48 protein-coding genes and 1 pseudogene (2 of these 49 running past the window's edge) are annotated in these 57,671 nt (G+C 73.7%); 19 read left to right on the top strand and 30 right to left on the bottom strand.

Annotated elements, in window-relative coordinates:
• Window positions 1-864: the 3' portion of an A/G-specific adenine glycosylase gene (locus tag OG559_RS13940; RefSeq protein ID WP_405115783.1), read on the top strand. It extends 48 nt beyond the left edge of the window; only the last 864 of its 912 coding nucleotides appear in the window; its start codon lies beyond the left edge, outside the window; it ends in the stop codon at window positions 862-864.
• 145 nt (window positions 865-1,009) lie between these two features.
• Here the strand turns inward: OG559_RS13940 and OG559_RS13935 are convergent, their stop codons facing one another.
• From OG559_RS13935 to OG559_RS13890, 10 genes are all read right to left on the bottom strand, one after another.
• The gene (locus OG559_RS13935; RefSeq protein ID WP_405115781.1) at window positions 1,010-3,541 is read right to left on the bottom strand and encodes an ATP-dependent Clp protease ATP-binding subunit; all 2,532 of its coding nucleotides are present in this window, start codon (window positions 3,539-3,541) and stop codon (window positions 1,010-1,012) included.
• A 547-nt stretch (window positions 3,542-4,088) separates the two neighbouring features.
• Window positions 4,089-4,433 carry an Lsr2 family protein gene (locus tag OG559_RS13930; protein ID WP_405115779.1) on the bottom strand — a complete coding sequence of 115 codons (345 nt, stop codon included), beginning with the start codon at window positions 4,431-4,433 and terminating at the stop codon, window positions 4,089-4,091.
• Window positions 4,434-4,547: 114 nt separating this feature from the next.
• Window positions 4,548-6,056 carry a lysine--tRNA ligase gene (gene lysS / locus OG559_RS13925; protein WP_405115777.1) on the bottom strand — a complete coding sequence of 503 codons (1,509 nt, stop codon included), beginning with the start codon at window positions 6,054-6,056 and terminating at the stop codon, window positions 4,548-4,550.
• 191 nt (window positions 6,057-6,247) lie between these two features.
• Entirely contained in the window at window positions 6,248-7,006 is a 759-nt protein-coding gene (locus OG559_RS13920; protein WP_387014303.1) for a type III pantothenate kinase, read from the bottom strand.
• 86 nt (window positions 7,007-7,092) lie between these two features.
• Window positions 7,093-7,998, bottom strand: coding sequence for a carboxylating nicotinate-nucleotide diphosphorylase (nadC, locus tag OG559_RS13915; RefSeq protein WP_405115775.1), 906 nt, complete (start codon window positions 7,996-7,998; stop codon window positions 7,093-7,095).
• A gap of 40 nt (window positions 7,999-8,038) precedes the next feature.
• On the bottom strand, window positions 8,039-9,733 hold the full coding sequence (locus OG559_RS13910; RefSeq protein ID WP_405115774.1) for an L-aspartate oxidase: 1,695 nt from the start codon (window positions 9,731-9,733) through the stop codon (window positions 8,039-8,041).
• Between the two features lie 79 nt (window positions 9,734-9,812).
• Window positions 9,813-10,709: a septum formation family protein gene (locus OG559_RS13905; protein ID WP_405115772.1), complete on the bottom strand. Its 897-nt coding sequence runs from the start codon at window positions 10,707-10,709 to the stop codon at window positions 9,813-9,815.
• Between the two features lie 113 nt (window positions 10,710-10,822).
• Window positions 10,823-11,248, bottom strand: coding sequence for an aspartate 1-decarboxylase (gene panD / locus OG559_RS13900; RefSeq protein WP_350881414.1), 426 nt, complete (start codon window positions 11,246-11,248; stop codon window positions 10,823-10,825).
• A 26-nt stretch (window positions 11,249-11,274) separates the two neighbouring features.
• Complete coding sequence (panC, locus tag OG559_RS13895) at window positions 11,275-12,123, bottom strand: pantoate--beta-alanine ligase (protein ID WP_405115769.1); 849 nt, start codon at window positions 12,121-12,123, stop codon at window positions 11,275-11,277.
• A 58-nt stretch (window positions 12,124-12,181) separates the two neighbouring features.
• Window positions 12,182-13,159 carry a Rossmann-like and DUF2520 domain-containing protein gene (locus OG559_RS13890; RefSeq protein ID WP_405115767.1) on the bottom strand — a complete coding sequence of 326 codons (978 nt, stop codon included), beginning with the start codon at window positions 13,157-13,159 and terminating at the stop codon, window positions 12,182-12,184.
• A 264-nt stretch (window positions 13,160-13,423) separates the two neighbouring features.
• On the opposite strand from OG559_RS13890, the gene OG559_RS13885 reads away from it, so the two are divergent.
• Entirely contained in the window at window positions 13,424-14,596 is a 1,173-nt protein-coding gene (locus OG559_RS13885) for an SAM-dependent methyltransferase (RefSeq protein WP_405115765.1), read from the top strand.
• Window positions 14,593-15,762 carry an NADH-quinone oxidoreductase subunit D gene (locus OG559_RS13880; protein ID WP_405115763.1) on the top strand — a complete coding sequence of 390 codons (1,170 nt, stop codon included), beginning with the start codon at window positions 14,593-14,595 and terminating at the stop codon, window positions 15,760-15,762. The genes OG559_RS13885 and OG559_RS13880 overlap by 4 nt, the downstream gene beginning before the upstream one ends.
• 46 nt (window positions 15,763-15,808) lie before the next feature.
• Here OG559_RS13880 and OG559_RS13875 read toward each other — a convergent pair whose 3' ends face one another.
• The 4 genes from OG559_RS13875 to OG559_RS13860 form a co-directional block, all read right to left on the bottom strand.
• Complete coding sequence (locus OG559_RS13875) at window positions 15,809-17,437, bottom strand: hypothetical protein (RefSeq protein ID WP_405115761.1); 1,629 nt, start codon at window positions 17,435-17,437, stop codon at window positions 15,809-15,811.
• Window positions 17,438-17,539: 102 nt separating this feature from the next.
• On the bottom strand, window positions 17,540-18,406 hold the full coding sequence (locus OG559_RS13870) for a glycine betaine ABC transporter substrate-binding protein (protein ID WP_405115760.1): 867 nt from the start codon (window positions 18,404-18,406) through the stop codon (window positions 17,540-17,542).
• A gap of 326 nt (window positions 18,407-18,732) precedes the next feature.
• A complete protein-coding gene (locus tag OG559_RS13865) occupies window positions 18,733-19,458 on the bottom strand; it encodes an ABC transporter permease (RefSeq protein ID WP_350881398.1) in 726 nt (241 codons plus the stop codon).
• Window positions 19,459-19,552: 94 nt separating this feature from the next.
• Entirely contained in the window at window positions 19,553-20,236 is a 684-nt protein-coding gene (locus OG559_RS13860; RefSeq protein WP_396670598.1) for an ABC transporter permease, read from the bottom strand.
• 2 nt (window positions 20,237-20,238) lie between these two features.
• Here OG559_RS13860 and OG559_RS13855 point away from each other — a divergent pair, with 2 nt between their 5' ends.
• Complete coding sequence (locus OG559_RS13855; RefSeq protein WP_350881394.1) at window positions 20,239-21,228, top strand: ATP-binding cassette domain-containing protein; 990 nt, start codon at window positions 20,239-20,241, stop codon at window positions 21,226-21,228.
• Between the two features lie 54 nt (window positions 21,229-21,282).
• On the opposite strand, the gene OG559_RS13850 is transcribed toward OG559_RS13855, so the two are convergent.
• The 7 genes and pseudogenes from OG559_RS13850 to folP form a co-directional block, all read right to left on the bottom strand.
• Window positions 21,283-21,783, bottom strand: a complete 501-nt coding sequence (locus OG559_RS13850; RefSeq protein ID WP_396670599.1) for a hypothetical protein — start codon at window positions 21,781-21,783, stop codon at window positions 21,283-21,285.
• Between the two features lie 62 nt (window positions 21,784-21,845).
• Window positions 21,846-22,154 carry a hypothetical protein gene (locus tag OG559_RS13845; protein WP_387014262.1) on the bottom strand — a complete coding sequence of 103 codons (309 nt, stop codon included), beginning with the start codon at window positions 22,152-22,154 and terminating at the stop codon, window positions 21,846-21,848.
• A 129-nt stretch (window positions 22,155-22,283) separates the two neighbouring features.
• Complete coding sequence (locus tag OG559_RS13840) at window positions 22,284-23,501, bottom strand: ABC transporter permease (protein WP_405115756.1); 1,218 nt, start codon at window positions 23,499-23,501, stop codon at window positions 22,284-22,286.
• 118 nt (window positions 23,502-23,619) lie between these two features.
• Window positions 23,620-24,159, bottom strand: a complete 540-nt coding sequence (locus OG559_RS13835; protein ID WP_405115754.1) for a DUF3180 domain-containing protein — start codon at window positions 24,157-24,159, stop codon at window positions 23,620-23,622.
• A 19-nt stretch (window positions 24,160-24,178) separates the two neighbouring features.
• A complete protein-coding gene (gene folK, locus OG559_RS13830) occupies window positions 24,179-24,706 on the bottom strand; it encodes a 2-amino-4-hydroxy-6-hydroxymethyldihydropteridine diphosphokinase (RefSeq protein WP_405115752.1) in 528 nt (175 codons plus the stop codon).
• Between the two features lie 137 nt (window positions 24,707-24,843).
• Window positions 24,844-25,197, bottom strand: a pseudogene (folB, locus tag OG559_RS13825) (dihydroneopterin aldolase); the annotation flags it as partial.
• Complete coding sequence (gene folP / locus OG559_RS13820) at window positions 25,194-26,087, bottom strand: dihydropteroate synthase (RefSeq protein ID WP_405115750.1); 894 nt, start codon at window positions 26,085-26,087, stop codon at window positions 25,194-25,196. The gene folP and the pseudogene folB, both read right to left, overlap by 4 nt.
• 354 nt (window positions 26,088-26,441) lie before the next feature.
• Between folP and OG559_RS13815 the strand changes: the two genes are divergently transcribed.
• From OG559_RS13815 to OG559_RS13785, 7 genes are read left to right on the top strand one after another with little or no spacing between them, the layout of a single operon-like run.
• On the top strand, window positions 26,442-26,756 hold the full coding sequence (locus tag OG559_RS13815) for a hypothetical protein (protein ID WP_350881380.1): 315 nt from the start codon (window positions 26,442-26,444) through the stop codon (window positions 26,754-26,756).
• Window positions 26,757-26,766: 10 nt separating this feature from the next.
• Window positions 26,767-27,129 (top strand): hypothetical protein, encoded by a 363-nt coding sequence (locus tag OG559_RS13810; RefSeq protein ID WP_350881378.1) that lies wholly within the window; start codon window positions 26,767-26,769, stop codon window positions 27,127-27,129.
• A 49-nt stretch (window positions 27,130-27,178) separates the two neighbouring features.
• Window positions 27,179-30,613, top strand: coding sequence for an ATP-binding protein (locus tag OG559_RS13805; protein WP_405115748.1), 3,435 nt, complete (start codon window positions 27,179-27,181; stop codon window positions 30,611-30,613).
• A 1-nt stretch (window position 30,614) separates the two neighbouring features.
• Window positions 30,615-32,576, top strand: coding sequence for an MFS transporter (locus OG559_RS13800; RefSeq protein ID WP_405115746.1), 1,962 nt, complete (start codon window positions 30,615-30,617; stop codon window positions 32,574-32,576).
• Window positions 32,573-33,127, top strand: coding sequence for a hypothetical protein (locus OG559_RS13795; RefSeq protein ID WP_405115744.1), 555 nt, complete (start codon window positions 32,573-32,575; stop codon window positions 33,125-33,127). Before OG559_RS13800 ends, OG559_RS13795 begins: the two co-directional genes overlap by 4 nt.
• A complete protein-coding gene (locus OG559_RS13790; RefSeq protein ID WP_405115742.1) occupies window positions 33,124-34,275 on the top strand; it encodes a M23 family metallopeptidase in 1,152 nt (383 codons plus the stop codon). Before OG559_RS13795 ends, OG559_RS13790 begins: the two co-directional genes overlap by 4 nt.
• Before the next feature lie 13 nt (window positions 34,276-34,288).
• Window positions 34,289-34,888, top strand: coding sequence for a hypothetical protein (locus tag OG559_RS13785; RefSeq protein WP_405115740.1), 600 nt, complete (start codon window positions 34,289-34,291; stop codon window positions 34,886-34,888).
• Window positions 34,889-34,891: 3 nt separating this feature from the next.
• On the opposite strand, the gene OG559_RS13780 is transcribed toward OG559_RS13785, so the two are convergent.
• A complete protein-coding gene (locus tag OG559_RS13780; protein ID WP_405115738.1) occupies window positions 34,892-35,275 on the bottom strand; it encodes a hypothetical protein in 384 nt (127 codons plus the stop codon).
• A 480-nt stretch (window positions 35,276-35,755) separates the two neighbouring features.
• Between OG559_RS13780 and OG559_RS13775 the strand changes: the two genes are divergently transcribed.
• Both OG559_RS13775 and OG559_RS13770 read left to right on the top strand, forming a co-directional pair.
• A complete protein-coding gene (locus OG559_RS13775; RefSeq protein ID WP_405115736.1) occupies window positions 35,756-38,554 on the top strand; it encodes an FtsK/SpoIIIE domain-containing protein in 2,799 nt (932 codons plus the stop codon).
• A complete protein-coding gene (locus tag OG559_RS13770) occupies window positions 38,551-39,516 on the top strand; it encodes a hypothetical protein (RefSeq protein ID WP_405115734.1) in 966 nt (321 codons plus the stop codon). Before OG559_RS13775 ends, OG559_RS13770 begins: the two co-directional genes overlap by 4 nt.
• Window positions 39,517-39,621: 105 nt before the next feature.
• Here OG559_RS13770 and folE read toward each other — a convergent pair whose 3' ends face one another.
• The 4 genes from folE to OG559_RS13750 all read right to left on the bottom strand — a co-directional run bounded on the left by folE (window position 39,622) and on the right by OG559_RS13750 (window position 43,524).
• Window positions 39,622-40,248 (bottom strand): GTP cyclohydrolase I FolE, encoded by a 627-nt coding sequence (folE, locus tag OG559_RS13765; protein ID WP_396670767.1) that lies wholly within the window; start codon window positions 40,246-40,248, stop codon window positions 39,622-39,624.
• 71 nt (window positions 40,249-40,319) lie between these two features.
• The gene (ftsH, locus tag OG559_RS13760) at window positions 40,320-42,335 is read right to left on the bottom strand and encodes an ATP-dependent zinc metalloprotease FtsH (RefSeq protein ID WP_405115732.1); all 2,016 of its coding nucleotides are present in this window, start codon (window positions 42,333-42,335) and stop codon (window positions 40,320-40,322) included.
• A gap of 379 nt (window positions 42,336-42,714) precedes the next feature.
• On the bottom strand, window positions 42,715-43,287 hold the full coding sequence (gene hpt, locus OG559_RS13755) for a hypoxanthine phosphoribosyltransferase (protein ID WP_161686501.1): 573 nt from the start codon (window positions 43,285-43,287) through the stop codon (window positions 42,715-42,717).
• Between the two features lie 99 nt (window positions 43,288-43,386).
• Entirely contained in the window at window positions 43,387-43,524 is a 138-nt protein-coding gene (locus tag OG559_RS13750; protein WP_396670612.1) for a hypothetical protein, read from the bottom strand.
• Between the two features lie 152 nt (window positions 43,525-43,676).
• Between OG559_RS13750 and OG559_RS13745 the strand changes: the two genes are divergently transcribed.
• Window positions 43,677-44,639 (top strand): GlxA family transcriptional regulator, encoded by a 963-nt coding sequence (locus OG559_RS13745; protein ID WP_405115729.1) that lies wholly within the window; start codon window positions 43,677-43,679, stop codon window positions 44,637-44,639.
• A 96-nt stretch (window positions 44,640-44,735) separates the two neighbouring features.
• On the opposite strand, the gene tilS is transcribed toward OG559_RS13745, so the two are convergent.
• From tilS to dacB, 3 genes are all read right to left on the bottom strand, one after another.
• Complete coding sequence (tilS, locus tag OG559_RS13740) at window positions 44,736-45,797, bottom strand: tRNA lysidine(34) synthetase TilS (RefSeq protein ID WP_405115727.1); 1,062 nt, start codon at window positions 45,795-45,797, stop codon at window positions 44,736-44,738.
• Between the two features lie 10 nt (window positions 45,798-45,807).
• Window positions 45,808-46,875 (bottom strand): zinc-dependent metalloprotease, encoded by a 1,068-nt coding sequence (locus OG559_RS13735; protein WP_405115725.1) that lies wholly within the window; start codon window positions 46,873-46,875, stop codon window positions 45,808-45,810.
• Between the two features lie 81 nt (window positions 46,876-46,956).
• Window positions 46,957-48,771 (bottom strand): D-alanyl-D-alanine carboxypeptidase/D-alanyl-D-alanine-endopeptidase, encoded by a 1,815-nt coding sequence (gene dacB, locus OG559_RS13730; RefSeq protein ID WP_405115723.1) that lies wholly within the window; start codon window positions 48,769-48,771, stop codon window positions 46,957-46,959.
• 155 nt (window positions 48,772-48,926) lie between these two features.
• On the opposite strand from dacB, the gene OG559_RS13725 reads away from it, so the two are divergent.
• Window positions 48,927-49,433, top strand: coding sequence for an inorganic diphosphatase (locus OG559_RS13725; protein ID WP_405115721.1), 507 nt, complete (start codon window positions 48,927-48,929; stop codon window positions 49,431-49,433).
• Between the two features lie 33 nt (window positions 49,434-49,466).
• On the opposite strand, the gene eccD is transcribed toward OG559_RS13725, so the two are convergent.
• On the bottom strand, window positions 49,467-50,867 hold the full coding sequence (gene eccD, locus OG559_RS13720; RefSeq protein WP_405115719.1) for a type VII secretion integral membrane protein EccD: 1,401 nt from the start codon (window positions 50,865-50,867) through the stop codon (window positions 49,467-49,469).
• 100 nt (window positions 50,868-50,967) lie between these two features.
• On the opposite strand from eccD, the gene eccCa reads away from it, so the two are divergent.
• The 4 genes from eccCa to OG559_RS13700 all read left to right on the top strand — a co-directional run.
• Complete coding sequence (eccCa, locus tag OG559_RS13715) at window positions 50,968-54,954, top strand: type VII secretion protein EccCa (RefSeq protein ID WP_405115717.1); 3,987 nt, start codon at window positions 50,968-50,970, stop codon at window positions 54,952-54,954.
• Window positions 54,955-55,063: 109 nt separating this feature from the next.
• A complete protein-coding gene (gene mycP / locus OG559_RS13710) occupies window positions 55,064-56,437 on the top strand; it encodes a type VII secretion-associated serine protease mycosin (RefSeq protein WP_405115715.1) in 1,374 nt (457 codons plus the stop codon).
• Window positions 56,438-56,508: 71 nt separating this feature from the next.
• Complete coding sequence (locus OG559_RS13705; protein ID WP_405115713.1) at window positions 56,509-57,321, top strand: phosphatase PAP2 family protein; 813 nt, start codon at window positions 56,509-56,511, stop codon at window positions 57,319-57,321.
• Window positions 57,322-57,351: 30 nt separating this feature from the next.
• Window positions 57,352-57,671 carry the 5' end (the start) of a phosphatase PAP2 family protein gene (locus tag OG559_RS13700; RefSeq protein ID WP_405115711.1) on the top strand. The gene runs 388 nt beyond the window's last position, so the window shows 320 of its 708 coding nt (coding positions 1-320); it begins with the start codon at window positions 57,352-57,354; its stop codon lies beyond the right edge, outside the window.

Genomic DNA, 57,671 nt, shown 5'->3' with positions numbered 1-57,671 from the left:
AATGCCCGCGACCTGCCGTGGCGGGCGCCCGGTGTGGGCGCATGGGCGATCCTGGTCAGCGAGGTCATGCTCCAGCAGACGCCGGTGGTACGGGTGCTGCCGGCATTCCAGGCGTGGCTGGCCCGCTGGCCGACCCCCGCCGCGATGGCCGCCGACACGCCCGCCGAGGCAATCCGGATGTGGGGGCGGCTCGGCTATCCCCGTCGGGCGGTGCGGCTGCGCGACTGCGCGGTGACGATCGTCGAGCGGCACGGCGGCGCGGTGCCGGACCGGCTGGACCAGCTACTGGCGCTGCCCGGCGTGGGCACCTACACGGCCCGCGCGGTGGCCGTCTTCGCGTACGGTCAGCGGCACCCGGTGGTGGACACCAACGTGCGTCGGGTGGTCTGTCGGGCGATCGCCGGGGAGCCGGACGCCGGCCCGGCCACCCGCCCCGCCGACCTGGTGGCCACCGAGGAGCTGCTGCCTTCGGAGCCGGCCGCCGCCGCGTTGGCGAGCGCCGCGTTCATGGAGCTGGGGGCAATGGTCTGCATCGCCCGCTCGCCCCGCTGCCCGGGGTGCCCGGTGGAGTCCGTCTGCGCCTGGCGGGCGTCCGGCCAGGCGGCCCCGGCCGGCCCGACCCGCCGGCCCCAGCGGTACGCCGGCACCGATCGGCAGGTACGCGGACTGCTGTTGGCGGTGCTGCGGGAGGCCACCGGCCCGGTGCCGCACCAGCGGCTGGACCAGGTCTGGACTGACGACGTGCAGCGCTCCCGGGCGTTGGCCGGGCTGGTCACCGACGGCCTGGTGGAGCCTGTCGGCGAGGCGAAGTTCCGCCTGGCTGGCGACGGCCCCACGGCACCGGCGCTGCCCACGGGCGGCTGACCCACCGACCCGGCCGGGGCCCGACCCGCCGCCCCTGGACGATCCGTCGGGGGTGGGAACGGCACGACGAAAGGCGACGGCCCCGGTGGCTCTCGCCGACCGGGGCCGTCGCCCTCTACGCTGTCGTCTACCTCAGCGCTGTCGCCTACTCGTCCGCGCCCGCGGCGGCGGTACCGCCGAGGTCCGCCGGGACGGCGTCCGGCACGGCGTCCGGCCGGTCGGTGCCCCGGAAGACGAGATGGGACTTGTCGATGTTGTTCGGGTCGCCCTCGCAGTCCACGACCACGATCTGACCCGGGGTCAGCTCGTTGAACAGGATCCGCTCGGACAGGTTGTCCTCGATGTCGCGCTGAATCGTCCGACGCAGCGGACGCGCCCCGAGCACCGGGTCGAAGCCCTTGAGCGCCAGGTACTTCTTGGCGTTGTCGGTCAGCTCCAGGCCCATGTCCTTGTTGCGCATCTGGCCCTCGATGCGGGCGATCATGATGTCCACGATCGACAGGATCTCCTGCTGACGCAGCTGGTGGAAGACGATGGTGTCGTCGATCCGGTTCAGGAACTCGGGCCGGAAGTGCTGCTTCAGCTCGTCGTTGACCTTCTGCTTCATCCGGTCGTAGTTGGACTCGGAGTCGTCCGACGCCTGGAAGCCCAGCGACACCGCCTTGGCCACGTCACGGGTGCCCAGGTTGGTGGTCAGGATGATGACCGTGTTCTTGAAGTCCACGATCCGGCCCTGACCGTCCGTCAGACGCCCGTCCTCCAGAATCTGGAGCAGGGTGTTGAAGACGTCCGGGTGGGCCTTCTCGATCTCGTCGAACAGGACCACCGAGAACGGCCGGCGGCGCACCTTCTCGGTCAGCTGCCCGCCCTCGTCGTAACCGACGTAGCCGGGAGGGGCGCCGACGAGCCGGGACACCGTGTACCGGTCGTGGAACTCGGACATGTCCAGCTGGATCAGGGCGTCCTCGCTGCCGAACAGGAACTCGGCGAGCGCCTTGGACAGCTCGGTCTTACCGACGCCGGACGGGCCGGCGAAGATGAACGAGCCGGACGGCCGCTTCGGGTCCTTCAGGCCGGCCCGGGTCCGCCGGATCGCCCTCGAGACCGCCTTGACCGCGTCCTCCTGGCCGATGACGCGCTTGTGCAGCTCGTCCTCCATGCGCAGCAGGCGGGAGGTCTCCTCCTCGGTCAGCTTGTAGACCGGGATGCCGGTCCAGTTGCCGAGGACCTCGGCGATCTGCTCGTCGTCGACCTCGCTGACGACGTCCAGGTCGCCGGCCTTCCACTCCTTCTCCCGCTGCGCCTTCTGGCCGAGGAGCTGCTTCTCCTTGTCGCGGAGCTGGGCCGCCCGCTCGAAGTCCTGCGCGTCGATCGCGGACTCCTTGTCGCGGCGGACCTGGGCGATCCGCTCGTCGAAGTCCCGCAGGTCTGGCGGCGCGGTCATCCGGCGGATCCGCATCCGAGCACCGGCCTCGTCGATCAGGTCGATCGCCTTGTCCGGCAGGAAGCGGTCGGAGATGTAGCGGTCGGCCAGGGTCGCGGCGGCCACCAGGGCGGCGTCGGTGATCGACACGCGGTGGTGCGCCTCGTAGCGGTCGCGCAGGCCCTTGAGGATCTCGATGGTGTGGGCCAGCGACGGCTCACCCACCTGGATGGGCTGGAACCGCCGCTCCAGGGCGGCGTCCTTCTCCAGGTGCTTGCGGTACTCGTCCAGGGTGGTCGCGCCGATGGTCTGCAGCTCACCCCGGGCCAGCATCGGCTTCAGGATGCTCGCCGCGTCGATCGCGCCCTCGGCCGCACCCGCTCCGACGAGGGTGTGAATCTCGTCGATGAACAGGATGATGTCGCCGCGGGTGCGGATCTCCTTGAGGACCTTCTTCAGCCGCTCCTCGAAGTCACCGCGGTAACGGGAGCCGGCGACCAGCGCGCCGAGGTCGAGGGTGTAGAGCTGCTTGTCCTTCAGCGTCTCGGGCACCTCGCCCTTGATGATCTTCTGGGACAGGCCCTCCACCACGGCGGTCTTGCCGACGCCGGGCTCACCGATCAGGACCGGGTTGTTCTTGGTGCGGCGGGACAGCACCTGCATGACCCGCTCGATCTCCTTCTCGCGCCCGATGACCGGGTCGAGCTTGCCCTCGCGGGCGGCCTGGGTCAGGTTCCGGCCGAACTGGTCCAGCACCAGGCTGGTCGACGGCGCGGCCTCGCCCGGGGCGGCCCCGGCGGCGGCCGGCTCCTTGCCCTGGTAGCCGGAGAGCAGCTGGATGACCTGCTGGCGGACCCGGTTCAGGTCAGCGCCGAGCTTCACGAGGACCTGGGCGGCGACACCCTCGCCCTCGCGGATCAGGCCGAGCAGGATGTGCTCGGTGCCGATGTAGTTGTGGCCGAGCTGCAGCGCCTCGCGCAGCGACAGCTCCAGCACCTTCTTCGCCCGAGGCGTGAACGGGATGTGCCCGCTCGGCGCCTGCTGGCCCTGGCCGATGATCTCCTCGACCTGCTGACGGACGCCCTCCAGGGAGATGCCGAGGCTCTCCAGGGCCTTTGCCGCGACACCCTCACCCTCGTGGATCAGGCCCAGCAGGATGTGTTCCGTCCCGATGTAGTTGTGGTTGAGCATCCGGGCCTCTTCTTGGGCCAGGACGACAACCCGTCGCGCTCGGTCGGTGAACCGCTCGAACATGCCCTCGTGCTCCTCACGTGCCGTGCGCCTTGATGTCAGATCTCGGCGGGGCCGGTGCGCGGACGTCCGGGATGGGCGTCCGTGCCTCCTTACTCTATCGCCGCGGACCGACTCCGCTGAGGTCGTGTGTCCTCGGCGGGAGCCCGGCAAGCGTCCTTTCTGACAACCGTCCGCGCTCAGGCGCTGTTCCGGTACCCCCGGCTGTACGCGCAGAGCGAAATTCGGACCGCCGGCCGGGCCGGCTTCCGCGGCCCCCACAGGCCCCTCCGGGGCCCTGCGGCGGCTCCGGTCGCCCCCGACGGGCGGTTGTCCACAGGCTGTGGACAGATTCTCCACCGGCTGTGGACAACGCCCGGACCGTCCCGGCTCTTCCCACCCGACAAGCCGCCGGGACGCCGAGGAGGCCAGGCCCGGGAACGGCGACGCCGGGCCGGAGACATGCTCCGGTCCGGCGTCGGTGTCGCCCGCGTCCCCCGTGTCGGGTCCGCCCCCGAGATCCCCCGGCACGCCCTTCGGCACCCGGCCGTGACCCCGCGGCGTCCCTCGCTCAGCGCGTGGCGTGGAACTCGTCGACGATCTCCTGGGGGATGCGCCCCCGGTCGGAGATGTCCTTGCCCTTCCCCTTGGCCCACTGCCGGATCGCCTTGTTCTGCTCGCGATCGGCGGTGGCGCCGCCCCGGCCCCGGGCGGCCCGGCCGCCGACCACCACGCCACCCCGGCCCACCTTGGTGCCCGCGGCGACGTACTGTGCGAAAGCACCACGCAATTTCTCGGCGTTCGCCTTGGAGAGGTCGATCTCGTACTGAACACCGTCGAGCGCGAACTTGACTGTCTCGTCAGCGTCCCCGCCGTCCAGGTCATCGACCAGCTTGTGAATGATCTGCTTGGCCACGTCCCACATTCCTTTCGAGCAGGGTGTTCCTGCAAACTGACAGCACAATAACCCGCCCGACGCTTGTCACGTCAATAGGATGCGGTATCCGACACCGTCCGGGGCCCGGAACCCCTACTCGGGCCGGGCCAACGGGAAGAGGATGGTTTCCCGAATTCCCAGGCCGGTGAGCGCCATCAGCAGCCGGTCGATTCCCATTCCCATACCCCCGGCCGGCGGCATTCCGTACTCCATGGCCCGGAGAAAGTCCTCGTCCAGCCGCATCGCCTCGTCGTCGCCCCGGGCACCGAGTTGCGCCTGGGCCACCAGCCGTTCCCGCTGCACCACCGGGTCGACCAGCTCCGAGTACGCCGTGCCCAGCTCGAACCCGAGGACGTACAGGTCCCACTTTTCGGCCAGGCCCGGCTCGCCGCGGTGCGCCCGGGTCAACGGGCTGGTCTCCTCCGGGTAGTCCCGAACGAAGGTGGGCGCTCGCAGCCCCGGCACGACCAGCTCCTCGAAGAGCTCCTCGGCCAGCTTCCCCGGCCCCCACTTCGGGTCGACGGCCAGGCCGACCTTGTCGGCGTACTCGACCAGGAGGGCCCGCTCGGTGCGGACCGTGACCTCTTCGCCGAGCGCCTCGGAAAGCGCCCCGAAGAGCGTCACCGAACGCCACTCGCCGCCCAGATCGAACTCCTGACCATCCGCGTGCGTCACCACGGTCGACCCGGCGACCGCGATCGCCGCCTGCTGCACCAGATTGCGGGTGAGCGCGGCCATGGTGTCATAGTCGCCGTACGCCTGGTACGCCTCGAGCATCGCGAACTCGGGCGAGTGCGAAGAGTCGACACCCTCATTACGGAAGTTGCGGTTGATCTCGAAGACCCGGTCGACGCCGCCCACGACGGCCCGCTTGAGAAACAGTTCCGGCGCGATTCGGAGATACAGATCAGTGTTCAACGCATTGCTGTGGGTCACGAATGGCCGGGCGGCGGCCCCGCCGTGCAGCAACTGGAGCATCGGGGTTTCCACCTCGATGAAGTCCTGCCGGTGCAGCGAGTCACGCAGGCTGCGCACCACGGCTGCCCGGGTCCGGACCATCTGCCGCGCCTGCGGGCGGACGACCAGGTCGACGTACCGCTGACGGACCCGGGCCTCCTCGCTGAGCGGCTTGTGCGCCACCGGCAGCGGGCGCAGCGCCTTGGCGGTGACCGCCCACTGCTCGACCAGGACCGACAGCTCACCCCGACGGCTGGTGATCACCTCGCCGGTCACCCCGACGTGGTCGCCCAGGTCGACCAGGCGCTTCCAGTCCTCCAGCCGCTCCGCGCCGACCCGGTCCAGGGAGAGCATCGCCTGGAGTTCGGTGCCGTCGCCGTCGCGCAGGGTGGCGAAGCACAGCTTGCCGGTGTTCCGGACGAAAATCACCCGTCCGGTGACCGAGGCCCGGTCGCCGGTGGCGGTGTCGGTGGGCAGGTCGGCGTACTTCTCGCGGATCTCCGCCAGCGTGCTGGTCCGGGGGTATCCGACGGGGTACGGCTCGACGCCCTCGGCGAGCATCCGGTCCCGCTTCTCCCGGCGGACCTTCATCTGCTCGGGAAGGTCGTCGGCGGGGTCGACTGGCACGGCGTTCTGCTCGGTCACGGCACGCTTCCTCAGGAGGGAGATTTCGGCGGGGTCAGGTCCCGAGCGTACTCAAGCGCCCCGGCGGTCGTTACGGGATAACCTGCCCGCCCTGACCGGCCCCACTGCCGGCCCGCCGTTCGGTGCCGCCGCGGGGTGGCGGGAACGGGGTGGCGCGGGTCCCCGCTCACGTCGGGAGGGCGTACGGCGGGTCAGATGTTGCGCTCGTAGACCATTCGCAGCCCGATCAGGGTGATCATCGGCTCGTGGTGGGTGATGGTCCGGCACTCGCCGATCACCACCGACGCCAACCCGCCGGTGGCGATCACCGCCTTCACCTCGCCCAGTTCCTCGACCATCCGCTCGACGATCCGGTCGACCTGGCCGGCGAAGCCGAAGTACAGGCCGGACTGGAGGCACTCGACCGTGTTCTTGCCGATCACCGACCGGGGCCTGGTCGCCTCCACCTTGCGCAGTTGGGCGGCGCGGGCCGCGAGCGCGTCGAAGGAGATCTCGATGCCCGGGGCGAACGCGCCGCCGAGGAACTCCCCCCGCCCGCTGATCACGTCGAAGTTGGTGGTGGTGCCGAAGTCCACCACGATCGACGGCCCACCGAAGAGGGTGTACGCGGCCAGCGTGTTCACCACCCGGTCCGAGCCGACCTCCTTGGGGTTGTCGATCGCCAGTTGCACGCCGGTACGCACCCCCGGCTCGACGATCACGCTCGGCAGGTCGGCGTAGTACCGGGCCAGCATGTTGCGCAGCGAGCGCAGTGCGGCCGGCACCGTCGAGCAGGCTGCCACCCCGGTGATCTCCACGGCGTCACCGGCCAGCAGCCCCCGGAACATCAGCCCGAGCTCGTCCGCCGTCGAGCGGGCGTCGGTCTTGACCCGCCAGGAGTGCACCAGCTTGTCGCCGTCGAAGGTCGCCAGCACGGTGTTGGTGTTTCCGATGTCGATGCACAGCAGCACGCACGCAGCCTAGACGCCGGGCTCGCCGGACGGCACGGGCCGGCTGCCGAGCAGGCGGCCCGCCTACGGCAGCGCCCTGGCCCGGCTCACTCCGTCCGCAGGTCCAGCGCGACGTCCAGGATCGGCGAGGAGTGGGTCAGCGCGCCCACCGACAGGTAGTCCACCCCCGTCGCCGCGTACCGCGCGGCCACGTCGAGGGTCAGCCCGCCGGTGGCCTCCAGCTCGGCCCGGTCGCCCACCGCGGCCACGACCTCGGCCAGCGTTGCCGGGGTCATGTTGTCCAACAGCAGGAAGCCCGCGCCGGCCTCGACCGCCTCCAGCGCCTCGGCGAGGGTGTCCACCTCCACCTGCACCGGCACGTCCGGGAAGGCCGCCCGGACCCGGCGGTAGGCCGCCGCGACACCGCCGGCCGCGAACTTGTGGTTGTCCTTGATCATCGCGACGTCGTACAGGCCCATCCGCTTGTTCGTGCCGCCGCCGGCGCGCACCGCGTACTTCTCCAGCGCCCGCAGGCCCGGGGTGGTCTTGCGGGTGTCCAGCACCATCGCCTTGCTGCCGGTCAGCGCGTCCGCCCAGGCCCGGGTGTGGGTGGCCACCCCGGACAGCCGGCAGAGCAGGTTGAGCGCCGTCCGCTCGGCGGTGAGCAGCAGCCGGGTGGGCCCGGTCACGGTGCCCAGCACGTCGCCGCGGGCCACCCGCTGGCCGTCGTGGGCCACCAGCGACACCTCGACGGCACCTGCGCCCCCGTCGGCCCCGGTCACCTCGCCGACCACCTCGAACACGGCCGCCGCGACGGCCAGCCCGGCCACCACCCCGTCGGCGCGGGCGACCAGGTCGGCGGTGTCCGTCTGGGTGGCCGGGATGGTGGCGACACTGGTGACGTCCAGGAAGTCCGGGCCGAGGTCCTCGGTGAACGCGTTGACGATCACCCGCCGCACATCGGCCGGGTCGAGCCCGCCGGCCCGCAGCGCCTGCTCCGTCGTCTCCCTCACTGAAACTCCCTCGGTTCGCGACTACGGGGCTTGCAGGAACTCACCATGTCCCCTCCCACCGGGACGTCAACCGGCCCTGCGACCCGATCGCGCCGGCCAGGTGGCCCAGCCACTGCTCGTCCGCCGTCGGGAAGTCCTCCCGCCAGTGGCAGCCCCGGGTCTCCTGGCGGGCGTACGCGGAGGCGACCAGGGCCGACGCCACGGTGATCAGGTTTGTCGCCTCCCAGTCGACGGTGCGGGGCACACCCCGGCCGGCGCCCAGCTCGCCGAGGTCCTCGGCCGTGCCCGCGAGCGTCCGCGCCGAGCGGAGCACCCCGGCGCCCCGGGTCATCGCCCGTTGCAGGGCCGGCGTCCCGTCGGCGGGCAGCACCCAGCCGCCCTCGCCGGCCCACGCGCCGGTGGCCGCCGGTTGGGCCTGGTCGGGCAGGCCGGCGGCGATGTCCTCGGCGATCCGGCGGGAGAAGACCAGCCCCTCCAGCAGCGAGTTGCTGGCCAGCCGGTTCGCGCCGTGCACGCCGGTGCAGGCCACCTCGCCGCAGGCGTACAGGCCGGGGATGGAGGTGCGACCGCGCAGGTCGGTACGGACGCCGCCCGACGCGTAGTGGGCGGCCGGGGCGACCGGGATCAGGCCGGTTGCCGGGTCCACCCCGATGGCCAGGCAGGACGCGACGATGGTGGGGAAGCGCCCGGCGAGGAAATCCCCGCCGAGATGCCGGGCGTCGAGGTACACGTGGTCGGCGCCGGTGGCCAGCAGCACCCGGTGGATGCCCTTGGCCACCACGTCCCGGGGCGCCAGCTCGGCCAGCTCGTGCTGGCCGACCATGAACCGCTTGCCGTCGCCGTCGACCAGGTGCGCGCCCTCACCGCGCAGCGCCTCGGAGACCAGCGGCTGCTGGGCCCGGCCGGCCCCGGGCACCCCTGCCCCGGGCGGGGTGATCAGCGCGGTCGGGTGGAACTGGACGAACTCCACGTCGGTGACCGTCGCACCGGCCCGCAGGGCGAGGGCCACCCCGTCGCCGGTGGAGACCGCCGGGTTGGTGGTGGCCGAGAAGATCTGCCCCATCCCGCCGGTGGCCAGCACCACGGCCCGGGCCAGGATCGCCCCGACACCGTCCTCGCTGCCCTCGCCGAGCACGTGCAGGGTGATCCCGCAGGCCGGGCCGAGCCCGCCCGGACCGTCACCGGGAGCGCGCAGCAGGTCCAGCACCAAGGCGTGCTCGAACAGCCGGATCCACGGGTCGCGCCGGACCGCCGCGTGCAGCGCCCGCTGCACCTCCGCGCCGGTGGCGTCCCCGCCGGCGTGCACGATCCGGTCCGCCCGGTGCCCGCCCTCGCGGGTGAGCATGAGCGAGCCGTCCGGATGGCGGTCGAACTCCGCGCCGATGCGCATCAGCTCCCGCAGCCGGGTCGGCCCCTCCGCCACCAGCACCCGCACGGCCGCCGGGTCGCACAGCCCGACGCCGGCGAGCTCGGTGTCCGAGGCGTGCGCCGCCGGGGTGTCCGCCGGGTCGAGCACGGCGGCGATGCCGCCCTGCGCCCAGCGGGTCGAGCCGTCGTCGATGTTGACCTTGGTGACCACGGTGACGTGCAGGCCGGCCTCGCGCAGGTGCAGCGCGGCGGTGAGCCCCGCCACCCCGGAACCGACCACGACCACGTCGGTGGTCTCCACCCAGCCGGGCGCGGGCGCGGCCAGCAGCGACGGCAGGGCGGGCAGGTCGACGGTCGGTACGTCCATGAGCACAGTCAACCCGAAGGTTCCTCGCCCCGAGCGGCGGGGGCACGACGAGCGGTTTCGGCTACGACGCCCGGCGCCGCTACTTCGTCCGAACCGGGATCCCCGCCGGGCCGGCCCCCTTGAGCGAGGCGGTCACCGAGCGGTCGCTGAGCCACAGGTAGCAGCGGACGCCCCGGTCGCCGACCCGCCACCGGCCCGCTCCGGGCGGGCGGATCATCACGCCGCTGCGGTAACTCAGGTCGCCGTCGTCCGGCACGCCGACGTAGCGGGCGAGCACCGAGCGGCAGCCGGTGTAGAAGGGGGCCCAGTCGGCGTCCCGGGCCGGGTACGGCCGGTCCGGCGCCTTCCACACCCCGACGAACTCGGCGTCGTGCCGGGTGACGCACCCGACCGGCGTCAGCACCTGCGCCCCCCGCGTCCCGGCGAACCTGGTGCGCTGGCAGCCCAGCCGCAGCGGCGACGCCACCTTCAACGCGTCGCGCAGGCTGCCGGTGCGGGTGACCGGCACGGCCCCCGCCTCGGCGGTGCTCACCTCGGTCAGGTCGCAGCGGTACCAGCGGGCACCGGACGCCCAGCCGGTCTTCGACGGCTGCGCCACGGCCAGCCGGAGCCGGCCGGCCCGCCAGTCGTCACCCACGTACCCGGTGGCCTTCGCGTCGCAGTCCGCGAACGCGCCGCGCAGCTCCGTCGACCCACCGGCCGGCGGGGCGGCCCGCTCCGCCGGGAACGCGCCCACGTGCACGGTCTCCACCCGGTGCGCGACGGCGCAGTCCACCGGCGCGTACGCCGCCAGGGTGACCGTCTCGGTGAAGTCGGCGACCTGACACACCCCCGCGGCCGGGGTGAACGGCCCGGCCGGGGCGAGGGCCGCCCAGTCGTCGGTGAGGTCGCCGTCGAGCCCCGTGGAGGCACCACAGCCGACCAGCACGACCGCCACGGCCAGGGCCGCGCACAGGGTCGTCATCGCACGGCGCATCGGGCCTCCCCAGCCACCAGCTCACGACGGCGACCCCAGAGTAACCACAGATGACCATCAGTGACAGACCGCGTACGAGCCGAAGTTCGCAGACGGCCGACCCGACCGGCCGGTCAGCCGACGACGGCGAGCGGGCTCGGGACCGGATCGCCGGCCGTGCCGGGCGCCACCGCGGCCGGGTCGCCGCCCAGCTCGACCACCCGGTTGTCGGCGTCCACGTGCACCACCCGGGGCCGGTACGCCCGCGCCTCGGCGTCGTCCAGCTGCCCGTACGAGATCAGGATGACCAGGTCGCCGGGGTGCACCAGATGCGCGGCGGCGCCGTTGATGCCGATCACGCCACTGCCCCGTTCGCCGGGGATCACATACGTCTCCAGCCGGGCCCCGTTGGTGACGTCCACGATCGCCACCTGCTCGCCCGGGAGCAGGTCGGCCGCGTCGAGCAGGTCCTGATCCACCGTCACCGAGCCCACGTAGTGCAGGTCGGCCTGGGTCACCGTGGCGCGGTGGATCTTCGACTTGAGCATGGTGCGGAACATCGGGGTGCCTTTCGCGCGCGGAGAGGTCAGGAGCGGGGGGCGAGCCGAATCGCCGCGTTGTCGATGAGCCGGGTGGCGCCGACCCAGGCCGCGACCAGCAGCCGGGCCGGGCCGGCGACCGGGCCGGGTTCCAGGTCCGGGTCGGTCAGCACCAGGTAGTCGAGCCGGGCCCCGGCCGTGCCGGAGCCGAACGTCCGGTGGGCCTCGGCCAGCACCGCGCCGGCGTCCAGTCCCCGGTCGGCGGTGTCCGCGCCGGCCCGCAGCGCGGCCGACAGGCTCAGCGCCGCCTCCCGCTCCTGCGCCGAGAGGTAGCGGTTGCGGCTCGACAGGGCCAGGCCGTCCGGCTCCCGGACGGTCGGCACGCCGACCACCTCGACCGGCAGGTCGAAGTCCCGGGCCATCCGCCGGACCAGGGTGAGCTGCTGGTAGTCCTTCTCGCCGAAGAACGCCAGGTCGGGGCGGGTGAGCTGGAACAGCTTGAGCACCACGGTGAGCACCCCGTGGAAGAAGCCCGGCCGGCTCAGCCCTTCCAGGTCCTCGCCGAACAGGCCCGGGTTCACCCGGACCCGGGGCTCACCGTCCGGGTACATCTCCTCCCGGTCCGGCGCGAAGACCAGGTCCGCTCCGGCCCGCCGGCAGGCCTCCAGGTCCGCCGCCAGGGTGCGCGGGTACCGGTCGAAGTCCTCGCTCGGGCCGAACTGGAGCGGGTTGACGAAGATCGTCACCAGCACGTGGTCGGCCCGTTCCCGGGCGGCCCGCAGCAGCGTCTCGTGCCCGGAGTGCAGCGCGCCCATGGTCATCACCACCCCGACCGTGCCGGTCAGCCCGGCGCGCGCCTTCGCCAGCTCCTCGCGGGTCCGCACCAACTCCGTCACTGTGCTGCCACCTCGGTTCGCGACTGCGGGGCTCGCAAGATCGGCTCACTCCTCACGCTCACGCTGCCACCTCCCGATGGGTCCCACTGAGCACGTCGAGCAGCGACTCGGCGTCCGCCGGGCGCAGGCGGCCCGCCGCGATGGCCCGGTCCGCCGTCCGGCGGGCCAGGACCAGGTACGGGGCCACCGACTCGGGCGCGGTCGCGGCCAGCCGCTCCAGGTGCCGGCGTACGGTGCCGGCGTCGCCCCGGGACACCGGGCCGGTCAGCGCGTCGTCGCCGAGCCGCAGCGCGTTCTCCAGCGCCGCCCGCAGCAGCGGGGCGAGCACCTTCTCCGGCTGGCCCACCCCGGCGTCGCGCAGCCGGTCGGCCGCCTCGTTCACCAGGGTGACCAGATGGTTCGCGCCGTGCGCCAGCGCCGCGTGGTACAGCGGCCGGTCGGCCTCCGCCACCCACTCCGGCACCCCGCCGAGGTCGGCGGTCAGCCGGACGGCGAGCGGACGCAGCTCGGCCGGGGCGGTCACCCCGTACGAGATTCCGGCGAGCCGGCCGAGGTCGTCGGGCGTACCGGTGAAGGTCATCGCCGGGTGCAGGGCCAGCGGACGGGCCCCGACGGCGGCAGCCGGGGCGAGCACGCCCAGCCCGTGCGCGCCGGAGGTGTGCGCGACCACCTGGCCGGGGTGCAGCGCGCCCGTCTCGGCGAGCCCGGCCACCACCCCGGCCAGCGCGTCGTCGGGGACGGCGATGAGCAGCAGGTCGGTGGCGGCCCGGGCCACGGAGGTGGCGGAGCGGTTGCGGGCGTCGGGGAGCAGCAGGGCGATCCGGGCCTTGGCCACCCCGGAGACGCCGGAGGCGGCGACCACCCGGTGCCCGGCGGCGGCGAGCGCGGCACCCAGCACGGCGCCGACCCGGCCGGCGCCGATGACACCGACGGTGAGCACGCGGGGGAAGACGGGCGGGGCGCCGGCAGGGGCGCCGCCCGCGGGTACGGCGGCCCTGGAGGGGACGGCCGGACGCGGGCGCAGCGGTGCGCTCATGGCAACGATCCAGTCCTCGAAAAGGGGGTACCGGTCGATCGCAAGTATGCGCCGTGGTCACGGACCCGCAACAAGAAGGTGTGAAAACCTTCACCGTCCGGCAGCAACAGCGTCGCACGGCGGCCCGGACGGCGGATCAGCCGCGTCGCCGGCGGAGCCGACCAGCAGCGGTGGTACGACCGCCGGCGCGGGGATCACGAATCGGCTCGTGACCACAGACCGTAGGGTCGGCACGGTGACGGCTCCTCAGCACGGAACAACCTGATGCCGATCCGCTGGCGGGACGCGATGAGCCTGGCGCTGTACGGGCCCGGGGGCTTCTTCGTGTCCGGCCCTGGCCCGGCGGGCCACTTCCGGACCAGCGTGCACGCGTCCCAGGCGTTCGCGGCGGCGCTCTTCCGGCTCGTCTCGCGGCTCGACGCCGACCTCGGGTTCCCCAACCCGTTCGACGTGGTGGACGTGGGCGCTGGACACGGCGAGTTGCTGCTCGCCCTGGCGGGGCTCGCCGTGGCCGAGACGTCGGAGGCCGGTGACGACGCCGCCGGGTCCGCGGTGGGGGGTGCCAGGGAGCCCACTCCGGCCGCCGGCCGCCCGTCGCCCGCACGGCCGTCACCGGTCCCGCTGGCCCATCGGGTACGCCTCACCGCCGTCGAGAAGGCACCCCGCCCCGACGGCCTTCCGGCGGAGATCGGCTGGGTGGACGAGATCCCGGACCGGATCACCGGCCTGCTGGTGGCCACCGAGTGGCTCGACAACGTTCCGCTGGACCTGGCCGTGCCCACCAGAGACGGCTGGCGCTACCTCCTGGTGGACCCCAGGACGGGCGAGGAGACACCGGGCGCCCCCCTGACCCCCGAGGACGCCGCCTGGGTGGCCCACTGGTGGCCCGCCCCGCCCCCGAATTCGTCGATCAGGAATTTTGCGTCCGAGAAGAACCCGGATTCAGCCGCAAACCTCTTGATCAACGGGGTTGAGGGGCGGGTGGAGGTGGGGCGGCTGCGGGATGAGGCTTGGGGTGGGGCCGTCGGGTGCGTTGAGCGGGGGCTGGCGTTGGCCGTGGACTACGGGCACCTGCGCGGGTCCCGGCCGGTGGGCGGGACGTTGGCCGGGTATCGGGGCGGGCGGCAGGTCCCGCCCGTGCCCGACGGGTCCTGCGACGTCACGGCGCACGTGGCGATGGACTCGGCCGGCGCGGCCGGGGTGGCGGCGGGCGGCGGGGCGTACACGCTGGTGGGCCAGCGGGAGGCGCTGCGGACGCTCGGGGCCGACGGCGGGCGACCGCCGCTGAGCCTGGCCGCCACCGACCCGGCCCGGTACGTGCGGGCGCTCGCCGCCGCGTCGGCGGTCGCCGAGCTGACCGACCCGGCCGGGCTCGGCGGGCACCGGTGGCTGCTCCAACCGGTCGGCGTCACCGTCGATCCGCTCATGGCACGATGACGGGCATGACCACGGACACCGGTGACCTGCGCGAGCTGACCGTCGGCACCGGGGCCGGCGGGGAGCAGCTCGGCACCGACATGGTGCTCAACATCGGCCCGCAGCACCCGTCCACGCACGGGGTGCTGCGGCTGAAGCTGGTCCTCGACGGGGAACGGGTGATCGCCGCCGAGCCGATCGTCGGGTACATGCACCGGGGCGCGGAGAAGCTGTTCGAGGTACGCGACTACCGCCAGATCATCGTGTTGGCCAACCGGCACGACTGGCTGTCGGCGTTCTCCAACGAGTTGGGCGTGGTGCTGGCCGTCGAACGACTGATGGGCATGGAGGTGCCCGAGCGGGCCACCTGGCTGCGGATGACGTTGGCCGAGCTGAACCGGGTGCTCAACCACCTGATGTTCCTCGGCTCGTACCCGCTGGAGATCGGCGCGATCACGCCGATGTTCTACGCGTTCCGGGAGCGGGAGACCATCCAGGCGGTGATGGAGGAGGTCTCCGGCGGCCGGATCCACTACATGTTCAACCGGGTCGGCGGGCTGAAGGAGGAGGTCCCGGCGGGCTGGACGGGTCGGGCCCGGGCGGCGATCGGCGAGGTGCGCCGCCGGATGCCGGACCTGGACAACCTGATCCGACGCAACGAGATCTTCCTGGCCCGCACAGTCGGGGTGGGGGTGCTGTCGTCCGCCGACGCCGCCGCGTTCGGCGCGTCCGGCCCGGTCGCCCGGGCCTCCGGCCTGGACCTGGACCTGCGCCGCGACGAGCCCTACCTGGCGTACGACCAGCTCGACGTGCCGGTGGTCACCAAGACCGCCGGGGACTGCCACGCCCGGTTCGAGGTGCTGCTCGACCAGGTGTACGCCTCACTCGACCTCGCCGAGCAGTGCCTGGACCGGGTGGACCGGCTCACCGGGCCGGTGAACACCCGGCTCCCGAAGGTGGTGAAGGCCCCGGAGGGGCACACCTACGCGTGGACGGAGAACCCGCTCGGCATCAACGGCTACTACCTCGTGTCGAGGGGCGAGAAGACGCCGTGGCGGTTGAAACTGCGCACCGCGTCGTACGCGAACGTGCAGGCGCTGGCAACGCTGCTGCCCGGCTGCCTGGTGCCTGACCTGATCGCCATCCTCGGTTCGATGTTCTTCGTGGTGGGCGACATCGACAAGTAGCCGGGTGCTGTACGCCGCGCTCCGTCGGCGGCCGGTCGGCCGGCGGTCAGGGCCGGCGGTCAGCCGAGCGGGCGCCACCGGCACGCGGCGGGTCGTCGCGGGGCGGATGGCCGGACCACTCCCCGTCGGCGTTCTGATGCCGGCCGGTCCGGTCCGGGTCCGGCCGTCGGCCGCCCGGATCCTCGTCCCACCGCCGCTCGCCCTGGCTGCGCCCGGGGCGGGGCTCGCTCCGCCGCACCGACGCCCAGCGGTCCTCGACCCGGTACCCGCTGCCGTCGGCGTGCGCCGTGGCTCGCCGCTCACCGACCCGGACCTCCCGGCCCCGCTCGTCGTCGTGCACCTCCGCCCAGCGGTCCCCGGCCCGCAGCTCCGACCACTGGCCGGGTCCGGCGGGTGCCGGCTCGGGCTGGTACGGGCGGGCACGCCCGGCACCGGCGGACCAGTCCGGCCCGTCGGCGGGGCCGCGCCCGTCGCGGGGATCGGACCGGTCGGCGTGGTCGTACCGGCCCACCCGGCCGGCATCGCCGTACTGACCCGCCCCGCCTGCGTCGTCGGGCCGGCCGGCCCACGCGGCCCCGTCGCGCGATGCCTCGCCGCGCAGGGCCTCGCCGCGCAGGGCCGCCCGGCCCGGTTCGTCCCGTGACACGGGCCAGGCGGGTTCCTCGCCCGGGACGGGCCAGGCGGGTGCCGCACGGGCGGCGGAGTGGCCGGGCGCGTGCCGTTCGGTCGGCTGCGGCGGCCGGGAGCGGTCGTCGGGCGGTTCGGAACGGGTACGGGCGGACGAGTCGGCGTGCCCGGCCCAGTGATCCTCCGGCTCGGGGGCGACCGCGCTGGCCCACGGCCGCTCGTGCGGCGTGGACGGCCACCGGCCGGCGGGACCGGCACCGTACAGGCCCATGCCCGGTTCCGGCCCGTCGACGACGGTGTGCCGGGTGGTGACGTGCACGGTCTCGGTGTGCCGGACCATGCCGACCGGGCGGGGAGCGGGCTCGGGGGCGACCGGGCGGGCGGCCGGCTCGGGGGCACCCGGCCCGGACGATCGGGCGTCGGGCTCGGCTGGCCGGGGCGCCGGTCCGGGGCCGCCGGGCTGGGCGGGCCGCTCGGCCCCGGAACGCGGGGTCGGCCGGGGCCGGTGGACGGGCGGCTCGTCGTCGTGGGCCGTCCCGGGCACCCGGACCCGCCCGGAATGGGCTTCGTCGATGTCCTGGGGGCGGCGCGCGTCGTCGTACGCCTCGGCGAGCGGTACCCGGGCGCGACCGGCGCCGGCCGGCCTTTCGGCGGACGGCTCGGGGGCGGCGGCGGTCGCCACGGCGTCGAGCCGGCGACGCAGCGCCGCGACCTGGTCCTGGGCCCGCTGAGACGCGTCGAGCGCCTGGTTGCCGCGCTGCGCGGCGGCGACGATCTCGCCGCGGAGCTCGTGGCGCAGCTCCTCGATGTCGTCGTAGAGAGCCTCGATCTCGGCCCGGCTGCCGCCGCCGTCCGCGCGCAGGGCGATCGAGAGACCGATCAGCACCACGGCCGTGATGGCGAGCACGGCGGCGAACCGCAGCGGCCCGTTGCCGTCGGCGACCAACAGGATCAGCGCCGCGACCGGGGCGAACGCCACGCCGATCCAGAAGAGCACGGGCAGCAGACGGGACTCACGCCTGTCGGTGACGGCAACCGGTTCGGGCATGGGTGTGCAGCCTACCGAGAGTTCCAGCGACTGGGAACGGGGCGGACGCCCTGACGGGCGCCGGTCGCCGGCGGCGTGGGGCCGCCGACGACCGGTGGTGGGTCAGCCGACCGCGAGGGCCCCGTCGGAGGAGAGGACCAGACCGACGCTGGCGTTCCCCGTCGTCAAGGCGTTCTTGGTCTGCGGACCGGCCGCGTCCAGCGAGCTGAAGGAGCCGGCCTTGAAGTCGTAGACCTTGACCAGGCCGGCCTGGCACATCGGACGCTTCGGGCACTCCGGCGGGCCGGCCAGCACGGTGGCGCTGCCGGAGCACTTGGCGGCCAGGTCGGAGAGGGTGGTGACCCCGTACTTGTCGGCGAAGGCCTTGGTGACGGCGAACGCGTTCTGGTCCTGGGCGGCCGACGGCGCGCCGAAGGCGAGGCCCGCCTTCTCGCCGCTGGCCTTGAGCGCGGCCACGGTCTTGTCCAGCTCAGGCGAGGAGACCGGCGGGGCGTCCTTGCCGTTGGCCTTGGTGTTCAGGAACTCGGCCATGGTCGCCGCGTACTCCGGGACGACCTGGATCTCGCCCTTCTCCAGGGCCGGCTCGTAAAGCTCCCGGTTGCCGATCTGCTGCACCTTGACCTGGTAGCCGGCGGCGGTGAGGGTGATCCGGTACAGCTCGGCGAGGGTCTCGCTCTCGCTGAAGTTGCCGGCGCCCACCACGATCGGGCCTCCCGGCCCCTTCTCCAGCCCCTGAGTGAGGTTGTTCGCCGCGGCGAACTCCGCTGCGGCGATCTTGGAGGTCTTGCGGTCCACGACGACGGCCTTGTTGAGGCCGATCAGCTTCGGGGTGTCCAGCGCCGCGGAGACCTTGTCGAGCGCCGCGACCAGCTGTGGCTTGGCCACCTTCGCGTTGATCGCCGGAAGGATGTTGTCGCTGTTCTGCAGCTTCTTGTCATCCGTCAGGACGACCAGTTGATCACCAGCCACCGGGGCGCACCCGGCCCCCGACGCGCCCTGCTCGGGCGCCTCGGTCCCGGAGGACCCGGCGCCCCCGCAACCGGTGAGAAACCCGGCCGCGGTAAGGACGCCGATCGCGCCGATTGCCAGGCGTGTACGTGCGCGCATCAAGCCCGCCTTCCGTGTCCCGGCGCGGCCCGTTCGGGCCGGCCGCGTGTCCGACGGGCGATCCCTCTTGTTCATCGCCCGCGATCTCTCACCCAACATCCTGACGGCCGACCCCGCCAACCCGAGGCGCGCTTTGTCACCGGATCGTCACCACGGAGGCGGACGAGGGCGGTCGGACGGCCCTGCCCTCAGGTGCCGGCGACGGCGTCCGCAGCGCGGCGGTTCGCCCGACGCCGGGCCGGGCGCAGCGGGCGCGGGGTGACCACCCGCTCGACCAGCGCCAGAACCAGTTCCGCCAGCACCGCCAGCCCGGCCACCAGCAGGCCTCCGGCGATGATCTGCCCGCCCCCGGCGGCGATGTCCAGGCCGAAGCCGGCCCGGATGATCTGGCCGAGGCCGCCGCCGTTGACGAACGACGCCAGCGCGGCCGTCGCCACCACCTGCACCGTCGCGGTCCGGAAGCCGGCCGCCAGGTACGGCACCGCAAGCGGTAGCTCGACCCGGCGCAGCACCTGCCCGCCGGACAGCCCCATTCCGCGCGCCGCGTCCCGGGCCTCCGGGTCGGCCTGACGCACCCCGGTGTACGCGTTGGCCAACAGCGGCGGCACCGCGAAGACTGCCAGCGCGACCACCACCGACGGTCGGCCGAAGCCGAGGAAGGTCAGCGGCAGGATGGTCAGCAGAGCCAGGGTCGGCACGGCGAGGGTGACGTTGGAGACGAGCACGACCAGCCCGCCGCCCCGCCCGGTGTGCCCGAGCCAGAGCCCGACGGGCCAGGCCACCAGACAGCCGAGCAGCACGGCCGCCGCCGAGATGCTCAGGTGCTCGCCGAGCCGGTCCAGCACGCCGCCCGGGTTGGTCCAGTTCAGCGGGTCGTTGAGCCAGAGCACCGCCTGGCCGACCGGGTTGCTCACCGGGCTACCCTCCTGCGGTCGTTCGTCGGCCCCGCGTCCAGGTCGCCCGCCGGGGGCGTGTCATGGCTGCTCGCCGGGCCCGTCCAGTGGCCGCTCATCGCATCCCGCGCAGCCAGGGGGTGGCCGCCCGGCCGATCCCGGCGAGGATCAGGTCCAGCACCAGGGCCAGCAGGACGCAGAGCAGCGTGCCGGTCATGATCTGGGCCTTGTAGAAGTTGTTCTGGAAGCCGGCGAAGATGAGCTGTCCCAGCCCGCCCCGGCCGACCACCACCCCGACGGTCACCAGCGCCACGGTCGACACGGTGGCCAGCCGCAGACCGGTGAGGATGCCGGGCAGGGCCAGCGGCAGCTCGATCCTCAGCAGCCGGCCCCACCGGCCGTATCCCATGCCCTCGGCGGCCTCGCGGACCTCGGGCGGGACCTGGCTCAGCCCGGCGACGGCGTTGCGGACGATGACCAGCAGCGCGTACAGCACCACCACGCTGAGCACGGTCACCGCCCCGATCCCCAGGTACGGCGCGAGGAAGGCGAACAGCGCCAGGGACGGGATCGTGTAGAGCACGCCGGTGAATGCGAGAATCGGGCCGGCGAGCGGGCGGAACCGGTGGGCCACCAGGGCGAGCGGCAGGGCCACCAGCGCGGCGATCAGCACCGCCCGCGCGGTCAGCGAGGCGTGGTCGCGCAGCGCGGCGAGGATCGTGTCAGAGTTGTCCCGCACGAACTGCCAGGAGAACCACGGGTTACCCGGGTCGGCCCGGTAGCTCAGGCGGAAGGACATGCGTGGACGTTACCCCGGGAACCACCGGTGACGCCGGCCAGAGTGCCGCGTCGATCGCTCTGGAGGGCATCCGTAAGCGCTACCCGGACGGCACCGAGGCGGTCCGCGAGCTGAGCCTGGAGGTCAGGGCCGGGGAGCTGGTGGTGCTGATCGGCCCGTCCGGCTGCGGCAAGTCGACCGTACTCAGGATGATCAACCGGCTGATCGAGCCGACCGGCGGCCGGATCCTGCTCGGCGACGAGGACGTCACCCGGGTCGACCCGGTCGAGCTGCGCCGCCGGATCGGTTACGTGATCCAGAACGTCGGCCTCTTCCCGCACCAGACGGTCCTGGCGAACGTCGGCACCGTCCCCCGGCTGCTCGGCTGGGCCCGGGACCGGGTGCGCCGCCGGTCCGAGGAACTGCTGGAGCTGGTCGGGCTGGACCCGGGGCAGTTCGGTCGCCGCTACCCGCACGAGCTGTCGGGCGGCCAGCGGCAGCGGGTCGGGGTGGCCCGGGCGCTGGCCGCCGACCCGGTGGTGCTGCTGATGGACGAACCGTTCTCGGCCGTCGACCCGATCGTGCGGACCCGGCTGCAGGAGGAGTTCCTCCGGCTCCAGGCGGAGGTTCGTAAGACCATCGTGCTGGTCACCCACGACCTGGACGAGGCGGTCCGGCTCGGCGACCGGATCGCGGTGCTCTCCGAGGGCGGCCGGCTGGAGCAGTACGACACCCCGGCGGCCCTGCTCGGGGCGCCCGCCTCCCCGTTCGTCCGGGAGTTCGTCGGCGAGGACCGGGGCATCCGCGCGCTCGCCGTGACCCCGGTCACCCGGGACGCGCTGGACCCGGCACCGGCCGACCCCGCCGGGCTGCCCGAGGTGGCGCTGGGCTCGTCGGCGTACGACGCGCTGGCCGTGATGCTCACCGCCGGGGCGGACCGGGCGCTGGTGACCGCCGACGGACGGCCGGCCGGGGTGCTCACCCGGGAACGCGCGCTGGGGGCGGGACGCTGACCGCGCCGGGCTGCGGCCGGGTCCCCCGCCCGCAGCCCGGCCCCGGCCGCCGGGTCAGGCCCGGCCGCCCAGGCTGGCGGTGCCGATGATCCAGCCGGAGAGGAAGCCGTAGGTGGCACCGGTGCCGGCGGCCTGAAGCGCGGCGAGCAGCGACGGGTCCGGCCCCAGCAGCGTGCTGACCAGCGCAGCCAGGCCGGCGGCCAGCACGTACGCCCCCCAGCCGGAGAAGAACTGGCTGAACGACCCCTGCACCCGGGCCACCTGCGAGGCCGGGAGCAGGTAGAGTAGGGCCCCCGCCAGGATCACCAGCAGGATGGCCCGCAGGTCGGTGGCGAGCACCCCCTGCCCCGGGTCGTCGGAGCTGAGGCGCCAGGCCGGCCAGGCGAGCAGCCGCAGGAACCAACCGCCGGCCCCGTTCGGGTCGGTGCTGTCCTCCGCCCACCCGACGTACAACGGGCTGCCGCAGACCCCGACGAGCACCAGCACCGCGAGGATGCCGGTGCCGGCCGCGGTCCCGTACCTGCTGACCGTGGCGGAGCGGTTGGTGGGAGGCATGGCGCGACCAGTTCCCGGTACGCCCCGACGGGCAAACCTGCGGGCCACCACGGTCGGCCCGGCTAGCGCTTCATCAGGTAGTCGATGAACTTGGCCCGCAGCAGCGGAGCCGACTCCTCGTAGCCGTGCCCGGTCAGCTCCCGCCACAGCGCGGCCGCCTCGTCGATGGTCGGGCCGACCGAGTTCGGCGCACCGTCCAACACGGCGGCCTCGTCGGCGTTGGGCAGGTGGCGCAGCACCGACCAGTAGAACCCGACGTCGCGACGCTCCCGGGCCAGCGCGAACGCCCGCTCCCGCAGCTCCTCGGTGGAGAGCGCGTCCAGCTCCTCGAACGTGTTCCCGCCGGTACCGGTGGAAGGTGTCTCGGTCATGCCGCCGAGCCTAACCGCCGAGATCACCGGGGGCGCGGCGGACGCGGCGCGGGCCGCGCGTGGGCGGCCAGGCGGCGTACGCCGACACCGTGCGGGCCGGGTGTCCATCGGCGGCGTGCGGGCGGGGCGTCAGCGGTCGCCGCCGTCCCAGCGCGGAGGGCGGGTGTCCCAGCGGGACGCGTCCCAGGGGTCCGCGGGCGTGTCGTCGGACCGGGTGGGCAGGGCGGGCGGCCAGTCCTCGACCGGCGCCGGCCGGGGCACCGACCAGCCGGAGCTGATGGCGCCGTCGCCGCTCGGACGGGCCTCCACGTCGGCACCCGCCGACCGGGGTCGCCCGTACGCCTCGACGAGCCGGGTCACCACCAGGCCGACGCCGAGCGCGGCCCCGCCCACCGTCCACCGGCTGACCTGCCAGCCCCGGGCCCTGGACCAGGCGAGCAGGACGGTGACCAGGCTCACCGCGAGCAGGGTCCCGAAGATTCCGCCGCGCCGGCCGTACGCGCTGGTGCCGGCGAGCAGCGCGGTGCCCACGGCGAGCACCGTCCAGCCCAGTCCCTCGGTCGGGACGACCGGCCCGGCGCCGTTGCCGGCGATCAGGATGCCGGCCAGCATGGCGAGGACGGTGGACAGGACGAACGAGACCACGACGACGGCGCCGGCCGCCCCGCCCCGGCGGCGGGCCGGGTCGGCCACCGCCCGGAACCGCCCGACCAGCCGGCGCACCGGTCGGATCGCCCCGAACAGGCCGCCGAGCACCGCCACCGCGGCGAAGCCGACGAAGAGGTAGAACGCGCTGTCGCGGGGGTCGTACCCGCCCTGCACGAGGACCGGCGCGGCCCGCCGCTCGATGTAGACCACCACGCCGGCCGCGCCGGCCAGGCTCGCCGCCCAGCCCGGCACGTGCAGCACGACCACAGCCAGCCCCACCAGCAGCCCGCCGACGGCGGCCACCGCCGCAGCGTGGCCCACCGCGACCTCGACCCCCCGGTCGCCCTGCTCGGCGAAGTGCAGCGCGGCGGCGACCGCGACCGGGCCCACCGCCAGGTTCACCGCCGCCGTCCGCAGGCTCAGTCCCGCGGCCAGGACGAGCAGCCCCACCGCCACCACGTCGACCAGCAGGACCCGCAGGCCGTCGTCGCGCAACGCGGCCGGGTCGTCCCGCCACAGCAGCCAGGTCAGCACGGCCAGGCCGGCGGCGAGCAGCAGCTCCCAGGTGACGTGCACGGCGACCCGATCCCGCCCCGGCTCGCCGTGCGTCGGGTCGTCGAAGACGTTCTCCAGCACCGCCGCGGGCACGCCCGACGAGGGCTGCACCGGGGCGTCGCGGCCCGAATCGTCGTACCCCATGACGCGTGCCCTCCCCAGGTCACGGCCGCAGGGTCCGACGCGGGCGGACCGGGGCGGCCGTTGCTCACCGGTCGCCAGGCACGGTACCTGCGCGCCGGGCCGGGCGTAACCCCCGCGCTCAGCGTCGACCCGGGCGGCTCTCCCGATCGCCGGTGTCGCGCTCGTCCTCCGGCTGCTCCGGCACCCGGCAGGCCCGCTCCAGCCAGAGCGCGGCGGCCACCAGCGCGAGCGAGGCGAGCAGCCCCGCCCCGGCGGCCGGGCGGTCCTCGGTGGCTGCCTGGGTGCGCTCCACGAAGAGCCACCCGGTCAGCCCGGCGCACCAGCCGGCGAAGATCGCCCCGGCCAGCGCGGACGCCTTGGCCAGCACCACGAACCGGGCCACCAGCAGCGGGTTGACCGGGTCACGACCCGGCTTGCGCTTGAGCCGGCCCCGGGTGTTGACCGCCGCGTACGCCTCCAGCACCGCAAGCCCGGCCAGCGTGACGACGGGCAGCCACGGCAGGCGGGGGAAGCCCTCGTAGTAGAACCCGCTGATCGCCAGCCAGGCCACCGCTGCGGCGGCCAGGCCGGCGACGACCAGGGTGGAGGTCCGGGTGGGGCCCATCCTGGACCGTTCGGGGTCCGTCCCGCGTGGCGGCGGGGACTGTGCCTGGGTCATGCCGGCCGGCTCCACTGGCTCATGTCGACGACTCTAACGCCAGATCCGGCCGGGGACTCAGTTCCAGGGCGTCACCGGCCACCGGTTCGGCGTTCAGCAGATCGGTCAGCCAACCGTGCCCGGGCAGCCGCCCGTACGGCTGGATGTCGATCCACGGCCGCAGCACGAACGCCCGCAGGTGGGCCCTGGGGTGCGGCAGCGTCAGCTCGGGGTCGTCGCTGCGCACCGGCTCACCCGCGTCGTCCCACACCGCGACCACGTCGACGTCCAGCGTGCGCGGGCCGAACCGGCGCTGCGGGTCGCGCTCGCGGCCGGCCCGCCGCTCGGCGGCCCGGGCCCGCGTCAGCCACTCACGTGGGGCCGCCGCCGGGTCCTCGACCAGCACCACCGCGTTGAGGTACGCCGGCTGGTCCGCGTCGCCCCACGGCGGGGTCTCGTAGACGCCGGAGACCAGCAGCACCGCCTCGCCGAGGGTGTCCACGGCCGAGCGGAGGTGGGCCACCCGGTCGCCGAGGTTGCTGCCGAGGGAGAGCAGGGCGCGGGTCACGCCACACCCTGGTTCCCGGCGGACGGGGGTGCCGGTTCTGGTTGCGGTTGCGGCCCCGGTTGTGACCGCGCCGGCGCCGGGCTGCCGGTGGTCGACGCCGGGCCGCCGCCGGGCGGGTGGGCCGGCGGGCCGGGACGGGTCCGGGTCATGGTCACCGCGACGTCGGTGAAGGCGTGCGGAACCGGGGCCTCGGGCTTGTGCACGGTCACCGTCGCCCGGACCACCCGGGGGTCGGCCAGACAGATCGCGAGGAGCCGGTCGGCGAGCGTCTCGATCAGGTTGACCGGTTCCCCCGTGAGCACCTCGACCAGCCGGTCGGCCAGCTCGCCGTAGTGCACCGTGTCGGTCACGTCGTCGGAGCGGGCGGCCGGCGCGAGGTCCAGTTCGAGGACGGCGTCGACGACGAAGTCCTGCCCCCGCTCGCGCTCGAAGTCGTAGACGCCGTGCCGCCCGTGCGCCCGCAGGCCGGTCAGCGTGATCCGGTCGGTCACCGGTCCCCCTCCGTCTGGATTCCGCCGGCCCGCTTCCCGCCGGTCCGGTCGGACACGAGGCGGGGACGGCCGCCGGCCCGCCAGACGGCCAGCGCGTCGACGGTGCCGAGCACGTCGTGCACGCGTACCCCCCAGGCGCCCGCCGCCACCGCGAGCAGGCTGGTGGCGGCGGTGGCCGCCTCCCGCCCGGCGGTCGGCCGGGGGACGCCGTCGGCGTCGGCGAGCAGCCGGCCCAGGTACGACTTGCGGCTGGCCCCGAACAGCAGCGGGAAACCGAGCTCCAGCAGCTCGGGCAGGCGGGCGGTGAGCTGCCAGTTGTGCTCGGCGGTCTTGGCGAAGCCGAGGCCCGGGTCGACGACGATCCGGTCGGCCGGCACACCGGCGGCCAGCGCGGCGTCGATCCGCTGGGCCAGCTCGGCCCGGACATCGATCACCACGTCGGTGTAGTGGGCCAGCTCGCGCATCCCCCGGGAGTGCCCCCGCCAGTGCATCAGCACCCAGGGGCAGCCGGCGTCGCGGACCACCCGGGCCATGTCCGGGTCCGCCAGACCGCCGGACACGTCGTTGACCACGGCGGCCCCGGCCGCGAGGGCGGCCTCGGCGACCCGGGCACGGCTGGTGTCGATGCTGACCGCGACGCCGGCGGCGGCGAGCTCCCGGATCACCGGCAGCACCCTGGCCTCCTCCGTCTCCGCGTCCACCCGGTCCGCACCGGGACGGGTCGACTCGCCCCCGACGTCCACCAGGTGCGCGCCGTCCACCGCGAGTCGCACCCCGTGTGCGACGGCGGCGGTGAAATCGGCGTACCGGCCGCCGTCGGAGAACGAGTCGGGCGTGACGTTGAGGACGCCCATCACCACCGGGGCCTGCGCCCGCACCAGATCGGTCACGACTGCACGGTACCGGTCGTTCCGGCGGCTCCCGGCGGCCCGGTCCGTCGCAGCATGAACGGCCCTGACATGCGCATTGGAACAGGTGTACGATCGGACGTCCGGGTCGTTCCGGGTCGAGTCTTCGCGGCTTGTCGCAAAGGGGGGCGGCCCGTACCCTTTGGAATTGCCCAGCAGTGAGACGGCGCAGCCTGGAGGGAGGGTCAAAGCGGGAAAAATCCCCCCAAAGCTCACCACCCTCCGTGGTGGGCAACGGACGCAGGGTCGCCGACGCTGCGCCTAGTGAGCACCATCCCGCCAGGCTTGCCTACTGCACCGCCGCGGCTTCGCCGGCCGCGACATGGGGAGGTTCCAGTGATCGCCATCGAGCTCATGGAGACGACGACGTCCGCCGTCAGCCACGCGCTCCACACCCTGGCGTCGACTCCACTCGCCGAGCCAGCGCCCAAGGGCATCGACACCAACAACATCGTCACCTTCTTCGCCAGCAAAATCGCTCCGATCCTGCTGGCCGTGCTCGGCGTCATCTTCATCGGCCGGGCCAGCCGCGGTGAGATCTCCAAGGTGCTGACCAGCTCCGCCATCGCGATCGTCGGGCTGGCCTTCATCGCCGGGGCGGCGACACTCTTCTTCATCGGTGACTACCTGATCGACCTGATCTTCGAATAGGCGCGGGCAAATGCGGCTGCGCACCGACGACGACATCTACCGGGCCCGCCTGGTCTACCTCGGGCCGCCCGGTTACACCCTGCCCGTGCACCTGCCGTACGCCCAGTACGGCCTGTTCATGCTGCTCGTACCCCTCTACATGTTCATCCACTGGCTGTTCACGCTGCGGGTCGAACTCTTCCCGGCCTGGGAGATCGCCCTCGCCATCGTGAGCACCTCGTTCATCTTCCGGTACGTCGACCCGGACCGGCCCGCGCGCATGGTGATCCGTACCGCGCTGACCGACTGGCGACGCACCCGGGAGTCGGCCGTCGAGCAGCGCGACCCGCGCATGGTGGCGAGCCGGATCAGGATCCGGGAGGAACTGGCATGACCGGGCGTACACCGATCGGGCCGTCGCGGCACTCGGGTGAGGCGGTGGCATGAGCCGCTCTTCCACGCCGGGTTCCCCGGCAGGACGCCACACCGCACCGCAGGGTAACCGTGCGCGCTCGTTCGACTACCCTGCGGGCGAGGAGCTGGACGAGGTCGCCCTCGACCCGGCGCTCGCCACCACGCCCGGTCACGGCCGGGTCGGGGTCTTCCAGGCGCCACGCCCCGCACCGGGACGCCCGGGTGCGCCGGAGCCACCCGCGCCGATGGTCGCCGAGAACGCGGACATCGACTCCCCGTTCCTCGACCTGTTCGGCGGCGCCCACCCGGGGGCGTCCCGGCCCGCGCTGCCGGCCCCGCCCCGACCGACCGGCCGGGACCTGCCCGCGATCCCCCACCAGCAGGTGGCCGCCGTACCGCCGCCCGCCCGCGCGGAGCTGCAGCCGGCCCCCGTCGAGCGGTCCCCCTCGCCGGTCGAGCGCACCCCGGCACCGGCACCCGTCCCGCAGAGCCGGGCCCGGGTCCCCCAACAGCCGGCGGACCGGCTCCCGGCGGTCCGTCCCGCCGCGGGGCCCGATCTGCCCCCGCCCCCGGTCACCCAGGTCACCGACCCCGACGACGAGACGTACGGCTGGCGCGACGTCGCGCCGCCCGCCGTCCGGGAGCCGGAGCGGCCCCCGCACCGGGTGCCCGAACCGCACCGGGCCGAACCGCACCGGGCCGAGCCGCACCGGGCCGAGCCCCACCGAGAAGTGGAGCGGGCGACCCGCCACGCGCCCGATCCGGCACCTGCGCCGGCCAGCCGGGAGGCCACGCCGCCCCGCCAGCGCACGGTCGACCGGCCAGGCAAGCCCGCCCGGCCCGACAAGGCCGGGAAGGCCGCGAAACCGGCCAAGCAGGCCAAGCCGGTCCGGGCACCGAAGATCAAGTTCGGGGATCGGGACCCGTCGGTCGAACTGGCCATCACAGAGATCGCCGGCCACCTGACGTTCACCCCCAACACCGTCACCGCCTGGTACTGGCTGCCCGAGGTGCGCTGGGCGTTCCGGCCGGACGCCGAACGGGAGGCGCTGCTCGCCGCCATCTCCGAGCAGTACGCCGGGCTCGCCGGATTCCGGCTGCACCTACGCCGCACCACCCGGCCCTTCCCGGCCGACGAGTGGGCCCGCACCATCGACACGCACACCGCGGCCCCGCTGCCCGACGTGCCGGGCACCGCCGGCTGGGGCGACCATCTGGTGGCGGCCCAGCGGCACCTGCTCTCTGTCAACCACGCCGAGGGGCAGACGTACCTCGGCGTCACCTTCGCCCGGCGTTCTCTCGGCGACTCGCTCACCGAGCGACTGCTGCGCACCTTCGGCCGGGGCGTCGCCGACGGCGAGCGCCGCAAGCTCGGTCGCACCGTCGAACAGTTCGACGAGGTGCTGGGCGCGTTCGGCATGCGCGGGCGGCGGGTGACCGCCCAGGAGCTGGAGTGGCTGCTCTACCGCTCGGTCGCGCTGTGCATGGCCCCACCCGGCACCCTCTCCCCGATCACCAACGGCCGATGGGAGCGCGGAGACCTGCTCGCCCTCACCGAGCAGGTCGAGCGCTACCGCACCCCGTACGGCTCGACGGTTAAGCTGGTCAACCGGATGACCGGCGAGGAGCGGCACGTGGCCGTGCTCGCGGTCGGCCGGATGGAGCCGCTGGAGATCCCCGAGCGGCACGAGCCCTGGCTGCACTTCCACGAGCGGCTGCCCTGGCCGATGGAGATCTCCACCCGGGTCGACATCCTCGGCTCCGGTGACTCGTTCCGAAACCTTGAGCACCGGCTGCGGATGATCCGCTCCCAGCAGCTCGACTACGCCGAGCACGGCATCGACGCCCCGCCCGAGCTGGAGCGACTGGCCAAGCGGGCGCTGGTGATCGGCGACGAGATGACCACCGGCCTGCCGGTGGACTCGGCCCGGGCGCACGGCTGGCACCGGATCGCGGTCGGCGGCCGGACCCGGGAGGAGTGCCTGGAACGGGCCCGCCGGCTGATCCAGCTCTACTCCCGCGAGCTGCGCGTCTCGCTGCAACACCCGAAGAACCAGGACTGGCTGGCCCGGGAGTTCATCCCCGGCGAGCCGATCGCCAACACCGGGTACGTCCGCCGGATGCCGGTCAACCTGCTCGCCGCCGCGCTGCCCCAGGCCGCGTCGACGGTGGGCGACCGGCGCGGCGACCTCATCGGGCGGACCGCCGGCACCTGCCGCCGGCCGGTCTTCCTCGACATGCACTTCCCGATGGAGGTGCGGGAACGCTCCGGGCTCGCGGTCTTCGTCGCCGAGCCGGGCGGCGGCAAGTCGACGCTGCTCGGCGCGCTGGGCTACCTCGCCGCCCGGCGCGGGGTGCAGGTGACCCTGCTCGACCCGTCCGGGCCGCTGGCCCGGCTGTGCAACATGCCGGAGCTGCGTCCGTACTCGCGGGTGCTCAACCTGACCGGCTCCGAGCAGGGAACGCTGGCACCGTACGCGCTCATCCCGACGCCGCTACGCAGCGAGTTCAGCGCCGGCGCGACCGGCGACCGGGAGTTCGAGATCGCGATCTCCAACGCCCGCGCCGAACGCCGCATGCTGGTACAGGACATCTGCATGATGCTGGTGCCGCCGCAGGTGGCCCGGGAGGCGTCCACCGCCACCCTGTTCCGGCACGCGGTGCGCCAGGTGCCGGCAGAGGAGACGTCCACCCTGGACGACGTGGTCGCCTGCCTGGGGCAGCTCGACGACGACGCCGGCAAGGAGCTGGCCAACCTGCTGCTGGACACCGCCGAGATGCCGCTGGCCATGCTCTTCTTCGGCCGCCCGCCGGAGGGGCTGCTCGGCGCCGACGCGGCGCTTACCGTGATCACCATGGCCGGGCTGCGGCTGCCCGACCTCAAGATCGAACGGGAGTACTGGTCGGCCGAGGAGGCCCTCGCGTTGCCTATGCTGCACACCGCCCACCGGCTGGCGGTACGCCGCTGCTACGGCGGTTCGATGTCATCCCGGAAACTGGTAGGCCTGGACGAGGCGCACTTCATGGAGGGTTGGCGCTCCGGCCGATCGTTCCTGGTCCGACTCGCCCGCGACTCCCGCAAGTGGAACCTCGCCGCCCTGGTCGCTTCGCAGAACCCGCGGGACATCCTCGGCCTCGACGTCCAGAACCTCGTCTCCACCGTCTTCGTCGGCCGGATCGCCGAGGACGCCGAGATCGCCTCCGAGGCGCTGCGGCTGCTCCGCGTCCCGGTCAACGACGGGTACGAGGCCACCCTGGCCTCGCTGTCGACCGCGGACGCCACCTCGGCCGTCCGACTCGGCTTCCGCGAGTTCGTCATGCGCGACGTCGACGGGCGGGTGCAGAAGGTCCGGGTGGACGTGTCGTACGTCGACGGGCTGCTGGATCACCTGGACACCACCCCCGCCGCGGTCGCCGCGACGGCTGGGCAACTGCCGACCAATCTCCCGGACCTGGAGGCGTGACATGGCGAGGGTGCGGGCCCGGTTAGCGGCGTTCCTGCTCGCGCTCGGCGTACTCGCCGGGGCCACCGTCGCCTGGCCGGTGGTGGGCGGCGACCCGGCGTACGCCGCCCCGCCGACGGCCCAGGCCCGCGCGGATCTGTGCACCACCCAGGAGTGGCAGGCCGACTTCCGTACCTGCGTCGGCAAGCTGAACGCGGTCGCGGCCGACCGCGCGCAGTGTCTGGAAGCGCCGACTCCCAGCGCACCAGACTCCGGTCTGGCTGGCTGGTTTGCCAGTGCCCCTCCCAAGGAGGAGTCGCCGGGTGGGGTCACCGGCCAATACAGCCTCTATGGATACGGCGGCTACAGCTACACCACCTACGACATACCCGGCGGCTGTGTCTCCACTGTTCTTCACCCGGACTACAAATTTACCACTACCGTCGCCAACGGCGAGTTCATGATCGCTACTGCGATCATCGGCGCATCGAACGCCCTGCGGGAGAGGGCTTGGGACCCTCGGTCTATGTGGGGATGGGCTGATCCGCTCGTAGATCAAGCCACAAAAGCCGTTTACCAGAAGGTGTTCAGTGTATTCGGTATCATCACACTTTGCGTGGTAGGTCTCTACCTCCTCTGGAGATCCCGCCAATCGGATATGAGCAACGCGATGACGACAGCAGGCTGGGCTCTACTGGTGATGGTTGCGGTCACCGCATTGGCCGCCTGGCCAGTCAAATCCGCCAACTTGGCGGACGGGACGCTGATTACCACTCTTGGTGTGGTGCATGACGCAGTCGGCCCTCAGGCGAAAGAGCCGACACCAGGGCGTTGCATCGATTCACCTGAGCGATGCAAAGACCTTCGATCCCCTGCCATTCGTGCCAGCGACACTGCAAATGAAACGATGTTGTACCGCAATTGGCTCCGCGGCGTCCTGGGGTCTGCTGACAGCGAGACGGCCAAGAAGTATGGACCAGCACTTTACGATGCAAGATCGCTGACATGGGGGGAATCCCAGTCCATCCGCGCCAACCCTGCCACCAGACCCGCCATGATCGAGGCCAAGAAGCAACAATGGATGAAGGTTGCCGAGCAGATCAGGAACGAAGACCCTGAAGCGTACGAATATCTTCAAGGCATCCGGGACATGGACCGGGTCGGTTCCGGCTTCATCGCGGTGCTCGCCGCACTGCTCTTCGCAATGTTCGACCTCACCGCCTCGCTGCTGGTCCTGCTGGGCTTCCTCATCTTCCGGTGGGCGGTGATCGCGGCCCCGATTCTGGGCACCGTGGGCCTGATGCGTCCGGCGAGCGCCGGACTTCGGCGGCTGGCCAACGCCGTCGTCGCCGCGGTGTTCAACATCGCCATCTTCGGCACCGGGGCCGCCATCTATCTCTTCGCCGTGGACCTGATCATGAGCACGGCTACCCTGCCCGGATGGCTCCAGGTGGTGCTGGTGTGGCTCTGCGGGGTGGTCGGCTGGCTGCTGCTGCGCCCGTACCGTCGGATCACCCAGCTCGGTGGCAAGGACAACAGCGAGGCCGTCAGCTCGGCCGGCTCGTGGCATCGTCGGTTCTTCCGGGACATTCGCACCGCCGCACGGCTGGACGTGGCGGAGCCGGGCGGCACCGCCGAGCCGGCCCTGGCCCGGCGACGAGGCGTGGGGCTGGAGCAGCGCAGCCTCCGGCCGGAGGCCCGACACGAGGATCCGAGTCAGGCCAAGGTCCCCACCATTGTCAGCAGCACCCCGAAGGGGCGGCAACGGTCCGACAATCGTACGCATCCGGACGAGGCCACTGTGCCGGAGCAGCGGAGCGAAGCACGTCCCGCCGCGCCCCGGCCTCGGCGTCGCCAGCCCGCGACTTGGACGGAGCCGGACGTGCCCGAGGAGAACGCGTCCTTCGTCATCTACCGCCCCGGGTCTGCCGAGCCTTCCACGCCGCGGCCCGCGGTACCGCGGATCCGTACCGAGGCGCGGTGAGCGTGATGCGACGGGCGGTCGAGTTCCTGTTCACACGCGTGCTGCGGTCCCGGCTGGGCATAGCGTTGGTCATCGGCGTCCTCGTACTCGGCGTGCTCGGAGCGGCCAGGCTGGTCTCTGGGCTAGGGAATCCACAGACGGGCCTGAGTCAACCGAGCGAGCCGATCACCACCGTCGATCCAACCACCGGTGACGACGGCGTGGTCGGGAGTACCACGCCCCCGTCACCGGTGAGCCGGCCGGGCGCACCACCGCCCGAGCAGATCGCGGACAGGTTCACCGCCGCCTGGCTCGGCGGTCGCGACGGCGGGGCCGACGAATGGCACGCCGCCCTGCGTCCGCTTTCCACGCCGGAACTGACCGAGGAACTCGCCGGTGCCGATCCGGCTGGGATCCCAGCGGAGCGGACGACCGGAGAACCGAGCCTCCGGCTCCGGACGGAGCGCTTCGTGGAGGTGTTGGTGCCGCTCGACTCGGGGCGTCTACGGCTGGAGCTCGTGGCCCCGGACGGGCATTGGCTGGTCGACGCTGTGGACTGGGAGCGGACATGAGCGATCACCTCGAAGGCGGGGCCCCACGCCGCCGGCAACTGCGCGTCGGTGCCTTGGCCGCCGCGCTGACCGCGGCCCTCACGCTGCTCTGCTGCACCGGCGGCACGGCGGCGTTCTTCCTCACCGAACTGAGCGGCGGTGGGGATGACCTCTCCCCCGAGGCCCGGTCCGGCTGCGGACGGACGCACCAGGTCAACGTGTCAGGAAAGATGCCGCGCTTCGCCCAGTACGGCGACAGCCAGATCCGCAACGCCGCCGTCATCATCAAGGTCGGCTCCGACATGAAGGTTCCGCCCCGGGGATGGGTCGTCGCGATCGCCACCGCCATGCAGGAGTCCGGTCTGCGCAACCTCCCACACCTCGGCAGCCGCAACGACCACGACTCGGTGGGCCTCTTCCAACAACGCCCCAGCCAGGGCTGGGGCTCACCGGAACAGTTGCAGGACCCGGCCTACACGTCCCGGAAGTTCTACGAGAAGCTGGTGAAGGTCCCCAACTGGGAGCAGATGCCGCTGACCCGGGCCGCCCAGCGGGTACAGGTCAGCGCCTTCCCGGATGCCTACGCCAAGCACGAGGAACTGGCTAGCAAGATCGTGGACGCGCTCGCCGGGGGCGCGGCCCGCACGGTGCAGGTGGCGAAGCAGAACATCTGCAACGCGGCCACCCGGGGCCAGATCGCCGCCTCGGGCTGGACCGCGCCGATCCCGGGTGGCGTCGGGTCCGGGTTCCGGACCGCGAGTCGGCCCAGCCACAACGGCGTGGACATCGGCGCGTCGAAGCACACCCTGATACGCGCCGCCGCCACGGGTCGGGTCCTGGTAGCCCGCTGCGACCCCGACCATGGCGGGCGCAGCAGTTGCGACGTGGATGGCTGGCCGGGCAAGGGCGGGTGCGGTTGGTTCGTCGACATGCTGCACGCCGGCGGCTACGTCACCCGGTATTGCCACATGATCGTCAAGCCCCGGGTCGTTCCCGGTCAACTCGTGAAAGCCGGAGAGGTGATTGGGGAGGTCGGCAGCAGCGGCAACTCCTCCGGGCCGCACCTGCACTTCGAGGTGCACCTCGACGGGGATCGTTCCAGCCGGGGTGCCGTGAACCCGGTGTCGTTCATGCGGGACCGGGGCGCGCCGCTGAACGGCAAGGCGTGAGGCCCCGGGGCGCATGACCGGGCCATTCCCCGACCCCTTCGCCGACCAACCCGACTGGGCCCCTCTACCACCCCGGCCGATCGAGATCGTGCCCGCGACCGTCCGGGTCGACCTGCGCGGCCAGCGGGTCCTGATCGGGCTACCGGGCCTCGGTTGGCGCGGTGACCTGCGTGCCGACGAGCGGGTGGTGCAGAACAGCCGCACCTACGTGCCGGTCATTCCGGAGCAGGAGTGGTATCGCGCCGAGTCCGAGCAGGTCGAGGTGTTCGCCCCACTCGTGCCGGTCGAGCGGGTCTGGGTAGAGGCCGTCGGAACCCGGCCGAGCGGTGGAGCACCCCAGGAATCCGGTGCCCATCTGGTGTCCCTGGACGCGCCGACCCACCGCGCGCCGACCCCGGTGTTCGATGCCGGCGTTGTCACCGGGCGGCGAGTCGTGCACGTCACGGACACCGGGGAGCAACGGGACCTGCGTGCGGTGACCGAGACCTACTCGGGCACGGACGGAGACATCTGCGTGCGGGTCACTCCGGAGTTGGAGTGGTACCGCTGGGCCTGGCGAGGACAACCCCCGACGACCCTAGAGGTGCCGGTCCACCTGTTGTGGATCGAATAGCCATCAGTTGGGTTGCGCGGTACAGACACGCCATCCTTCCTGCTCGGACAATCCGAAACGCCAGTTGTCGGTGAGGCTTTGCTGCACCCCGTCCACCTGAGCGCTTCTCCTAATCACCGCGTCTACGATCGAATTCGACGAACCATTTTCGACGACTACAAGATTTTCGATATTCACCGATATTGAGACGCCTAGCTCCTTTTCCTTAACGAGGATATGGTCTTGAAATGCCTCTATCGCAGGCATTCGGTCACCGCAGGTAAAAAACGACGCTCGGTTCTGGTCACGCTTGACCAGCAGAGCCTGGAGGTAACTGACGACCACTACATCGGGGGCGCTGCGGTCCGGGGTGGTGGCGCGTTCGTACAGGACGAAGGCGGTCGCCACGCCTCCGAGCATAAGCAAGCCGACCACCCCGGCGACCACGGTGACGACGGTGCGCAACCGACGCGGCGGACGGACCGGTGCCGGTGCCCCGGACGGGGGCGCCAGTTGCTCCGGCGGGGTCCGTTGCGCCGGTACGCGGGAGACCTGGGAACCGGCGGAGGGCTGCACTGATTCCACCCCTTGAGGCTATCGGCTGGACGCCTCGTACCCAATGCCCCAGACGCCACCGATCATGACCGGGGCACGACCGGCCCGGCCCGCCGCGCGCCCGATCGCCGAGGACGGGGGCGTGGCCCGCGCCGTGATCAGGGGACCGGCGCTCTCGACGCGAGGAGCCGCCCCGCACCACCACCACCGGGAAGCCCTCGTGCCGGTAATCACCCGGCACCTGGGCGCAGCGCCGTGGCGCATCCCGGAGGGGGGCGCCGACCTGGGATACGGTCACTGCGCGGGGAGGGGTTGCCAGCCTCGGGAAGAGGGGTGGACGCGGTGGCCGGTCCGAGGACACGCACAAACCGCGCCGCTGCCCTGCACCGGAGGGCGGAGGCGACGGCCACCGCAGCGGCCGGCATGCTGGACGAGATCCGGCCCGCGCCGGCCGACCAGCGCCGGCAGTACGAGCTCGCGGACCGGCTCCGCAGCACGGCGGCCCTGCTGGCGCCCGGCTGGGCCGGGGAACCACTGGAGACGGTCGCCGCGGAGGCTCCCTCGGGCGAGGGGCCACCGGCTTTCGTCCGGGTCGGGACCGCCGCCCCGCTGGAGGACGCGCGCTTCCCCGCGCTGGTGCCGCTGCTCGGAACCGGGCACTTGGCGATCGACACCGACGTTCGTGACCCGCGGGTGGCCGGGCTGCTCCGGGCGATCCTGCTTCGCCTGCTCGCGGCGACGCCCGCCGGCTGCCTGCTGGTCCGCGCCGTCGACGCGATCCGCACCAGCGACGCGGTTCACGCCAGCAGCGTAATCCGCACCAGCGACGCATTCCGTACCAATACGGGTGCCGGGTCGGCCGTAGCGCTGCCCGACACCTTCGCGCCGTTCTCGGCGCTCGCGGACGCCGGGCTCCTGCCCCCGCCTGCGGTGGACGTCGCCGGGCTGCGGGCGGTACTCACCGAAGCGGAACAGTGGGTGGCTCCGGGCACCGGCCGACCGCGCCGCCACGACCGCACGCTGCTGCTGGTCGTCGCCGCGCTGCCCGAGCTGACCGGGCCGACCGACCTGGGGCGGATTGAGGCGCTGGCCGAGCAGGGACGCGCCGCCGGGCTACACCTCGTCGTGGCGGGTTGGCCCCCGGCCGGTCCGTACGCGACCCGCGCCCCCCTGCCACAGGCCACCCCGTTGTCCGTACGCAACGCGTACTCGCTGTTGGGCGACCCTCCCGGCACCTCGTTCGCCGGCCCGGGCGCGGAGCCGCCCGGAGGGCTCAACTCGCCCGTCTTCGTCGACGACGATCCACCCCCGGCACTGGTCGACGAGGTCTGCCGACGGCTCGCCGAGGAGGTGGAGGCCGGCTCCCGGCTCAGCCTGGCCGATCTGCTCCCCGACCCGGACGAGCCACTGTGCACGGCCAGTTCGGCGGAGGGGATCGCCACCACTGTCGGGGACGCCGGCGGCCGGCCGGTGACCGTCGGCTTCACCGAGCTGACCCCGCACTGGCTGGTCAGCGGCCGGTCCGCCGCAGGCCGCGCCGCCTTCCTCACCAACGTGCTGCTCGGTCTCTCCGCCCGGTACGGCCCGGACGAGCTGGTCCTGCACCTGGCCGACCTCGGTGAAGGCGAGTCGTTCGCGGAGTTTCTCCAGACCGAGCGGGACCGGTCCTGGGTGCCCCAGGTCCGTACGGCGGGGATGGCCGCCGACCGGGAGTACGTGCTGGACCTTCTCGGTGAGCTGACCGCGGAGGTCCAGCGTCGGGAGGAGGCCGGGCAGCGTGCCGGCGGCCAGCGGTTCACCGCCCTGCGGGAGCACCAGTCCCTGCCCCGCGTGGTGTGCGTGATCGACAACATCCCGCTGCTCCTCGCGGACCGGGACCGGCTAGCCGCCGAGGCGACGGCCCGGTTGGACACCCTGGCGCGCTCGGGCCGGGCGTACGGGGTCCACCTGGTCCTGGCCGGGGAGGGCAACCTCGGGATCGCCGGTGGGCAGACGACCCGGGACTCGATGCTCGGGCAGTTTCCGGTACGGGTTGCCCTGGCCGGCGGCGGCCCGGTGCTGGAGCCGAGCAACGACGCCGCCGCCGGCCTGCCGGTGGGCAGCGCGGTGGTGAACACGGCGGGCGGGCTCGGCGGGCCCCGGGGCGCGACCCGGGGGCACGAGCGGATGGTCCGGTTCCCCGACCCGCACGAGGTCCCGGAGAGCATCGCGGAGCTGCGGCACCGGCTCTGGGAGGCCCGGGCGGAGCGGTCCGCGCCCCCGGTCGTCTTCGCCGGCTGGGCGCGTCCGCTCTTGCGCAACGACCCCCGCTACCGGGCAGCCTTCGCGGGCCGGGCCCGTGGACCGGCCGCCCTGCTCGGCCGTGCGGTGGACCTGTCCCGGTCTACGGTGGCGGTGCCGATCGGCCCGGCTGCCGGCCGCAACATCGCAGTCCTGGGCCCAGGGGTGGAGGCCGCCGCGCTGCTCGCGACCGCAGCCCGCAGCGTCGCCGCGCACCACCGGCCCGGTACGGGACGGTTCGTCGTGGCCGCGCTCGGCGCCGATGCGGTGCCGGTGGCCGACGCGCTCGCCGCCGACCTCGCCGGCCAGCATCGGGTGGACCGGGTCGGCCTGCCGGGCCTGCTCGCCGCGCTGGACGCCGACGAGCCGGGCTACCTGGTGGTCTTCGGTCTCGACGGACCCGCCCCGCAGGAGCTGCCGCCGGACCTGCTGCGGGCCCTGCTGCGGGAGGGCCCCCCGACCGGCCGGCACCTGCTCGGCTGGTGGCGCACGGTGCCGCCGTTCACCGCGGTCGTCCAGGCCGAGGACGAGGTCGACAAACTCGCTGCCGTCGTGGCGGTGGGCGTGCCGGGGACGCAGCTCGCGGCGGTGTTCGGCCACCCGGTGCAGTGGCGTCCGCGCAGGAACCGGGCCGTGCTCTGGGACGGCCCGGACGAGCGGGGCGTCCTCCTGGTGCCGTTCGCCGAACCCCCGGTGGGGTCCGCCCCCGGAAACGGAACCGACGCCGTGAGCGGAACCGAACCCGTGAACAACGCCGTGAACGGGGCCGACGCCGCGAACAACGCCGGAGGCGGGGACGCGGCCGAGGCCGCAGGCAGGGCCGACGCCGCAGGGGCTGGGGAGAGCGCATGAGCCGGGAGCCGACCAGCATCGCCGATGCGGCGACGGCTGCCGCCCCGGTCAGGCAGCGTTCCGGTGCCGATCCCGCACCGCCCCGTCCCGCCGACGGCGCGACCACCTGGACCGAGTACGTCGCCGCGGCCCGGCAGCTCGACGGGGTGCGCCGGAGCGCGGCGACCGCCGCGACGGAGCAGGCCCGCGCGGTCCGGGCCGCCCGGGAGGAACTGACCGCGGTACGCGAGCGACTCGCCCCGCAGCGGTCCCGGCTGCGAGAGCTGGGCGTACCCCCGATGGTGCTGGTGCCGTCGCCGCCCGAGCTGACGGAGGCGGCCCGGAGCATGGTGGGTGGGCCGACGGCGGTGCTGGGCGCGCTGCGGGCGGCCCGGGGCTGGGCGGACGCGGCGGACGGCGTGCTGGCCGCGCGCAGCCCGCTCCGCCCGGCGGCCTGGCCGCCGAAGGTCCGCAACCTGCTGGTGTACGGGCCGTTGGCACTGGTCGTACCGCTGCTCCAGGTGGTGATCTACCTGGCCACCGGCACCGGCCCAGCGAGCGTGGTCGCGCTGATCTGTGGGGTGCCGATGCCGGTGGCTGCCTTCGTCGCCGGCTGGCTCGCCGTCGGCCGGCTGTTCGACGGGCCGACCGGTCCTGCGGCGGCCGGGGAAGCCACCCGCCGGACGTCGAGCCCGGGTACGGCCGACGGCCCGACGGAGTCCGCCCCGGGTGTCCCGGTGGTTGCCGGCTCCCGTGGTCGGGTGGACCCGACGGGCGTGTCGTTGGCGGCGGTCCGCGCGTCAGGCCGGCGGACCGGCGGGGGCGGTGCCGTGGACGATCCGGCGGCGACGGCCGTCGGGGCGGTGCCGAACCCGGCGACCAGTGGTCGAGTGGACCGGACCCCCCGGTGGGGTGCCCTGGTCTGCCTCGTCCCGGCGGTGTCGACCACGGCGGGACTCGTTCTGGCGATGCTGGCCGGCTGACCCGCCCGCCGGGCCGGGCGCGGCGCGCCCGTGCGGGCCCATCCCGCCCTGGGCGGACTCCGTGAGGTCCAGCGACCCGGCGTCGCCCGCCGGCGAATCCCGCGGTCAGCGGTGGATGATCAAGGCCATCGCCTCGGCCCGGGACTTCGCGTCGTTCTGGAGCGTGCCGCGCACCGCCGAGGTGATCGTCTTCGCCCCGGACTTCTGGATGCCGCGCATCGCCATGCACATGTGCTCGCACTCGAGCACCACCACGACGCCGCGCGGGGCCAGCTTGCTCATCAGCAGGTCGGCGATCTGCGAGGTGAGCCGCTCCTGCACCTGGGGACGGCGGGCGAAGACCTCGACCAGCCGGGCCAGCTTGGACAGGCCCGTGATCCGGCCGTCCGTTCCGGGGATGTAGCCGATGTGGGCGCTGCCCCGGAACGGGAGCAGGTGGTGCTCGCACAGGCTCATCACGTCGATGTCCCGGACGAGCACCAACTCCTCGTGGTTGGCCTCGAAGGTGGTGCTGAGCACCTGCGCCGGGTCGACCCGCAGGCCGGCGAAGAGCTCGGCGTACGCGCGGGCGACCCGGGCCGGGGTCTTGACGAGCCCGTCGCGGTCGGGGTCCTCCCCGACCGCGATCAGGATCTCGCGTACCGCCTTCTCGATCCGGGGCAGGTCGACGGCCTCCTCGACCGGGCGCCCGGTCAACCTTCCGTTGACCAGGCGCGCGGCGAGGTAGTCCAGCCCGTCGGTGTCGGGCTCGGTCGACGAGGCGCCCTGGGTGGGGACCTCGGGACCGACCTCCGGGTCGGTACTCAGTGCATACCGTCCGAGTTGTTCGAGCTGGGCGTGCCGCCGCCGACGGACGCGCCGTCGGCCTGGGCCTGCGCCTTGAGCGCGTCCTTCTCGGTCGGGGTGAGCACCGGGGGCTCGGTGGAGGGCTGACGCTTGCCGAAGCCGTTGTACGGGGCCATCGGTGGGCGCTTCACCACCCGAGCAGCGATCCGGGCCATGTCGGCCGTGGAGAGGGTCTCCTTCTCGATCAGCTCGAGCACGATGCTGTCCAGGACGTCCCGGTACTCCACCAGGATCTCCCAGGCCTCGTCGTGGGCCAGTTCGATCAGCGCCCGCATCTCGTTGTCGATCTCGGCGGCCACCGTGTCGGAGTAGTCCCGCTCGTGGCCCATGTTGCGGCCGAGGAACGGCTCGTCCCCGCTGGTGCCGTACTTGATCGCGCCGAGCTTGGAGCTCATGCCGTACTGGGTGATCATCGCGCGGGCCAGCCCGGTGGCCTTCTCGATGTCGTTGCCGGCGCCGGTGGTCGGCTCGTGGAACACCAGTTCCTCTGCGGCCCGGCCGCCCAGCGCGTACGCCAGGGTGTCGATCATCTCGGCGCGGGTCTGGGTGTACTTGTCCTCAGTCGGCAGCACCAGGGTGTGGCCCAGCGAGCGGCCACGGGACAGGATCGTCACCTTGTGCACCGGCGCGGCGTGCGGCAGCGCCCAGGCGACCAGCGCGTGCCCGGCCTCGTGGTACGCGGTGATCTTCTTCTCCTGGTCGCCCATCACCCGGGTCCGACGCTGCGGACCGGCGATCACCCGGTCGATCGACTCCTCCAGGGAGTCGTTGCTGATCGCCCGCTCGTCCTTGCGGGCGGTGAGCAGCGCTGACTCGTTGATCACGTTGGCCAGGTCGGCGCCGCTGAAGCCGGGGGTCCGCCGGGCCACCGCGTCGAGGTCGACGTCGGGGGCGAACGGCTTGCCCTTGGCGTGCACCCGCAGGATCGCCTTGCGGCCCTCCATGTCGGGAGCGTCCACCGGGATCTGCCGGTCGAAGCGGCCCGGGCGCAGCAGCGCCGGGTCGAGGATGTCCGGCCGGTTGGTGGCGGCGATCAGAATGACCCCGCCCTTGGTGTCGAAGCCGTCCATCTCGACGAGCAGCTGGTTGAGCGTCTGCTCGCGCTCGTCGTGGCCGCCGCCCATGCCGGCGCCGCGGTGGCGACCGACGGCGTCGATCTCGTCGACGAAGACGATCGCCGGGGCGTTCGTCTTGGCCTGTTCGAACAGGTCGCGGACCCGGCTGGCGCCGACACCGACGAACATCTCGACGAAGTCGGAGCCGGAGATCGAGTAGAACGGCACCCCGGCCTCGCCGGCGACGGCGCGGGCGAGAAGCGTCTTACCCGTGCCGGGCGGGCCGAAGAGCAGCACACCCTTCGGGATCTTGGCGCCCAGGGCCTGGTACTTCGCCGGGTTCTGCAGGAAGTCCTTGATCTCGTGCAGCTCCTCGACGGCCTCCTCGGCGCCCGCGACGTCCGCGAAGGTCGTCTTCGGGGTGTCCTTGGTGATCATCTTCGCCTTGGACTTGCCGAAGTTGAGCACCCGGGAGCCGCCGCCCTGCATCTGCGACATGAAGAACAGCAGCAGGAGCACGAGCAGCGCGATGGGGAGCAGGTTGACCAGCAGGCTCACCCAGATGCTGTCGGACGACACCTTGGTGTCGGCCGGTCCGGTGACCCGGTTGGCCGCCTTGGCGTCGAGGACCTCGTTCCAGACCTGGCCGCCCACCTCGTACGGGAACTGGGCCTCGATCCGGTCGGTGTCGGTGTCACCGAACTTGGTCTTGCTCTCCAGGTCGAGTTGGAGCGTCTGCTCCTTGTCCTGGAAGACCGCCTTCTTGATCTTCGCGGTATGCAGCTGATCGAGCGCAACGGAAGTGTCCACGCGGTGGTAGCTGGGACCAGCGGTGAACAGCTGACTGAGCACAACGGCGCCGAGGATGACCAGGATGATCCAGACCACCGGTCGGCGGAAGAAACGCGTACGTTCCATGCTGTCGTCGAGCGCCGAGGCGCCCGCATCCTCCTGATCGACGTCCTGACCGTCTGAATGGCTTGTCGCCGCCGAGGCGGCGGCCGGAGCCGCCGTGCGGGCCGGCCTCGACCCCGGGGTGCGCAACTGCCGCACCACGGTCACTCGACGGTACACCGTGCGCGCGACATGTGAGCTTGCGAGCCCAGCAGTTACGCGTAAGGCGAACCGGGTTTCAGCCGGCGTGGCGGGAGTCCCGCGCCCGGCCACCCGACCGCCCGGTCACGCGGGTCGAAGGGCCGGGCGTGGAGAGCTACTCCACGCCACCGACCCCTACCGTAGACCGATCAGCTGAGAACGCGCTGAACGTCGGCTTGACGGGTACCGATACGAACGGGTCTCACGCCCGTGCGTAGACCTCGGGCTTGAGCACGCCGACGTAGGGCAGCTCGCGGTACCGCTCGCCGAAGTCGAGGCCGTAGCCGACGACGAACTCGGTCGGGATGTCGAACCCGACGTACTTCACCGGCACCGGGACCTTGACCGCGTCCGGCTTGCGGAACAGGGCGACGACCTCGACGCTGGCCGCCGAGCGCGACTCCAGGTAGCGCAGCAGCCAGGAGAGGGTGAGCCCGGAGTCGACGATGTCCTCGATGACCACCACGTGCCGTCCGGCGATGTCGCGGTCCAGGTCCTTGAGGATCCGGACCACGCCGGAGGAGGTGGTGCCCTGGCCGTACGACGAGATGGCCATGAAGTCCAGCTCGGCGGGAGGACCCTGCCGGCCCAGCGCCCGGGCGAAGTCGGCCATGAACATGACCGCGCCCTTGAGCACGCAGACGAGCAGGAGCCCGTCGACGCCCGCGTAGTCAGCCGAGACCTGCTTGGCCAGCTCCGCCGTCTTCTCGCGGATCTGCGCCTCGGAAATGATCACGTGGTCGATGTCGGCGTCGTACCAGGAGCCGTCAGCCATGACTCCTAGCCTGCCGTATGCCGGATGCCCTCCGTCGGCGGGGCCGCCCCTTTCGACGCGGTCCCGCCGGGATTTTCTCCACATCCGGCGCGAACCGGGTCAGCAGATACTGGATCGCCACCGGCGGCCCTCGTCGGTGGGCTTCCAGTCGGCCGAGTCCCGGGTGTCGGCGACGAGGCCGGCGACCGACGCGACGACGAGGAGGAGCAGGAAGAGCAGGAACGGCAGGAATGCCATGGCGGCGCTCGCTTTCGCGGGGGTTATCGGATGTTTTCGCCGCCGGTGCGCACCGGACTGGAACCAGTCTGCGCGCCTGCCCACCCGCCAGACAGTGGCAGTTATGCCACCAGACCTCGATTTCCTGCCACCCGTACGGTTACCCTCGTCACATGCTCCGATCCGTCGCCGTACTCGCGCTCGACGGGGTGGCCCCGTTCGAACTGGGGGTGCTCGCCGAGGTCTTCGGCACCGACCGGACCGCCGACGGATTCCCCGGTTACCGGTTCACCGTCTGCACGTCCGACGGCGCCCAGGTGCATACCTCCGTCGGGTTCCACCTCACCCCGCACGCCGACCTCGGGCCCATCGAGGACGCCGACATGGTCGCGGTACCCGGGCACAACGGCGACACGGACGTGTCCCCCGCCGTACTGGACGCGCTGCGCCGGGCCGCCGCGCGCGGCGCGTACGTGTTGAGCGTCTGCTCCGGGGCGTTCGTGCTCGGTGCGGCCGGGCTGCTCGACGACCGGGAGTGCACCACCCACTGGCGGTACGTCGACGAGTTGCAGCGCTGCCACCCCCGGGCCCGGGTCCGGTGCAACTCGCTCTACGTGGCCGACGGCCGGCTGCTCACCAGCGCCGGCACGGCCGCCGGCATCGACGCCTGCCTCCACCTCGTACGCCAGGAGCACGGCTCGGCCACCGCCACCCGGCTGGCCCGCCGGATGGTCGTCCCGCCGCACCGCGACGGCGGCCAGTCCCAGTACATCGAGGCGCCCATCCCGAAGGCCCCCGAGGCACCCACCCTGGAACCCGTGCTGGAGTGGCTGATGGGTCACCTGGACCGCCCCGTCACCGTCGACGGGCTGGCCACCCGGGCCGGGATGACCCCGCGCACCTTCGCCCGCCGGTTCCGCGCCGAGACCGGCACCACGCCCCACGACTGGCTGACCAACCAGCGGGTGCTGCTGGCCCGGCGGCTGCTGGAGGAGACCGGCCTGAGCGTGGAGGGCGTGGCTGGCCAGGCCGGCTTCGGCGACGCGGCTGCCCTGCGCCACCACTTCACCCGCCGGCTGGGCACCACCCCGCACGCCTACCGGGCCACCTTCCGCGACCGCGTCACGACCGCCTGACCCACCGGCCAACGGCTGACCCGCCGGCCCCCGCCAACAGCCGAGCGGCCGGCCCCAGCCGAGCGGCCGGTCGGTCGGTCGGCGGCCGGTGAGCCGTCAGGCGATCGGGCCGGCGGCGGTGAGCCGGCCGGCACGGCGGACCACCCGGATGCCGCCGGGCAGATGGGTCGCGCCCTGCCCCCGCCAGTCGGTGACCAGTGCGTCCAGCGCGGCGACGTGCCGGTGGGACAGCGCGGCGGGTGCCGCGCCGAGTTCCCGGGCCCAGGCGTGCAGCACCCGGGTCCGGACTGCCGGGGCGAGCCCGGCCAGCGCCTCGACCGACAACCCGCCCTCGGGCACCCGCACACCCGCCGGCGTCGGCCCCCTCGCCCCGCCGACGGCGGCCGGATCGGCCGGTACCGCAGGGGCAGGCGCGGCCAGGGCGTCGGCGGCCAGGGCATCGAGGGCGGCGGTGTCGGCGGCCACCAGGCGGGCAGTCCGGGCGAGGTTGTCCAGCACGGCGGGGCCGAGCGCCCGGACCAGCGCGGGCAGCACGTCGGCCCGGACCCGGGCCCGGGCGTACGAGGGGTCGGTGTTGTGCGGGTCCTCCCACGGGGTCAACCCGAGGGCGGCGCACGCCTTGCGGGTCTGCTCCCGGGTCACGTCGAGCAGGGGGCGCAGCAGCGGCACGCCGGACAGGTCCCGGCGGGGCGGCATCCCGGCCAGCCCGCGGGGGCCGGCGCCCCGGGCCAGCGCGAGCAGCACCGTCTCCGCCTGGTCGTCGCGGGTGTGCCCGGTGAGCAGTGCCGCCGCCCCGTGCCGCCGGGCCGCCTCGACCAGCGCCTGGTAGCGGGCCTGGCGGGCGGCCGCCTCCGGCCCTCCGGGGCGGCCGTCGACGTCGACCCGTACCGCCTCGGCCGGCGTGAACCCGGCCGTGGCGGCCCAGGCCGCCACGGCGGCGGCCCGCTGGTCGGAGCCGGCCTGGAGGGCGTGGTCGACGGTGACGAGCCCGGCCCGCCGGCCGAGCCGGGGCGCGACGAACGCCGTGGCGGCGGCCAGGGCGAGCGAATCGGCCCCGCCCGAGCAGGCGACCAGCACCGGCCCGTCCCCGGCCAGCCCGGTCAGCGCGCGGCGGACCGCGAGCCGGACCGCGGCGACCGACGGGGCGAGCGCGGCCATCGGCGTACGGTCAGCCGACGGTCGGGGTGGCGCCGGCCGGCCCGTGCACCCGGGCGACCCAGGCGTCCGGGTCGCCCAGCTCATCCAGCCGGGGCAGGGTCAGCGGGGAGTTGAAAATCTTGTTGAAGCCCTCCATGCCGACCCGCTCGACGACGCCGTGGACGAACTTGCGGCCCTCGGCGTACTGGCGCATCTTGACGTCGACGCCGAGCAGCCGGCGGATCGCCTTCTCCAGCGGGTTGCCCGTCTCCCGACGCCGGTTGAACGCGGCCCGGATCCGCTCGACGCTGGGGATGACCTGCGGGCCGACGCCGTCCATCACGAACTCGGCGTGCCCCTCCAGCAGGGTCATCAGCGCGGTGAGCCGGTCGAGTACGGCCCGCTGGGCGGGGGTCTGCACGATGTCCAGCACGCTGGCCCGGCTCTCCGGGTCCTTGACCGCGTCGGAGAGGGTGGCCACCCCCCGGCGCAGCCGCTCGACCAGGTGCTCGCCGCCCTGCGAGGCGTCCACGAACGCCTGCACCTCGCCGAGGAAGTACGCCCGCATCCAGGGCACCGACGTGAACTGGGTGCGGTGGGTCACCTCGTGCAGGCACACCCAGAGCCGGAAGTCACGCGGGTCGGCCCCCAGCTTCCGCTCCACCTCGACGATGTTCGGCGCGACCAGCAGCAGTTGGCCGGGGTCGCCGGAGAAGACCTCGTACTGGCCGAGGACCCGCCCCGACAGGTACGCCAGCACGGTGCCGGCCTGGATTCCGGTGACCCGGGAGCCGATCGCCTCGGTGAGCGGGCCGGGTTGCTTGTCGCCGGCGAGCCGGCCGACCAGCGGGGTGATCACCTCGCGCAGGCCGGCGATGTTGGTCGCCGCCCAGTCCCGTCGGTCCACCACGCGCACCGGCGGGTGCACCACCTGCGAGCGGAGCCCCGTGTAGTCGGCCACGTGCCCGGCCGCCTCGTCGGTCAGTCGCCGCAGCTCGGAAACCACCTCGGTGGCCTCGGCGTACGACACCCGGGGCCCCGACTTGCTCAACGCCCCCGCGGTCGCGGCGGCCAGATCCCAGTCCACGAACTGCGCCATGCACCCACCGTACCCGCGCCGGAACACCCCCACCTTTCGCCGATGACAGGACATGCCTCCACAAAAGGGTGCCGGGCCGGTTCAGCGGCAGCCGCAGCGGGCCAGCGCGGAGGTGATCCGGTCGAGGGCCCGCCGGGTGTCGTCGAGCGAGTCGGGCGGCGCCTGGTCGGTGAGCAGGGCGAACGTGAGCAGCCGGCCGTCGGCGGTGGTGACCAGCCCGGCGATGGCGTGCACCCTGGTCAGCGTCCCGGTCTTGGCCCGGACCACGCCGGCCCCGGCCACCGTGGCCGGCACCTGGTACCGCCCGCCGAGGGTGCCCGACCAGGCGGCGACCGGCAGGCCGCCGAAGATGGCGGCCAACCCCGGGTGGGTGCCGTTGCCGGCGAGCGAGATCAGATCGGTCAGCAGGGACGGGCTGATCCGGTTGCTCCGGGACAGCCCGCTGCCGTCGGCGAGGGTGATCTCGTTGGCCGACAGGCCCAGCTCGCCGGTCACGATGTCCATCGCCGCCGCCCCGCCGACGAAGGACCCCGGCTGGTCACGGGCCAGCGCGACCTGCCGGGCCAGTGCCTCGGCGATCACGTTGTCGCTGTCGGTGATCATCAGGTCGACCAGCCGGATCATCGGCAGCGACTCGACCTTGCCCAGCTCGGCGCCGGGCGCGGGGGCAGCGGCGGACGGGGCCGCGCCGGCTGCCGGGGCGGTGCCCCGCGTCACCTCGGGGGCAGCGCTGGTGAGCCCGAGCAGCCTGGCGAAGGCACGGCCGGCCACCAGGTCCGGCTGTGGGACCCGCTCCGCCCAGCCGTGGCCTGCGTCGAAGTTCTTCTTCGCGGCCTTCGGGTCCCGGCGCGCGCCGTCGGTCATCAGCGCGCTGATCGCCGCGCCGAACCCGCCGGTGGGGATGTCCGAGTCCCAGCCGGGGCCGTACACCGGGCCGGGAAAGAGCGAGGAGTCGACGGTGACCCGGGTCGGCGCGGTGCCGCCGAGCGCCTGCTTGACCTGCTTGGCCAGGTCGTCGAGGCGGGCCGCGTCGGGGTAGAAGCCGTCGCCGTCCACCGCGAGGGTCGGGTCGCCGCCGCCGACGAGGACCACCTCGCCCGGGTTCGCGCCGGCCACCGCACGGGTGGGAATGCGGTGGTCGGGCCCGCGGGCCTTCAGCACCGTGACGGCGGTGGCCAGCTTGGTCACCGAGGCGGGGACGGTGCCGGCATCGCCGCCCTGCGAGTAGAGCGACCGGCCGGTCGTCACGTCGGCCACCGACACGTTGACCCGGCTGCCCAGTTCGGGGGCCCGCAGCAGCGGTTCGAGGGCGGCGCGCACCCCGTCCGGGGTGGGCTCGGGGGCGTTGGCGTCCGGGCCGGAGAGCACCGGGACCGGCTCCGGCTCGGTGGCCTCGCCGGTCGCCTGCGGGGTGGCCCGGTCCGCGCCGAGCCAGCCGGCGACCGGACCGGGCCGGACCACCGCCAGCCCGGCCCCGACCAGGGCGAGCAGCACCACGGTGGCCAGCACGGCCAGCGGGAGGCGCCGGCGGCGGGCCGGCGGCCGGTCGTGCCCCGGGGGCGGCCCGGCCGGCGGCCCGCCGCCGGCGCCACCGGCCGCTGCCGGTTCCGGCATGGGTGCGTCGAAGCCGGCGGCGGGGAAGGCCGGGGCCGACACCCGGTCGGCCACGGGCGCCCGATCCGAGGGCCGCCACACGGGCGGCGGAGGCCGCTCCCCGGCCCTGACGATCCGGGCCGTGGCCTCGGGGTCGAAGTCGTCGGCGGGGGGCGGCACGGGGGTACGGGGTAGGTGCGCCTCAGGCACGGGGACCCGCCCGGTCGCGCCCCCGGAGCCCGGATGCCCGCCCTTCCGCCCGTCAACCCCCTCCGGGCGGTAGTGTGAATCTTCCCTCCCCACAGCCCCCTCCTCCCGTTCGGAAAACAGCTTGGGTGACACTACTTCGGTCCGAAGACTATGCGGCGGCCGGAGCAGGCGGGTGGGCATTCACCTGCCTGGAGAGCGGCGCCACTGGTTTCCGTTAGCCAGCGTGGGCAGACGAGGGAGCGTGGAAGATGGATTTCGACGTCACGGTTGAGATCCCCAAGGGTCACCGCAACAAGTACGAGGTGGACCACGCGACCGGCCGGATCAGGCTGGACCGCACCCTCTTCACGTCCACGCAGTACCCGGCGGACTACGGGTTCATCGAGGGCACCCTGGGCGAGGACGGCGACCCGCTGGACGCGCTCGTGCTGGTCCCCGAGCCCACCTTCCCCGGCTGCCTGATCCGGTGCCGCACCATCGGCATGTTCCGGATGACCGACGAGAAGGGCGGGGACGACAAGGTCCTCTGCGTGCCCTACGAGGACCCGCGTCAGGAGCACCTGCGCGACATCCACCACCTGGGCGAGTTCGACCGGCTGGAGATCCAGCACTTCTTCGAGGTGTACAAGGACCTGGAGCCCGGCAAGTCGGTCGAGGGCGCGACCTGGGTCGGCCGGGTCGAGGCCGAGGCCGAGATTCACAACTCGTACCGGCGCGCCAAGGAGGCCGAGGAGCGCGGCGAGTCCGTGCACTGACCACCGGCAGACGTCGACGGGCCCGGGAGCCGCTCAGCCGAGCAGCCCCCGGGCCCGTTCGTACAGGTCGAGCACCGCACAGGCCACCGGCACCACGGAGACCACCAGCGCGGTGTCGGTCAGGTCGGCCAGCCGACCGACGTACGGCGACACGGGCCGCCGGGCGGACGTGGTGCCGGCGACCACGGCGACCAGGGCCACGACCGGCCCGCCGACGGCCAGCAGCAGCCCTCCGGCCGGACCGGAACCCACGGCGAGCACCCCGCCGAGCAGGGCGGCCCCGGCCAGCCCGGCGGCCACCGGGGGCACCCGGTGGCGCAGCGCCACGAATAGCCGGGAACGCAGCAGCAGCACGACGGACGCGACCGCCGCCAGCAGCCGGCCGGCCGTCCCGCCCATCGCGGCGAGCACCGCCGCCGCCCCGGCAGCCAGCACGGCGTGCCCGATCAGCATCCCGGTCAGCATCTCCTCGGTCCGGGCCACGGCGGCGTACACCCGGGCCCGGTCCGGCAGGTCCCGGGCGGCCTCGGCACCGGGGCTCCCGTCGCCGGGCAGGGTGATCGGCGGCAGCGGCATCCTGCCCAACCGGATGGCCAGCAGCGGCAGCCCGCCCAGCGCGAAGACCAGGACGCAGACCAGCACCGCCGCGACGCCCTCGGCCGGCAGCGCCAGCCCGCCCAGCGCGACGAGCGCGCCGGCCGCCCCGACGGTCACGCCGGCCACGAAGACCCGGACCCGGCTGGCCACCCCGAGCAGGCCGAGCATCGCCACCAACAGCAGCGCCACCGTGCCGGCCAGCAGCTCGGGGGCGCCCAGCCAGCGCAGCGGCGCAAACGCGCCGACCTGGTCGCCGGAGCTGACCGCGAGGGCGCCGGCCGTGGCGGCGTACGGCAGGGCGTAGCCGCCCAACGTGGCGCCGGTGGCGCCGTCGCCGTACGCCCGGGAGGCGACCGCGCCGGCGACGGTGAGCAGCAGCGCCACCGCGAGCGCGACCTGCCAGCCGGCCCGGTGCCCGGGCCCGGCGGCGAGCACGGCGAGCAGCCCGACGGAGAGCGGGACGGCCGCCCCGGCCAGGGCCGCGGCCCTGGTGGCGGCCGGCGACCAGGCCGCGCCCCGGCGGCGGGCCCCGTCGACGATCGCCTCGACCACGTCGTCGTACTCCAACTCGGGCCACTCGGCGCGGGCCGGCACCAGGTGCAGCACCTCGCCGTCGCGGACCCCCTGGGGAAGCAGCGCCTGGGCGGTGAGCAGCACCACGCCGTCGGTGCGGCGCAGCACCCAGCCACCGTGCCGCTCCCCGTCGTCGGCCAGCCCCTCGCCGGCGTGCCGGAGCACCTCGGGCAGCAGCTCGGCGAGGGGGACCTGCTCCGGCAGGGCGACGTCGACCCGGCGCTGGGGGGCGCTGATCGTGACACGGGCCAGCCCGGTAGTCATCGACGCTTCTCCGTATCGAGGGGGATGGCGGCTGCGCGGACGACAGGACTTTACCTACGATGAGCCAGGCTCGGGTTACCGAGCGCTCTGGGGAGGGCGTGTGTCCACTGTCGTCATCAAGCGACCGCCCCGGCGTCCCGCGCCGGAGATCCCGGTCGGCGAGCTGCCCGTCGAGGCGCCGCCGGAGATCCCCGCCGTCACCGGCGGCCGCTGGCAGCAGGCGCTGATGGTGCTGCCCATGCTGGGCGGGACGGTCGCGATGGCGATGATGTTCGGCCGGGGCGGCGGGGCCTACTCGTACGTGGTCGGGGGGATGTTCGGGCTGTCCTCCGTGGCGATGCTGGTGACCTCGTGGGGCAGCGCCTCCGGCACCCCGAAGAAGTCGGAGATGATGGCCGCCCGGCGGGAGTACCTGCGGCACCTCACCGCGTTGCGCCGCCGGGTCAGGCGGACCGCCGGGCAGCAACGGGCCGGGCTGCACTACCGGCACCCCGACCCGGGCCGACTCTGGTCGACCGTGGACAGCCACCGGATCTGGGAGCGCCGGCCGGCCGACCCGGACTTCGCCGTGGTCCGGGTGGGCCTCGGCCCGCAGACCCTGGCCACCCCGCTGGTCCCGCCGGTCACCCGACCGTTGGAGGAGCTGGAGCCGATGACCGCCGGCGCGCTGCGCCGGTTCCTGGACGCGTACTCGGTGGTGCCGGACCTGCCCGTGGCGCTGTCGCTGCGCAGCTTCGCCCGGGTCTACCTCCGGGGCGAGTCGGCCGTCCGGGGCGCCGACGGGCGCGTGCGGCCCGACACCGGTTCGCCCGACGCCCAGGCCCTGGCCCGGGCCGTGCTCACCCAGCTCGCGGTCTTCCACGCCCCGGACGAACTGCTGGTCGCGGTCTGCGCCGGCCCGGAGCGGCGAGCCCTCTGGGAGTGGGTGAAGTGGCTGCCGCACGCCCATCACCCCACCCGCGTCGACGCCGTCGGCCCGGTCCGCCTGGTCACCAGCTCCGCACCCGAGCTGGAACGGCTCCTCGACGACGTGCTGGCCAGCCGGTCCCGGTTCAGCCCGGCCGGCCCGGCCACCGACGGCCCGCACGTCGTGGTGGTGCTCGACGGCGGCGACCTCACCGGCGCCACCGACCTGGTCGGCGACGGCGGTATCGACGCGGTCACCATCGTCGACCTGGACACCCCGCCGCCGCGCCTGCTCGACCGGTACGCCCTCCTGCTCGACCTGCGCGGCGGCCGGCTGGACTCGCACTCCGTCGAGGGGCACGCCGAGGTGGGCGCCGCCGACCGGCTGGCGTCCGCCGACGCGGAGGCGGTCGCCCGCCGGCTGGCCCCGCTGCGGCTGGCCACCGCCGTACGCGGGCCGGACGCCCCGGTCAACGCCGAGCTGGGCCTGCCCGAGCTGCTCGGCATCGGCGACCCGGCCGGCTTCAGCGCCGAGCAGGGCTGGGGGCCCCGGTCGGCCCGCGACCGGCTACGGGTGCCGATCGGGGTGGGCACCGACGGCGGGGCGATCGAGCTGGACCTCAAGGAGTCCGCCCAGGACGGGATGGGCCCGCACGGGCTGCTGATCGGGGCGACCGGCTCCGGCAAGTCCGAGCTGCTGCGCACCCTGGTCCTCGGGCTGGCCGCCACGCACAGCTCCGAGCAGCTCAACTTCGTCCTGGTCGACTTCAAGGGCGGGGCCACCTTCGCCTCGTTCGACCGGCTGCCGCACACCGCCGCGGTGATCACCAACCTGGCCGACGCGCTGCCGCTGGTGGACCGGATGGTCGACGCCATCAACGGGGAGCTGGTCCGCCGCCAGGAGCTGCTGCGCCGGGCCGGGAACTTCGCCAGCCTGCGCGACTACGAGCGGGCCCGGGCCGCCGGCAATCCGCTGGCCCCGCTGCCGTCGCTCCTGCTGATCTGCGACGAATTCTCCGAGCTGCTCTCGGCCAAGCCGGACTTCATCGACCTGTTCGTGCAGATCGGCCGCCTGGGCCGGTCGCTGGGGGTGCACCTGCTGCTGGCCAGTCAGCGGCTGGAGGAGGGGCGGCTGCGCGGCCTTGACACCCACCTGTCGTACCGGATCGGGTTGCGCACCTTCTCGGCGCTGGAGTCGCGGACGGTCCTCGGGGTGCCCGACGCGCACGAGCTGCCCCGCTCGCCGGGGCACGGCTACCTGCGCTTCGGCACCGAGCCGCTGGTGCGCTTCAAGGCCGCGTACGTTTCCGGGGCGCTGCGTCGCCCCGACGGCGCGGCGGGGCGCGGCGGGGCCGGCGTGCCCCGCCTGCTCGCCTTCTCCACCCATGCGGTGCCGGTGTCGGAGCCGGCCGTCCCCGCCCCGACGGCCGCCGCCGAGGCGGACACCGGCGCCGCGAGCCTGCTCGACGTGCTGGTGGGGCGGCTGGCCGGGCAGGGCCCGCCGGCCCACCAGGTGTGGCTGGCACCGCTGGGCGACGCACCCACCCTCGACGAGCTGCTCGGGCCGGTCGGCGCCGACCCGGCGCGGGGGCTGGGCTCCGCCAACCCGGAGCTGCACGGCGCACTCCAGGTGCCGGTGGCCGTCGTCGACAAGCCGTTCGAGCAGCGTCGCGACCTGCTCTGGCTGGCTCTCGGCGGCTCGGCCGGGCACGTCGGCGTGGTCGGCGGCCCGCAGAGCGGCAAGTCGGGCCTGCTACGCACGCTGGTTCTCGCGCTGGCGCTGACCCACACGCCCGTCGAGGCGCAGGTGTACTGCCTGGACTTCGGCGGCGGCGGGCTGGCCGCGCTGCGCGACCTGCCGCACGTCGGCGGGGTGTCCGGCCGGACCGACCCGACCGCCGTGCGGCGCACCGTCGGTGAGATGGCCACCCTGCTGGCCGACCGGGAGCGCCGCTTCGCCGCGCTGGGGGTGGAGTCGATGGCGGCGTACCGGCAGCGGCGGGCCGCCCTCGCCGTCGCCGGCCAGCCGACCACCGACCCGTTCGGCGACGTGTTCCTGGTGGTCGACGGCTGGGGCGCCCTGCGCGCCGAGTACGACGACCTGGAGCCGCTGGTCACCGAGCTGGCCACCCGGGGCCTGTCGTACGGGTTGCACGTGGTGGCCGGCTCGCTGCGCTGGACGGACTTCCGCCCCGCCGTCCGGGACCTGTTCGGCTCCCGACTGGAGCTGCGGCTCGGCGACCCGTCGGACTCGCTGCTGGTCCGGCGGGCGGCTGCGGCGGGCGTGCCGGAGGAGACGCCCGGCCGGGGCATCACCGGTGAGGGCCTGCACTTCCTCACCGCGCTGCCCCGGCTGGCCGGGGCGGACGGGGAGACCGCCACGCTGGTGAAGGCGGTCGCCGGGGCGTGGACCGGGCCGGTCGCGCCCCGGGTCCGGCTGCTCCCGCCGGTGCTGCCGTACGCGGAGCTGGACCTGGCCGGCACGACCGGGCTGGCGCTGCCGGTCGGGATCGCCGAGGCGGACCTGCGTCCGGTGGTGCTCGACTTCGCCACCGAACCGCACCTGTTGGTCTTCGGGGACGCCGAGTGCGGCAAGTCGTCGTTCCTGCGGGCGCTGGCCGCCACCGTCGTGGGCCGGTTCACCCCCGACCAGGCCCGGGTGATCCTGGTGGACTACCGGCGCAGCCTGCTCGGCGCCATCGACACGGAGCACGAGATCGGCTACGGCACCGACGCCGCCCGCACCGTCGACCTGGTCGAGGCGGCCGCCGGGTACATGCAGCGCCGGCTGCCCGGCTCGGACATCACCCCGGCACAGCTGCGGGAGCGGTCGTGGTGGTCGGGGCCGGAACTGTTCGTGCTGGTCGACGACTACGACCTGGTCGCCAGCGGGCCGGTCAACCCGCTGCGCGCGCTGGAGGAGTACCTGCCGCAGGCCCGGGACATCGGCCTGCACCTGGTGCTGGCCCGCCGCGCCGGCGGCGCGACCCGCGGCTACGACCAGTTCCTCCAACGGCTGCGCGAGCTGTCCGCCCCCGGCCTGGTGATGGCCGGCAGCCCGGACGAGGGGCCGCTGGTCGGCCAGGTCCGGCCCGGCCCGCTCCCGCCCGGACGGGCCCGGCTGGTGACCCGGCGGGAGGGCGTACGCCTGGTCCAGCTCGCCCATCTCCCTCCGCAGTGAACGCCAGCACCGCCCCGGGCCGGCAGCGTTCCGGTGACCTGTTGCGGGATCGGCGTGTGGCGGAGGGGAAAACCGGTAATCTCCGAGCAGCATGTGTCCGCCGCGATGAATGGCTGGGAATGTGACTGGGGATCGGCAGGGCTGTTCGACCGCGGCGCGACGGCTCACCCGCCACGCGCTGCTCGGCGCGACGGCACTCGCGGTGTCGCTCATCGGTCCGGTTCCGCCGTCGGCGCTCGCCGCGCCGGCCCGCCACGCCGCACCCGCCCGCCACGCCCCGCTCGCCGCGCCGCCGGTAGGGGCAACGCCCTGGCGGGTGTCGCCGGTGGACACGCCGGCCCGGGTCGACCAGGTCCGCGACGAGCAGTGGCAGCTCGACGAGCTGCGGGCGTCGACCGCCTGGCGCACCTCGACCGGGCGCGGCGTCACCGTGGCGGTGATCGACTCCGGGGTGGACGGTTCGCACCCGGACCTGGCCGGTCAGGTGCTGCCCGGCATCGACCTGGTCGACGACGGCGACACCGACGACGGCCCGGACCCGGTCGGGCACGGCACGACGGTGGCCGGCCTGATCGCCGGGCGCGACGACGACAAACGCGGCGCGGTCGGGCTGGCCCCCGACGCGAAGATCCTCCCGGTGCGGGTCCTCGACGACGAGAACCGGTACGACGACGCGATGATCGTCGCCAAGGGGGTCCGTTGGGCCGTGGACAACGGCGCCCGGGTGATCAACCTGTCCCTCGGCGGTGGCGGCGACAGCCCCGCCCTGGCAGCGGCGCTGGACTACGCGTTCGCCCGGGACGTGGTGGTGGTCGCCTGCACCGGCAACCTGGCCGCGTCCTCCGACACCAAGGTCTGGTACCCGGCCCGGGAGCCGGGCGTGATCGCCGTCGCCGGCCTGGAACGCGCCAGCGACAACCTCTGGTCCGGCTCGATCACCGGCCACGCCACGATCCTCACCGCGCCGGCCACCGGCCTGGTCGGGGCCCGGCCGGGCGGGTACTGGCGGGTGCAGGGCACCAGCTTCGCGACCCCGCTCGTCGCCGCCACCGCCGCCCTGGTCCGGGCCCGCTGGCCGCAGATGTCCGCAGGTGAGGTGGTGAACCGCCTGATCAGCACCGCGCGGGACATCGGGCCCGCCGGCCGCGACGACCGCTTCGGGTACGGCATGGTCGACCCGGTCGCCGCGCTCACCGCAGACGTGCCGTCGGTGCGGCGCAACCCGCTCGACGACCACTCCTCCCCGGGCGTGGTGGGCTTCGGTCCGGCACCCGGCACCACCGAGGAGGAGCCGGTCGCCGGAGCCGGCGCGGACCCGCTCGGCTTCACCGCGCCCCGCCAGCAGACCCGTTGGACGGCCCGGCCGGCCGGCGGGTCGGACGGCTCCGACCCGGAACGGCTCTGGACGAGCGTCGCCGTCTCCGCCGCCCTGGCCGCCGGGGCCGTGCTGGTGGGCCGTCGCCTCCGCCGGTCGGTCCGCTGACCAATGGCCGCCGTCGAGTTCCCTCGGCGCTGGTCGGTCTGATCCGGCACCCGGCCGGGTAGGGATGTGGCATGAGCACGTCCGGTCAGCACACCCCCGGGTCAACGTCCCCGTCGTGGCGGGCCCGCCGCCTCGACCAGGACCGGTCACTGGGGCTGCGGCTCACCCTCGCCGCCGGCGCGGCCTTCCTGGTCCTGGTGCCGTTCGCCCTGCTCGCCCTGCTGGTGCTGGGTTCCTGGGCACCGCTGCACCGGCTGGACGCCTCGGTGACCCACGCCCTGCACGGGTATGCCGTCGACCATCCCGGCTGGGTGGGATTCATGACCGTGTGGACCCACGCCTTCGGCCCCGGCCCGCTGCGGGTCGCCGTGCTCGCCGTGGTGGTGTGGCTGTTCACCCGGCACGCCCCGCGGCTGGCCTGGTGGGCGGTCACCACGATGGCCGTGGGCGGGCTGCTCAACGCGCTGCTCAAGCTGCTGGTCGGCCGGGACCGGCCGGACCTGCTCGACCCGGTGGCCCGGGCCGCCGGCTACTCGTTCCCCTCCGGGCACGCGCTGAACGCCACCCTGGCCGCCGGGGTGCTAATGCTGATCTTCCTCCCGTACGCCCGGGAGCGCCCCGCCGCACGGTGGGCGCTGTGGGCCGCCGCCGTCGTGGTCGCCGGCCTGACCGGGGTGAGCCGGGTGGCGCTGGGCGTGCACTGGACCAGCGACGTGGTCGGCGGCTGGCTGCTGGGCGCTGCGACGGTGGCCGCCACGACGGCCGCCTTCCGCACCTGGCGGGCCCGCACGGGCCGCCGCCCGTCGCACCCGGCGACGGAGGGCGTCGAGCCCGAACTGGCAGACGGGGCAAGCCGGCCGGGCCCGGGCGGCGGGCAGGCGTAGCGGGCGACCAGGTCGGGTACTGGCGGGGCCATGTCCGGTGTGCTGGTTCAAAGCCTCAAGCGGGTGCTGCTCCCCGTGGGCCTGCTGCTCTCCGTCATGGTGCTGCTCGGGGTGCTCGTCACCCGGGTGTTCGAGCGCACCTGGCCGTTCACCGTCGAGGACGCGGTCAACCGTGAGCTGGCCGCCGACCGCACGGAGGTCTGGAACAACGTCTCGCTGGTGTTCAGCACGCTGGCCAGCACCCAGGCCATCGTGCTGGTCACCGCGATCGTGGCGGTGGTCCTGCGGTTGGTGCTGCACCGCTGGCGGGAACCGGTCTTCCTGTGCGCGGCGGTCAGCGCGCAGGCCCT

This window comes from Micromonospora sp. NBC_01405 (genome assembly GCF_045040155.1).
Lineage (GTDB): Bacteria > Actinomycetota > Actinomycetes > Mycobacteriales > Micromonosporaceae > Micromonospora.
This window is presented reverse-complemented; position numbering and strand designations above follow the sequence as displayed.

Coding starts and splice junctions, on each gene's coding strand:
- OG559_RS13935 (WP_405115781.1), bottom strand. CDS start 3,541: ATGTTCGAGCGGTTCACCGACCGAGCGCGACGGGTTGTCGTCCTGGCC.
- OG559_RS13910 (WP_405115774.1), bottom strand. CDS start 9,733: ATGGACGTACCGACCGTCGACCTGCCCGCCCTGCCGTCGCTGCTGGCC.
- OG559_RS13905 (WP_405115772.1), bottom strand. CDS start 10,709: ATGCGCCGTGCGATGACGACCCTGTGCGCGGCCCTGGCCGTGGCGGTC.
- panD (WP_350881414.1), bottom strand. CDS start 11,248: ATGTTCCGCACCATGCTCAAGTCGAAGATCCACCGCGCCACGGTGACC.
- OG559_RS13890 (WP_405115767.1), bottom strand. CDS start 13,159: ATGAGCGCACCGCTGCGCCCGCGTCCGGCCGTCCCCTCCAGGGCCGCC.
- OG559_RS13885 (WP_405115765.1), top strand. CDS start 13,424: ATGCCGATCCGCTGGCGGGACGCGATGAGCCTGGCGCTGTACGGGCCC.
- OG559_RS13880 (WP_405115763.1), top strand. CDS start 14,593: ATGACGGGCATGACCACGGACACCGGTGACCTGCGCGAGCTGACCGTC.
- OG559_RS13875 (WP_405115761.1), bottom strand. CDS start 17,437: ATGCCCGAACCGGTTGCCGTCACCGACAGGCGTGAGTCCCGTCTGCTG.
- OG559_RS13860 (WP_396670598.1), bottom strand. CDS start 20,236: ATGTCCTTCCGCCTGAGCTACCGGGCCGACCCGGGTAACCCGTGGTTC.
- OG559_RS13850 (WP_396670599.1), bottom strand. CDS start 21,783: ATGCCTCCCACCAACCGCTCCGCCACGGTCAGCAGGTACGGGACCGCG.
- OG559_RS13845 (WP_387014262.1), bottom strand. CDS start 22,154: ATGACCGAGACACCTTCCACCGGTACCGGCGGGAACACGTTCGAGGAG.
- OG559_RS13840 (WP_405115756.1), bottom strand. CDS start 23,501: ATGGGGTACGACGATTCGGGCCGCGACGCCCCGGTGCAGCCCTCGTCG.
- OG559_RS13835 (WP_405115754.1), bottom strand. CDS start 24,159: ATGACCCAGGCACAGTCCCCGCCGCCACGCGGGACGGACCCCGAACGG.
- OG559_RS13810 (WP_350881378.1), top strand. CDS start 26,767: ATGCGGCTGCGCACCGACGACGACATCTACCGGGCCCGCCTGGTCTAC.
- OG559_RS13805 (WP_405115748.1), top strand. CDS start 27,179: ATGAGCCGCTCTTCCACGCCGGGTTCCCCGGCAGGACGCCACACCGCA.
- OG559_RS13800 (WP_405115746.1), top strand. CDS start 30,615: ATGGCGAGGGTGCGGGCCCGGTTAGCGGCGTTCCTGCTCGCGCTCGGC.
- OG559_RS13790 (WP_405115742.1), top strand. CDS start 33,124: ATGAGCGATCACCTCGAAGGCGGGGCCCCACGCCGCCGGCAACTGCGC.
- OG559_RS13785 (WP_405115740.1), top strand. CDS start 34,289: ATGACCGGGCCATTCCCCGACCCCTTCGCCGACCAACCCGACTGGGCC.
- OG559_RS13770 (WP_405115734.1), top strand. CDS start 38,551: ATGAGCCGGGAGCCGACCAGCATCGCCGATGCGGCGACGGCTGCCGCC.
- ftsH (WP_405115732.1), bottom strand. CDS start 42,335: ATGGAACGTACGCGTTTCTTCCGCCGACCGGTGGTCTGGATCATCCTG.
- hpt (WP_161686501.1), bottom strand. CDS start 43,287: ATGGCTGACGGCTCCTGGTACGACGCCGACATCGACCACGTGATCATT.
- OG559_RS13750 (WP_396670612.1), bottom strand. CDS start 43,524: ATGGCATTCCTGCCGTTCCTGCTCTTCCTGCTCCTCCTCGTCGTCGCG.
- OG559_RS13745 (WP_405115729.1), top strand. CDS start 43,677: ATGCTCCGATCCGTCGCCGTACTCGCGCTCGACGGGGTGGCCCCGTTC.
- tilS (WP_405115727.1), bottom strand. CDS start 45,797: ATGGCCGCGCTCGCCCCGTCGGTCGCCGCGGTCCGGCTCGCGGTCCGC.
- OG559_RS13735 (WP_405115725.1), bottom strand. CDS start 46,875: ATGGCGCAGTTCGTGGACTGGGATCTGGCCGCCGCGACCGCGGGGGCG.
- OG559_RS13725 (WP_405115721.1), top strand. CDS start 48,927: ATGGATTTCGACGTCACGGTTGAGATCCCCAAGGGTCACCGCAACAAG.
- eccD (WP_405115719.1), bottom strand. CDS start 50,867: ATGACTACCGGGCTGGCCCGTGTCACGATCAGCGCCCCCCAGCGCCGG.
- mycP (WP_405115715.1), top strand. CDS start 55,064: ATGGCTGGGAATGTGACTGGGGATCGGCAGGGCTGTTCGACCGCGGCG.
- OG559_RS13705 (WP_405115713.1), top strand. CDS start 56,509: ATGAGCACGTCCGGTCAGCACACCCCCGGGTCAACGTCCCCGTCGTGG.